Raw genomic sequence first — 57,671 nt, 5'->3', positions numbered from 1 at the left:
CCAAAGTCAGCTGCATTGAAGTATGCTCATACGCTATCGGTATTTTTCAGCTCGGGCTGGCAAACTGTTTTGGGGATTTAATCCCCAAAAAATTTCCCCTACAGTTAGCTGAATCTAACTATAAAATATGAAATTAGTCATAACGAAAGGACGATTAAAATGCAAAAATCTAATAAACTAAATGGAAAAGATCTTATCAATGTAGGAATTTATACTGCCATGACTCTTGTAATATTTTTTGTTTTCGGATTACTGACTGCACTGCCTGTAATATATCCATTCCTTCTGTTTATCTGGCCGTTTGTATGTGGCATTCCTATGATGCTGTACTACACAAAAATTCAGAAATTCGGGATGCTGACAATTACAGGTGTCATCTGCGGTCTGTTTTTCTTTCTTATAGGCTATACATGGATTGGGCTGGTGGGGTGGACACTGGGCGGAATTCTTGCTGATATTGTGTTAAAGGCCGGTCAGTATAAAAACTTTAACGTTACCCTCCTAAGCTATGCGTGTTTTTGCCTTGGCATGATGGGATGCCCTGCGAATCTTTGGATTGCCGGGCAGTCCTACTGGGAAAATATTCACAGCTCCATGGGGAACCAATACGCAGAAACATTACAATCTATGATGCCATCATGGATGATGTATGCGGGATTTGTGATTTTGTTTGTCGGCGGGATTTGCGGTGCTTTGCTCGGTCATAAAATGTTAAAGAAGCACTTTGAGAGGGCGGGTATTGTTTGATGCACATGCTTGCTGTTACAGAGACGAAAGGATTCCATTTAGACCCACGGACAAAATTACTGCTGATGGCCGTTGTAGCTACCGCCGAGTTTTTATATGGCCATACCGCTTTTATGCTTGCAGTGGCTTTGATACCTTTTATTCTATTACTTACAAACAGACAATATAAGGCAGCGGCCATTTTTATAGTTCTGTTTGTAGCTGCTTTGGTGGTTAAGGAAATCCAAAACTCAATTCGTTTTCACATGGTTGTCAATATGATTGTAGTTTTATTGGTGGGATTGGTTTTAAGGCTTTTTCCTGCTTTTGCAATGGGGAATTACATAATTAAATCTACTACTGCCAGTGAGTGTATTACATCACTGAGCAGAATGCATATCGGTAGGAATATTACCATTCCTCTTTCTGTATTATTTCGCTTTTTGCCTACCATGCAGGAAGAATCAGCAGCTATTAAAGACGCTATGAGAATGAGGGAAATCCAGTTTGGTACGAAAAAATTTTGGCAGAATCCAATGGCACTGCTTGAATATCGTTTCATACCGCTTATGATTTCGGTTGTAAAGATTGGTGATGAACTGTCTGCGGCAGCGTTGACCCGTGGGCTGGATAATCCAGCAAAGCGGTCAAGCATAACGAGAGTTGGATTTACCTGTTACGATGCCATTGCGGTAGTAATTTCAGGCGTTATGCTGTTTGTCACCTTATTTATTATTAAATGGTAGAAGGGGAAGTGAAATGATAGAAATTAAAGATGTGTCCTTTACCTATGAAAGCGGAGAATCAGAGAATAGCCTGCGTAATATCAATTTGAAAATCGAAGATGGAGAGACTGTTTTACTATGTGGTGAATCTGGTTGCGGTAAAACAACTTTGACGCGCCTGATTAACGGATTGATTCCGCATTATTATAATGGACAGTTAACGGGACAGATTTATTTGGATGGGAAAGAGGTAAAGGATTATCAGTTATATCAGATTGCCCCCATGGTTGGCTCTGTATTTCAAAACCCGAGAACACAGTTCTACAATGTAGATACGACAAGCGAGATTGTGTTTGGATGCGAAAATTTGGGGTTGCCGGTGCAGGAAATGCTGGCAAGGCTTGAGAATACAACAAAATGCCTTAAATTAGAAAATCTGCTTGGACGGAGCCTGTTTGCTTTATCTGGTGGAGAAAAGCAGAAGATAGCCTGTGCATCGGCAGATGCTATCTGCCCTAATACTTTTGTTTTGGATGAACCGTCCTCAAATTTGGATATTTCTTCGATAAAAGATTTAACAGAAGTAATTCGCCAATGGCAATCTGAAAATAAGACAGTAATCGTTGCCGAACACCGCCTTTATTACCTGGCTCCATATGCGGACCGAATCATATATATGAAGCGCGGAGAGATATGTAATGAATATACAAGAGAGGAATTTTTGGAACTAGATCCAAAGGAGTTAAAGAAAATGGGATTACGTGCATTAAATCCATTTGACTTGATGCCTGAAAAAAAACCTGAAGCAAATGAAAAAAGCCTGCAGATTGATAACTTTTGGTTTTCATATGAAAAACGGGGATATCCGATTGTAAACATACCGAATTTAACATTGCCGCAGGGAGAAATCATTGGAATCATTGGTGACAATGGAGCTGGTAAATCCTCTTTTGCCAGATGTCTATGCGGATTAGATAAATCTTCAAAGGGCACTTTGAAATTAAATGGCAATGCTCTCAATGCGAAGAAGCGCCGGCATATTTCCTATATGGTAATGCAGGATGTAAATCACCAGCTTTTTACAGAAGATGTACTTGATGAACTTTTGCTGAGTATGGATGGAGAAAATGAGGAAGAGGACAAGGTTCGGGCACAAGAAATTTTGGCCGGGCTTGATTTGTCGGATAAACTGAAACTGCACCCAATGTCGTTATCCGGTGGTGAAAAGCAGCGAGTCGCTATTGGCAGTGCTGTTGCATCTGGGAAAGAAATAATCATATTTGATGAACCCACCAGTGGATTGGATTATAGACATATGCTTGAGGTTTCAGAAAAATTAATACAGCTAAAAGAAATGAAAAAAACGTTGTTTCTGATAACGCATGATCCTGAACTGATATACAAATGCTGTACACATCTTATGTTTATTGAGCATGGCCGTATATTATGGCATCGGCCTATGGATAACGAGGCTGTAAGACTTTTACAGGAATTTTTCTCCCACGAAAAGGGTGATTCAGCAATGGCTATATGAAAGCGAAAGAGTACTTTGAAGTGGGCTGAGAGAAATGTTATTTGTCATAAGGACTAAAGAGAACTTATTTCGGATATAGAAATACGTAAGAGTAAGCTGGAAGTTAATATAATGATTCAGGCCGCAGTACTTTTTATAATAGTGACAATGTCGATTTATCAAAAAGTCTGCGGCAATTATTTTATAATTTAATATTTAAGTAAAACGAAATTTAATTGAATGTTTCATAAAGTCATCTACAGCCCTGTGATGTGACAAGCCTTTGAATGAAACAAACTGTTAAAATGGGCTATTTTAAAAAAATACACATTTAAAGGGGTAGAAATATTAAAAAGAATCCTGTAAAATACAATAGAGTTAGTTGCTGCTAACATGCCGAGGCTTTAACTAATAGTTAGTAGCAACTAACCAAAACCACTATATTACAGGAGGATCTTTATATGAGTGAAACAAAGGGAAGTAAGTTTAGTATCAGAGACGTAATCACGGTTGCAGCCATGTTGGTAATCAATTATATGATAGCAATGGTGGTCAGCGCTGTCACATTGCCATTTTCAGAAGTGTATTTATATGGTTCAGCCGCCATTGACGGCTTTTTAGGAGCTGTATTCTTCCTTGTAGCGGCAAACCGGGTGAACAAACATGGGCTGTTGTTTGTTTGGGCATTTGTGTATGGCCTTATCCAGGCACTTATGGGTTACGCCTTCTTGCTGCCATATTTCCTGATTGTAGGCGTTATTTCCGAGCTGTCTATGATTGGAAAAAATACATATAGAAAGCCGATCCGCAATATGATTGGCTGGGCTTTAAACAGTATCGGGAATTTCGTTGGATGTGCGGTGCCTCTCTGGTGGGCATGGGACAGTTATAAAGAAATGGCATTAAATAGTGGCTTTTCACAGGAAACCTTAGATATGCAGTTTTTAATGTCAACCCATCCGGGGCTGATGCTTTTGGGCTGTGCAATAACCGGTCTTCTTGCTGTATTAGGTGTTCTGTTCGGGCAGAGACTATTAAGAAGACATTTTCAGAAAGCTGGTATTTTGGAATGATTATGAATCATAGTAACATCAGAAAAGTGGAGCAGATCGATGGCAGGACAGTGTTGCTGTTGGCTGTCTGCGCATGCTTCACTTCCTTCTTAAGCACCAGTTTGCTGGGGCATGGTTTATATATGATATGGCTTTTTCTATTGTTATGCTATTTTGAGTTATTTACGATGGGATTAGGAATGTTGGGGGTATATATCCTGTCGGTAGTTTGGCTGGCTATTAATACAAAATACCATATCTCTTTTCCATCACCGCTGTTATTTCATATGCTTTATCGTCTATTGATGCCGGCGATGATTGTGTGTCTGATAGTGCATATACCTTCAGGCAAACTGACTTCCAGTATAAGGAAGTTACCGATTCCCGAAAATATAATGCTGATTATAATTGTCATGCTCCGGTTTGCTCCCACCCTTGTTCATGAGTTTGGTGAAGTAAAAGACGCTATGAAGGTAAGAGGCTTTTTGCGGTCTATAAGGACAGTCCTTTTTCACCCGCTTAGTACATTGGAATATGCAATTGTCCCTATGGTTTTCAGAAGCCTGAAAATAGCGGACGAACTGGCATCATCAGCCATTGTCAGAGGAATCGAGAGTCCGTATAAGAAAGATAGCTATTACATTATAAGTCTGACTGCAAAAGATATTTTCTTAGTAATGTCCAGTACCATCATTGCTGTTGTTTGCTGCAGGGTTTAAATCAGTGGGGGGCGGTTGGGTTAGTCTGGATTCAGGAGGTGAGGTTATGATATACAATGGGAAATTGATTAAGAATTCGGAAGGTATTAGCCCCCAAAGTACAATAATGTTTTGTTTCCCATATGCAGGAGGCGGTGCCGCTTTCTATGCTAAGTGGATTCAATATTTTGACAAGAAACTTTCGGTTTGCCCCATACAATTACCGGGAAGAGAAGAACGTATTGGTGAGAAGCCATATTTGAACATGCAATCACTTGTAAAAGACGTTGTGGACGCTATTATGAGGTTTGACAATGACTTTATCCTATTTGGCCATAGCATGGGCGGCAAAATAGCATTTGAAGTTGAAAAAATGCTTGAGAACAACAAAAGGGTAGCAAAGTTGGCGATTTTCTCCGGAAGCAGAGTTCCCCATATTCCGGAACCACAGCCGATATCTCATTTGACAGAACAGGAGTTTTTGATTGGCCTGGAACGATATGACGGTATTCCGGAAGAAATAAAAATGGATAAAAGACTGTTGAACTTTTATATGCCGATAATCAGATCGGATTTTATTCTGGATGAAAGCTATTATCCGGATGCCCCATCAAAATTAATATGTCCAGTTTTGGCAATTGGCGGGAATGAGGATAGGGAAGCGACCCTGGCCGATATTAAGAGATGGTCTGAATACACGCAGAGCAAGTTTCAGTATTACCTTTTCAGAGGCGGGCATTTCTTTATAAAAGAAGATGAGGAAAATGTATTAAAGTTAATTCATCAAAAATCTGAGGAGTTTATCAATCGTGAAAATTAAAGTGATTCGTCCTACATTCACTTCACGGCATTGCTTTATGAATAATCTTCCTCCAGAAGAAATACAGGTTTGGATTCTGCGGTGGAGAAGCATGACAGGTTGGATAAAAGAGAATTGGGGAATCTTGAATGAAGAAGAGATAAAGCAATATACATCATATGTAAAGTATGAAGACATAATGAGAGGTGCAATAGGGCGAATCGCTGTAAAAAAGATTTCTTCATCTTATCTTGGCAAAGATATAAAAGATATACAAATTGAGAGAGGACGTTTTGGGAAACCATATCTGTGCTGTTCTGGAAAACGTCTATCTATAAATTACAACCTATCTCACTCGGGAGAGATTGTAATGCTTGCCTTTGGACGTAATGTTCAGGTTGGCGTAGATGTGCAGGCAATAAAACAAATACAGGAATATCAAAGGCTCGCAGAAAATTATTTTTCACCAGAAGAAACAGCAACTGTAATCAGGCAAAATAATATTGAGTCCTTTTTTGAATCTTGGACAGCGAAAGAAGCCTATGTGAAGGCAATCGGCTATGGGCTTTATAAAGATTTCGCCTCTTTTTCTGTAAAAATCGGCGGAACCAGCAGTGAAAGCTACGGAGATCAGATTTGGCGGATTTGTCAAATTGCTGTAGATAAATGTCATAAAGCATGTTTGGCATATGGAATGAGGAATGAGAATGAACTATGGGAAGAAATTGCGACCGGTACAGGAGAAAACGATAGATATCTGGCTGGGAGAAAGGTTTAAAGCAAATAGAAATAAGACCGCTATTGTGGAGGGCATAAATCGTATTACCTATGGAGAACTGGAAAAGAAAATCAACCAGTATGGCTGCTATTTCAAAAGGCGCGGGATAAGCAAGGGTGAACTGGTTGTTTTGCGAATACCGAATGTAAAAGAGTTTGTATTTGGTTTGCTGGGGTTAATTAAAATAGGTTCAATCCCAATTGTTACAAACTCTTTATTTGGTGAGAATGAGTTAAAGGGCATTTTTGATAAGACGGATGCCTCAACATTGGTTTTCTATGATAAGGACGAAGTATCATTAAGGATTCACAAGGGGCGTGCAAGCAGACAGATTTGTAAAATCGCAGTCAAGGATATAGCCGAAGGATTGAAAGAAGACACCGAAAATATCATCGAAGAAAACAAGGAGCTTGACAGCATAGCCCTCCTTATGTTGTCAAGCGGAACAACCGGAGTTCCTAAATTAGTGCCAATCACTCATAGAATGATTTATTGGCATATTTATGGATATAATCAGAAATTCCAGTTTACGTCCTCTGACAGTTATTTAGCTTGTCTGCCATTAGCACATAAGGTTGGGTTATATTCGCCCGGAATTCTGAATGTGTTTTTCGCAGGGGGAAAAGCTGTTTTATGCAGTGACCTGGACTGCGATGATATTTTTGTACAAGTTGAAAAAGAAAATATTACAATTACAGCCTTAGTTCCAACACTGGCGCGAATCTGGAATCAGTATCTGAATCAAGAGTGTGGATATGATTTGAGCAGCGTCAGGAAAATCATTATTGGAGGTTCCTTGGTTGATGAGAGCCTTGTTACAAAATTAATTGAAAAGGTGGAATGTGAGGTCTTACCCCTTTATGGAGCAACGGAAGGACTGGCCCTGTATAGTATTTATGATCGCAGCAATCTTGGCGATGCGGTAGGCTACCATTATTCGGTGTCTGGCTATGAGGAAATCCGGATTATTGATGAGAATGGCATGGACGTACTGAATGGTGAAGAAGGAGAATTGATAATTCGTGGACCATTTACCATTCAAAGTTATTATAACCAGGATGTCAGTATGAAAGATAAGTTCACATCGGACGGATTTTATAGAACAGGCGATAAAGTGAGATGGGATTCCACATATGGATATCAGGTACAGGGAAGGATCACGGACCAAATAAATAGGTCTGGTGAGAAAATAGAACCGAGAGAGATTGAAATATTTATAAGTGAACATCCGAACATTGATGAGGCGGTGGTAGTAGGTGTTGAGGATTTTCTAATGGGAGAAAGAATTTGTGCTTTCATCATGACTGCGGATGAAAAAATTAATTTATCACATATACGAAAATTTCTTATGGAAAAGGGGTTGGCAACATATAAGCTACCAGACCAGCTTGTGAAGATAGATGAGTGGCCTCTTACATCGGTAAAAAAGATTAACCGGGTAAAGCTGCGGGAGATTGCGAATAACACTGCAGGGAAGGAGAAAATATGAAATCGGAGATTACATATGCAGAGCTGTGTCAGATTATAGCAGAGATTGGGGAGTATTCTTATACTGCAGATATAGAAAACATAAATTTGATTGAGGCTGGATTTGAATCCTTAAAGGTAATGCTAATATCCAGTGAGCTAAAACGCAGAGGTATCAATGTCCGCGTTTCTGAATTGCTGAAAAAACCGTATCTGGCGGAATGGTGGAAAATAATAAAAATGCAGAGTGTCAGCGCAGAAAGTAAAAAGGAAGTGGATAGGAGTCGGACGGAAACGATGGAATTTCCTCTTACCGATGTTCAGCATGCGTATTGGGTGGGCAGAAATCCAGATCAGGTGATGGGAGGAATATCGTGCTATCTGTATTTTGAGTTTGAATGTGGGGAAATAGACCGGCAGAGGTTATCAAAGGCGTGGGAAAACGTGCAATACCTGCACTCATCGCTCCGGACAAAGTTTTTGGAGAGCGGAACCCAGGTTATTCAGGATAAACCATATAATTCCAGCATCATAATATATGACTTACAACAATTAGATGAAACAGAAAAGAAAGAGAAAATGGAAGCGGTAAGAAATGAGTACAGTCATAAAGTGTTGGCTGTTGAACGAGGCGAAGTGGCAGTACTCATTTTATCGGTTATAGGCAAGAACAAAACTATCTTGCATTTTGGCATTGATTTGCTGGTAGCGGATTTAAAGAGCATAAAGATTATTTTTTCGGATTTAGAAAAATTATATAATGATTGTTCTTTTGAGAAAACGCAATCGCCTTTTTCTCTTGAAGAGCACATGAAGCATAAAGAAAATGAGGACGCTTACCGAAAAGTGGCCGCTTATTGGAAAGAACACTTTGCTACACTGCCGGAAGCGCCGGAACTGCCATTAAAGAGAGCGTATCAATCGGTAAAGAAGCCGGTGTTTAAAAGAAGAAATTTTATGCTGGAGAAAGCGGATTGGGACAGGCTTGCGGCAAGTGCTGCGAAGAACCAGGTCACACCTGCAATGATACTGCTGACCATTTATACACAGATATTAGAACGTTACAGCAATCAATCGGATTTTCTGATGAATATACCTCTGTTTAACAGACCGTCAGAAGCAGAGGACAAAGTGGCTGATTTTACAAATATCCTTTTGCTTCCGGTAAAGGGCATTGAAGAACGAGGTTTTATTAGTAAAACGAAAAGAATTCAGGAAGCCTTTCTGGAATCGCTGGACTATTCTGCTTATTCCGGAGTGAAAGTAATAAGAGATATACTAAGGTCAAGGCCAACACAAAAGCTTGTGGCGCCAATCGTATTTTCTTGTGACTGCATGGAACCAATCATTACTGATGGGTTTGCAGGGAGTTTTGGCAAATTAAAATATATTTCTTCACAGACACCGCAAGTTTTGATAGATTTCCAGGTCATGAGATTCCCGGAAGGCATTTTGCTTTCGTGGGACACAGTTGAAGATGTATTCCCGAAAGGCTTTATAGAGGATATGTTCAGTGCCTATATAGAATGTTTGAGATGGACTATATCCAATCCTGACAAATGGGGGGAAGAACTTCCTGTAATATCAGAGACAAAATTCGCAGAGAGATATTCAGGCATAAATACAATTGGGGTAAAGCAGAATCTATGTCTGCATGAACTTGTTTTTAGAAATGCAACAGACCGTAGCAGCAAAACGGCTGTCATAGAAGGCACCGGCAGAACCTTGACTTATTATGAGCTGTGCAAAGAAGCGAAGAAATTAGCACGTTTATTACAGCTGGAAGGTGTAGGGCCTGGCGATAAGGTGGCTGTGCGATTGCCCAGGGGAGCAGAACAGATAATATCAGTACTATCAATATTGCTGCTGGGTGCATGTTATGTGCCGATTGGAATGAACCAGCCGGATAAGCGCATCGAAAAGATCGTGAAACGCGCTGATATAAGATATATGGTATCTCATGGCTGTCATTTAAGGTTAAACAGAGTGAATATCATTGATGTGAATGACCGGGCGAAGCGGGAGGAGATATCTGCCAATGAACCAGTAAATCCTTCCAGCAGTGCTTATGTTATTTTCACCTCTGGAACTACTGGAGAACCCAAAGGCGTGGAGATTTCCCATTTTTCAGCCATGAATACAATTTGTGATGTGAACAAGAAATGTGACATCAGTGAAAAAGATAGTTTATTGGCAGTGTCTTCTTTGGAATTTGATTTATCGGTTTATGATATATTTGGAATTCTTGGAACGGGCGGGACTATAGTCTTGCTGGACGAGGCGAGTAAAACAGATGCTGCTCAATGGTTGGATTTAGTTACCAGATACCATATAACCTGTTGGAATTCAGTGCCTTTTCTATTACGGATGCTTCTGGAACAGGCACAGGCTGAGGAGATGAAATTGCAATCCCTTAAAACCGTATTGTTGTCCGGGGACTGGATTGGTACGGACCTGCCGGCAAAATTAGCAGATGTTGCTCCAAATTCTGAATTGACAGCTCTTGGTGGAGCAACTGAAGGTTCTATATGGTCTAATTATTATCAGGTGAAGCTGCCTGTTCCTAAAGAGTGGGTATCAATTCCATATGGAACTCCCCTGGACGGACAGCTATACAGGGTCGTTGACCAGAGGGGAAGAGACTGCCCTGATTGGGTGCCGGGAGAATTATGGATTGGCGGAATTGGAGTGGCAAAGGGCTATGTCGGTGATGAAACCACTACAAATAATAAGTTTGTATCATTTAAAAACATAAGATGGTATAAAACCGGTGATATGGGAAGGTTTTGGAATGATGGAACAATTGAATTCCTGGGAAGAAAAGATACGCAGGTAAAATTCAGAGGGTACCGGATTGAACTGGGAGAGATTGAAGCAGCAATCAACAGGGCGGAAGGTATTAAGAGTTCTGTTGCATGTATCGTTTCGGAAGGCGGCAGTCAAAAACTTTGTGCGTTTATTGTTAAAAACGACCCAGATAGTGAGTTGATTCAGGACGAAACCATAAATCAGTCGATTAGTTCCTATCTTCCTCTCTATATGGTTCCATCTGAATATCAATATGGAAAGTCTATACCGTTGAGTGCAAATGGGAAAGTTGACCGTAAAATGGTAGCAGAATTGTTTTTTAAAGAACGTCAGGCTGTGGCCGGTTACGAAAAACCGCAGGGAGCTATAGAAGAAGAATTAGAACGGCTATGGATAGAAGTACTCGGTTCCACAAAGTATTCAAGAGATATCAGCTTTTTTAAAGCCGGAGGCGATAGCTTAAAGGCGATTATGCTGATTGATAAAATTAAAAAGTCACATTTAGTCAATGGAGATCTCGGGACAGCAATATTAGTGAATGCCCCTACGATTAGAGAACTGGCAAGTCAGATACAAATGATTAATCAGGGTGCAGAGTTGACGATTGATACCATTTAGCTGCAGACAAGGAGAAAAAATTATGGATATCCAAAAGTACATTAATGAGCTGGCAGAAAAAGAAATTGTAATTTGGTGTGAAGGTGATTCCATCAAGTTCAAAGCTCCGAAGGGGGCAATGACAGAGGAAAATAAAAATAAGTTGAGACAGTATAAGTCAGAAGTGCTGGATTATTTAAAAGCACATAATAACTTAGTGTTCACCAGTGATACAAAACGGAGATATGAAAAATTCCCACTGACCGACATACAAAATTCCTATGTTATGGGAAGAAATCGTTTATATGAATTGGGTGGAATTGGTTGCCACGGTTACATAGAAATTGAAGTCAATAGATTACTTGATCCTGGTCAGCTGGAGGTTGCATGGAATAAAGTGATACAAAAGCATGATATGCTGCGGGCAATTGTATCGGCATCCGGTTATCAGATTGTCCAGGAGGCAGTACCTTCAGTGGAAATCATAGTACTTGACGGGCGGGATAAAGATATTAGCGCTGATAAGGAAGAACTGAGAACTGAGTTATCTACGAAGCAGTATCAGCTTGGAACGTGGCCCATGTGTGATTTGGCCTTGAGTATTGAGAAAGACAAAAGCATAATCTATTTTTCGTTAGACATGCTTATTTCTGACTTTGCAAGTATGAATGTAATGCTTAATGATCTTGAAAGGTTTTATGAGAATCCTCATGAAATCATTATACCGACTACGTCTTACAGAGATATTGTTTTATATCAGGAGAAGCGGAAAACATTTAATAGCAAATCAAGGCAGGAAGCGGAAGTTTATTGGAATAAGAAAATATCAATGATGGGAGATGCACCTAACCTTCCGGTTATAGGGATGGAGGACAATCAGGAAGTGAGCTTCCTTCAGAAGAAAGTGTTCTTGAATGATAAACAATGGAAAGCTTTTGTTGAATTGGCAAAATCGTATAATATTACGCCATCTGTGTTTGTTATGGCAGCACTGGCGGAGGTAATAGCAGTTTGGTCTGGTGACAAAAAGTTCTGTATTAACACTACACTGCTCAACAGACCGGAAGTGGCTGAAGATATATATAAAGTGGTTGGTGATTTCACAGATGTCAATATTACTGCCATTGATATAGAGTATAGTGAAACATTTCTGGAAAGAGTGAAAAAACTGCAAATGGATCTCTGGTCTGATTTAGAACATAAAGATGTGTCCGGAGTAGAAATAATAAGACGTCTAACGAAAGAACGCAAGAAAAATGTAATTATGCCGGTTGTGTTCACAAGTACTTTGGGGGTTAGTTCAAAGGATGATACAACTGTAAAAAACAGAATTGTATATAAACTGAGTCAGACTCCGCAGGTGTATATAGACTGCCAGGCCGCAGAAGAAAACGGTGGTGCCACTATTAACTGGGACGTGCGAAATGGTGTATTTGAGGGCTATATAATAGAAGAAATGTTTGGAAGTTTTGCTTTGTTGCTTCAATCTATAGCCGATAAAAATAGTGAAGTTCTTAAGGAAAAATACCCGGTCAGCCTTATGAAGGAAACCCTTGAAATAAGACGTGATGTAAATAATACTTTTAAAAATATTATGCCGGCAATGCTTGAAGATGGATTCCTGAAATCTTTTAACCTTTACCCTGATAAAACGGCATTAATAACTGATGAGGGAGAATATACATATCGTTCACTTGGGGGATATGTGAATGCTGTACTGCGTATTTTGGGCGAGGCAGGAACCCAGGACGGCGATAAGATAGGAATTGATACAAAAAAACATGTATGGCAGGTAGCTGCGGTACTGGCTGCCCTTATTTCAGGAGCGACTTATGTGCCAATAGATGTGCAGCAGCCTGATAAACGCAAAGAGAAAATTATAAGAAGTGCAGATATTAAACTGCTTTTTTCAGAAGCAGGGAATGAGGATTTAGAACAATACTGCAATGTTGTAGATATTCACAGCCTAAAACCGGAACCGACAGAATCGTTGCCTATTGATAAAATAGATTATGACAGGCCGGCTTATATTATATTTACATCTGGAACAACCGGTGAACCCAAAGGGGTTATCATGACTCATCGTGCAACATCAAATACAATTGCGGATGTTAATGAAACATATGCAGTTGGTGAGAGGGATGTATTCCTGGGGTTGTCAAATTTATCATTTGACCTTTCTGTATATGATTTATTTGGCTGTTTTTCAGCAGGAGGAACATTAGTATTACCCAGTACAGATAAAATTAGGGATTCCAAATATTTGTCGGAATTAATAATCAGACATAGGGTTTCTGTAATAAATGCGGTTCCTGCTTTGCATCAGATGATTGTTTCCTATCTTGAATCCGCAAATGTCAGCGTGGATTATCAGGTGAGGCTGTTATTACTTTCTGGTGACTGGATTCCCGTAACCCTGCCGCATAGGATTTACGATCTGTTTGGCGATTGCCGTGTGATCAGCCTTGGTGGAGCCACGGAAGCAGCAATCTGGTCAATCAGTTACGATATTTCTAAAAAAGCAGTATTTACAAAAAGCATTCCATATGGATATCCAATGTCCAATCAAACATTTTATGTTCTAAACAACGAAATGCAGCCCTGCCCTAATGGGGTAGACGGAAGCCTGTACATTGGAGGAATCGGATTATCCTCCGGCTACCTGAAGGATGAACAGCTGAATCGTGAAAAGTACCCTGCTCTTCCGTGGAGTGGAGAGCGCATTTACAGAACCGGGGATAAGGGGTGCTATTTACCAGACGGAGTCATTATTTTTAAAGGACGCGAGGACGGCGATAATCAGGTTAAAATACACGGCCATAGAGTTGAACTGGCTGAAATTAGTTCTGTCTTAAATGAACATCCACTGATTGAAAGGGCTGTCGCTTTAGCGTTAGGTGAAAGCCCGGAGGATTTGCATATTGATGCAGTCATTTCTCCGGTCAGGAAAAAGACTGTGGCATCACCGGCTCTGGACGATAAAGAGGAATATTTGCTCAAGTCCATAAAACAATATTATGAAGAGCAGATGGATCAGGATTTACTTGAAAAGTGGATTAAGAAGTCAGAGGAAGTTGTTTCTGCGGACATATACAACACGTTTAGAAAGCGCGGAATTTTTTCGGATAAATCCAAAGCCTTCAATTTTGAGCAAATTGTAGAAATGATGTCGATACCGGAGAAACTGCACAAATTGACAAAAAGATGGCTGCAGGTATTGGTTAATGAAGGAATTATCACATGTGAAGCCAATGCATATAAAGCTTCTGAGATAAGTACGGATTTAGGTTCTGAAAAGCTTTGGAAGGAATTTTTTGAAATAGAGGACGATTTCCAATACAGCAAGGAGTTTGTTGATTATTTGAAGGAATCGAGTGATTTGCTTCCAGAACTGATTCAGGGAAAAGAGGACCCTCTGAATATTCTGTTTCCAAAGGGAGACACAGACCCGGCGCTGGCAGCTTATCATGACAATAAAGTAAATGGGATGCTCAACAACATTGCTACGAAAGAAATACGTTATCTGTGCGAGAAAAAGAATAAAAAAAGTCCGGAGAAACCCTTTAGAATATTAGAGGTGGGAGCTGGAGTTGGTGGAACCTCTCTCGATGTGATACCCGAGCTTGAAGGCTGTAATGTTGAGTATTATTTTACTGATCTTTCGGTTTTCTTCTTAAATAAGGCACAGGAAAATTTCGGTAAGTATAATTGGGTGAAATACGGGATTTTCAATATTAATGAAGACTTCGTATCGCAAGGGTATGAGGCATTCAGCTTTGATGTGATTTTATGTGCAAACGTGCTCCATAACTCACGGAATATCAATAGTGTCATGAAAAATTTAAAGGGCTTATTATCAGAGGACGCGTCCATTATCATACTTGAGGAAACACGAACAAGTTACCTGTTGCTTACGTCAATGGAATTTAAGGACGGCTTAACCGGTTTTACGGACGAACGCAGCGAACATGACCAGACATTCTTCACACGAAAACAGTGGGAAGATATATTTAAGAGGCATGATGGGCAGCTGCTTTATGAATTCCCTGATAAGGGTAGCAAATTGGACTTAGCTGGACAGACAATATATGTGGTTCGCTTTGCCGGAGAATATGAGCAGTTAGAAAAGGAGGCGGTCAGAGGCTATTTGGAAAGTACAGTATCTCCGTACATGGTTCCAAACCAGATTCTGATTCTTCCGGATATGCCACTATCTGCAAACCGTAAAGTGGATACCAGAAAAATCAAAGAATACTTCAAGAGTTGGGACCATAAGGAGAATATCAAGAAAAAGGACGAGTTGCCCCAGACAGATCTGGAGCGGCGCATTGCCGAAATATGGTGCAAAGAGCTGGGGATTACTTCTGTGGGGAGAAATGATGATTTCTATCTGGTGGGCGGTGATTCTCTGTTAATTGCTCAAATCATTGGGAAGATGATGGAGAACATATCGGAAGCCTCCGGCTGGGAGTGGAGCAACCTTCTGACAGAAATGATGAAAGCACCCACTATTAAGCAGATAGCAGAAAGCCTTTTGAACCATCAAAATGATAAGGGAAATCTTGAGGACCCGTCCTTAATGATTCTGAAAAATAGCAGTTTAAATAATGAGGATTCTGTTGCGAAGGTTTTTTTCCATGCCGGAGCGGGAACCTTAACACCCTATACGGATTTACTGTCTCGCATAAAAGAGGACAGCAAGGACAGTGAAAGCATTATCGGCTTTGTTTTTGGAAATGATGCAGAGTATATTTCTATGGAAACCAGCCAGACCTTCCGGTTGTTGGGGAGGAAATATGGTGAGATATTGGAAAAAATGGGATATAAAAATTATATTCTTGTGGGCCATTGCGTGGGTGGTCTGATTGCACTGGAAACAGCACAATATTTGAGAAATAAAGGAATTTCCGTTTCTGATGTGACGCTGATAAGCACCGGTATTCCAAAGCGGAAAGAGAACACGATTTTAGCGGATGCATCGGATGAGATATTCCGTAATGCATTGCATTCAAGCCTGGATAACGAACTGCTGTTGGAGAGGATTTTTGCAAGAGTGATTGGGGCAGATGCATATAAGGCAGGATATCAGGTAAGCGATGAGCGGTTGCAGCAGTATATAGAGTATATTTCCAGATGTGGAAGTGGTGAAATTACAGTAAAAGCATTATGCGAAACGGGCGGGGAGTATGAAGATGTGGCTGAAGAGTTCCGCCGGCTCGCCAGCTATACAATTTCAGAAAGGTTAAATGCTTTATACCGCACGATTGAGCGTCCAAATGGGGAGTTGATGGAACATCAGCTGAAGATGCTGAATGTACTTTTCCGGATATTCTCACAAAATTTCAGATGTGTGTCCAGTTATATACCGAAGCTTTACTATGGAAATATAAGGATTTTCTGTTGTGAGATTTTAGGAAGCCACTTTTATCCGGGATTTTTTGAGGAAGATTTTGAAACATGGAAACCATATATCAAGGGGAATTTAAAATATAATACAATTGCAGGACAACATTTTGATTGTATTATTGGTGATAATCTGGAAAAGAATATTTCTAAGATTTTAGATTTTAACTATTAACGATTGCCAAAGGGTGCCCATCACCGTATGGACACCCTGGAAAAGGGGCGGAATATGAAGAAAGTCGGGATATTAGGCGGAACTGGTGAAATAGGAAAAAGAGTTGTTAAACTGTTGGAGAATCAATATGAGTTGCTAGTTTCCTATCATTCGGTAAAACCATCAGTTACTGCCCATAACCAATATATCCAATTAGATGTAGATATATCTGATGACTTAGAAAGCTTTTGCAGTCAGTGCAGTATTATCGTAAATTGTGCAGGAGCCTCCTTTGTCAATGGAGAAAAGATTGCAAGAGCAGCGGCTAAATATCACATACCTGTTGTGGACCCTTCTGGTGAGGCATTTTTAGAAGACAGAATAGCAGATATAGAGAACGAATCGGTTTATGTGCTTTCCAGTGGCTTCTTCCCAGGAATGACTGGCCTGTTGATGAAATATTTATGTGAGAGCTTAAAGTCAGTAGATTGTATTATGGGGTTGAGCATCACGAATGAAATTCCGAGCAGATCGGCAATCAAAGATTTTATTTTGACAAATACAGCCGGATTTGGAACTGCATTAAACTATTATGAAAATGGTGAATTAAAAAGGGATGAAACACCAATCTACAGGATTGTAGAAAATAAGGAGTATACATTGCAGAACTACTATACGATAGAATTGCAACGGATTACTCAAAAATATAAACCTGAGAGGGCAAACTGGTATTACGCCTCTTTTGGAGAAGAAATCACGAAGTTAATGCAGGAAGCAGTTATCAAATATGGTTTAAAGCAAGGCGATGAGGCACTGCAGCAAAGTATTGATTCTATTATCAAGCTATTTGAAATGACTGGTGGCTCAACAGCAGCATATAACTATATACATATTGAAGTAACAGGTTCAGATAATAATCAGGGTCACATAAGAACTGCGGACGTACATAGTTCATACAGTAGTGATATCAGTTCAATTATAGCCGCTTATACGGTTAAGGCCCTGGTTGAAAAACAACCGGACTTCGGAATTCATTATGCTATGGATATCGTGGATTTAGAAACTGTAATACATGATTTACCACAATTAAATATCGACCTGGTTTTGACCGATAAAATATTGGAGAAAGAGGAAACCTATGAAGAAGGATCAATCTAAGATTCATCTGCTTGGTAATAAAAACGGTAAAAGAATACTTCTCATACATGGGATGGGATTCAATTGGAAGAACTGTTTTGATAAGGTTCTTCATATATTGGGGAAAGATTATTATTTTATAATTCCGGAGTTGCCAGGCCATAGTGCTTCGTCCAGTGGTGCGGTTACTTCTGTCATTCTTAGTGCCGACTATATCAGTACTGCATTGCTGAAAAAGGGAATTAATTATGTTGATACAGTTTATGGCATTTCTTTGGGAGCAAGTATTGCACTTGAACTTGCACTCAAAGGTGATATAAGAATAAAAAAACTGATACTGGACGGCGGACAATATGAATCTATGGGTAATATGAAATACATATACAGCCTTATTATGGCGTGGCAGATGAAGCGGGTTTTGCATGGAAAGCACATGATGAAGTATATGCAAAAACAAATGGGGTATTTACATAACAATGATGTCCAGGTTCTTCAGCCAATGGGGGAGGCCGGTATAATCTTTGGAACATTATTACAGACAGCTCTTGCAGCTTACAAGTATGATATCCGGAGCAGGAAAGAGAAAATATCAATGGAAGTGGTGATTATGTATGGAGGCAATGAAACATATGCCCCCAATTCTGTTGGTTTAATAAGAAGAGTCAGTATTTATCCTCTTAAAGTCCGTGCCTGTGAGAAAATGGGACACGCGGAGGCTCTGAGCAGGAAACCGCAGATAATCTGCAATATGATAGAAGCATAATGGAGGATTAAAACCATGCCGGAAAAACAGGAAGTGCAGGAATGGTACGGCCGGAACGCCAGGGTTATGCACAGTGACAGTGATTGCTTAATAGAACGGTACGAATGCCAGGGAAAGGGTTTGATTGTTACATATAAAGTATTTGAGGGAATGGAAATGGTATTCATGGAGTTTAATTCCGAAGATGCTTTTATTCCAGTAACCCCATACAGCGAGATTCTGGAGATTACCTGTTGCCGCAGGGGGAGAGTTGTCTGTGAATTTGCAAATAATATATGTGCCCATCTGTCGGAGGACCATTTCTGGATTGGCAGCGGGGAGCATCTGCCAGCTTCCTATTATTTCCCCTTCGGTTACTTTGATGCCGTTACTCTGGTGATTGACGAGAAAAAAATGAGTTTGTCCACGAAAAAGATTATGGCGGATTTTTCCATAGACATTAAGGCGATTGAGGAAAAATTATCATTGAACACTGCATGGTATATCAGCAATATTCCTTCTAAATTACAGCGATTGTTTGATGAAGTCTATGAGGCAAAAGGGAAAGAGAGCACTTGCTACTTTGCAATTAAAACGTTGGAACTTCTTTTCTATTTGCAAAATATTGAACGAAATGACGCTGAGAAGGAACAGTATTATCCCAAAGACCAGATCGAGGCAGTCAAAGAAATCTGGAACTACATGATTACTCATTTAGACGAGGAGCGTTCACTTAAACAATTGGTGAAAGAAAAAAATATGGGGACTACCATGTTTCAAACAATATTTAATCACGTTTATGGAGATTCCCCATATGCATTTTTGAAGAAATACAAAATGGGGATTGCGAAAAAGCTGATTTTAGATGGTGAAATGAAAATTGGTGAAATTGCCTTTTCATTGGGGTATTCCAATGCAAGTAAGTTTTCTGTTGCATTTAAAGATGTCTATGGTATTTTGCCAAAAGATTATAGAAAGCTGAGAAGCTAATAAGAATATGGAGAATAAAAATGGGAAAAGAAATAGAAATGCAGCATGTGACATTTTCATATCAGCATAAAATTCCCCAGCTTACTGATATCAATTTAAATATTAAGGCAGGGGAAACGGTGGTTATAACCGGTCCGTCAGGCAGTGGGAAAAGTTCGCTGACCCGAGTTATTAATGGACTGATTCCTTATTTTTATGAGGGCGATTTAAAAGGGACCGTCAATGTAGAGAAACAGCCCCTTTCCAGTTATCCATCCTGGGAGAGGGGGAAGATTATAGGCAATGTGTTTCAGGATCCACGGAGCCAATTTTTTGCCAATGAGGTGGCAGGGGAGATTGCGTTCGGATGTGAGAATTACGGGTATTCGCACGAAGAAATTGTGGCCCATGTCCAAGCTTCAGCCGATAGTATGGGCATAAATAATATATTAAATTATAATATTCGGAACCTTTCCTATGGAATGAGACAGAAGGTGGCGATTGCTTCTGCCGAAGCAATCGAGCCTGAAATTTATGTTATGGATGAACCCTCCGCAAATTTAGATACGGATTCAACAGAGAGATTGGGTAATACAATAAGGAAACTGAAGGAAAAGGGAAAAACAATTCTGATTGCGGAACATAGACTTTATTACTTGATGCCAATTGCAGACAGGTTTCTGTATATAAAAGATGGCCGCGTTATGCATGAATTTACGCAGGCTGAAATCAGGCAGCTGGCCGCGGAAGAAATCCGTAAGCTGGGTTTAAGAAACCCTGACCTGCATACGGTGACTTGTTCTCATATGCCATTTGAAAATAACAGCGATGTGATTTTAGAAGTAAAAGATTTATGTAAAACGTTTGGCAAATTAGTGGTTGCAGACCATATCAGCTTTTCCTGCAGGAGAGGAGAATCTATCGCTATCATAGGTTCCAATGGGATGGGGAAAAGTACAATGGGAAAAATGCTCTCCGGATTATTAAAAGAAGATTCCGGCCGTGTTACTCTGTTTGGAAATAAAAGCAACATAAAAAAGAGGAGGGGAACGGTCTGGTATATTCCCCAGGATCTCGACAGCCAGTTGTTTGGTGAGGATCTGATAGACGAACTGATACTGGGCAGTAAAGAATCACCGGAAATAAGGGAAAAGGCTGGGCAGATATTAACTGAACTGGATTTGTATGAGTTTAGAGAACAACACCCGTCCACTTTGTCAGGGGGGCAAAAACAGAGGCTCGCATTGGCGGTGGCGTTGATGCATGAAGCCCCCATTATTATCTTAGATGAACCAACCAGCGGCCTTGACGGGGTAAATATGAGAAAGGTAAGCCATGTTATTCAGGAACTTGCTGGGAGAGGACGTACAATTCTGGTGATTACCCATGATGCAGAATGTGTGCTGTCTTGCTGCCAGAGAGCAATCAGGTTGGAAGAGGGGAAGGTGACAGACGATTTTGTGATAAATTCTGCCGATTATCTACTGGAGAAAATGGGGTATTGAGCTATCTGTAAGAGGATAAAGTTGTTGAAATTTCGGGCTATTTTCGGGAAGTTATTTTGAAATGGAGTAGAGAACCGCGGATTTTTTCGTTATAATACACTACAGTTAGTAAAATCTAACTATAGTGCAAATATTATGGAATTGGAGGAGCAACAATGAAACAGGAAAAGAACAAGGAGGAAAAAAGGAAAACAGGAATGGCACGTTGCCTGGAGCTGGCATCAGAACACAAAGGGTTAGTGATTATTTCAGGAATTCTGTCTGCATTGGCGGCAGTATGTTCGTTTATACCTTATCTGTCAATCTATTTTGTTATCAGGGAACTGATTTTGGTGTTTCCGGATATGCCTGCAGCAGATATGCCTGCCATTTTGATGTGCGGCTGGTTTGCCCTGGCCGGCATTGCTGGAAATGTGGTACTTTATTTCTGTGCTCTGATGTGTTCCCATCTGGCAGCCTTTGGAACATTGTATGAACTGAAATTAAACTTTGCGGATCATATCACTGCAATCCCGTTAGGATATCACCTGACCATTGGAAGCGGCCGTATGAGGAAAATTATGGACGAGAATATAGAAAGTATCGAAAAATTTATCGCCCATCAATTCCCGGATTTTGTTGCATCTCTTGTGGCTCCGCTTATTTTAGTCATAATTCTTTTGGCTGTTGACTGGCGTTATGGTGTTGTCTCTCTTCTTGGAATTGTGCTGGCCTTTGCCATTCAATTTTCAGGATTCAATGGGGCGGCCAAAGAGAAGATGCACCGTTTTCAGTCTGCCCAGGAAGATATGAATAATGCATCTGTGGAATATGTGCGAGGGATGCCTGAAATCAAAGCCTTTAATCAGACGGCAGATTCATTTAAAAGATTAAGCAGATCCATAACTGATTACACCTCCTTCATATTGGAATATGCCATGGGGTGGAGGAATTGCATGCCGGCGTTTACAGCGATTATCCACAGCATCTATTTGTTGCTGATTCCTGTAGGTATATTGATTGGAAGAAATGTGACAGATTACAGAAACTACTCCCTAACCTTTATCTTTTATTTGATTTTAGTGCCGGCCATATCTGGCATCTTAAATAAGATCATGTTCATTTCGGAGTCATTTACCCAGATTGACGGCAATGTGGAGCGTATGGAAGAAATTTTACATATACCTGTTTTGCCGGATTACAGAGGCGGCGTCAAGGAGCAGGGGAAGGATATTGTCTTTGATCATGTGAGTTTTTCTTATGAAGCTGAAGCAGATGTGGTTGTTAAGGCGCTGGATAACGTATCGTTTCATGCCAGACAGGGAGAGGTGACAGCAATCGTTGGCCCGTCAGGAGGAGGAAAGAGCACCATTGCTAATTTGATTTCCCGTTTTTGGGACGTGACAGAGGGAAATATTCAAATTGGAGGAGTAGATATCCGTGAAATTCCCCTTGCGGAACTGATGAAGCAGGTTGGTTTTGTATTTCAGGACACATTTCTTTTTAAACAAAGTGTTTTGGATAATATTCGGATGGGAAATCCTGATGCAACAGAAGAGCAGGTTATAGAGGCTGCAAAGGCGGCCCAGTGTCACGAATTCATCGAAAAATTGCCGAATGGGTATCATACGGTAATTGGTTCTTCAGGAATCCGCTTGTCTGGCGGGGAACGGCAGAGGATTGCCATTGCCAGGGCCATAATTAAGGATTCCCCCATCATAGTACTGGATGAGGCAACTGCATTTAGCGATCCGGAAAATGAATATTTAATACAGAAAGCTTTTGAGAAATTGATTAAAGACAAAACAGTGGTTATGATTGCCCACCGACTTTCCACGATTCGTAACGCCGACCAGATTCTTGTTATAGAGCAGGGACATCTCATTGAACAGGGAATCCATGATGGATTAATAGCAAATGGCGAAAAATACACGCAGATGTGGAACAGTTATGTAGAATCAGTCAATTGGAAAATCCATACAGGGAAGGCGGTGTAACGAAATGAAATTTTTACAAGAACGACTGTTATTATCTGATAAAGGATATTCAGACCTTAAAAAAGCGATTTTTGCCTGCACATTGACAAACCTGTCCATTATGCTTTCATCTGCGATTCCAATTCTGTTGTTCGGCCAGCTTTTAAAGCCCTTTATGGGGCAGGAGATATCCTGGTCAACTATGTGGGTACTATTGGTGATCGGAGTGCTTGCTACAATCCTGGTCTTTATCGCTGCCAAGAATGATTATAAAAAAACTTACCTTGCGTCATATAAGGAAGCAAGCAACACGCGGTTACGGATTGCTGAACATTTAAGAAGGCTTCCTATGAGCTTTTTTAACACAAAAGACTTGTCAGATATAACTACAAATATGATGGCTGATTGTGCCAGCATGGAATCCATGCTTAGCAGTACGATTCCTCCGCTCATAGCAAATATTATATCGGTTACACTTACATGCGTATGTCTGGCCTTTTTTGACTGGCGCATGGCATTAGCAATATTTTGTACCATGCCTGTCTGCTTCTTTATAATATGGTGCGGCCGTAAACTGCAATTACACCTGTTTGACCAGCAGGTGGGGGTGAAACTGGCGGCGTCCAGTCAGATTCAGGAGTATTTGGAGGGAATCAAGATTATCAAATCCTGTGGCTTGAGCGGAGAACGTTTTCAGACACTGAATAAGGCTCTCCTGGCAATGAAAAAGACGGCAATTAAAGTGGAATTGGCTTCAGGTATTCTTGTGCAATGTGCGAGCCTGATTTTACAGGCAAGCCTGGGAATCACTATATTTATCGGTACAGTCCTGATTACAGGTGGACAGATTGAATTATACCCCCTCCTGGTTTTATTGATGTTTTCTACACAAATTTATGGACCGATATTATCTATCCTATCACAGCTTACCAGTTTGTTCCATCTGGGAACGGTTACAAAGCGGATGCGTATACTGCTGACAACACCGGCAATGGAGGGAGAAGAACAGGACATTAAGGATTATGATATCGAGTTAAATCAGGTTACATTTGCCTATGGAAAAGAAGATGTAGTAAAAAATGTTTCGGCAAAAATAAATACAGGTAGCATTACTGCCCTAGTTGGACCGTCCGGAAGCGGAAAGAGTACCCTGGCAAAACTCATTGCCCGCTTTTGGGATGTAGATAAAGGTACTGTGACAATCGGCGGTAAGGACCTGAAACAAATTGAACCAGAATATTTAATGCGTAGCATGTCATTTGTTTTTCAGGATGTGACCTTATTTAATGACACGGTATTTAATAATATTAGAATTGGAAATATGAATGCCAGTGATGAGCAGGTTGTATCGGCTGCAAAAGCAGCTCATTGTGATGAGTTTATCAGACGGCTGCCGGAGGGGTATGACACGATCCTTGGTGAAAATGGCAGTACCTTGTCAGGCGGAGAGAGGCAGCGTATTTCCATTGCCCGCGCACTATTAAAAAATGCTCCCATTATTCTGCTGGACGAGGCAACCGCTTCCCTTGACCCGGAGAACGAGGTATTGATTCAACAGGCCATTGCCAGACTTGTAGAAGGGAAAACAGTTATAATGATTGCCCATCGTCTGCGGACAGTAGTAGATGCCGACCAAATCCTGGTATTGAACGAGGGGGAACTGATGGAACAGGGGACACACAAAGAGCTTCTTGAACAAAAAGGACTGTACAGCAAATTATTCTACATACAGCAGGAAAGTCTTGGCTGGTCAGTCTAAGGTGTTACTTAAAATATGGACAGTTAAAAAGATAAGGAAGTGATTCTATGTTAAATAAAAATGATACTCGGTCTATGTTGCTTCATGACAGCCCGCAAAGTTTAGTATTAAAACTTAGCGTACCTGCGATTATCGGCATGGTGGTTGTTGGGCTTTACAATTTTATGGATGGAGTTTATGTCGGACAAATGGTAGGAGATAACGCTATGGCAGCGGTTTCTGTGTCCTATCCATTTACGCTTGCCAATAGTGGGATTTCCACGCTCATCGGTATCGGCTCCGCTTCAATCCTATCCAGGGCGATTGGAAAAAGGGATCAGTCTACAATTGACAAGATAATGGGAAATCTGATCGCCATGAATTTGATTTTTTCTCTTATCATCATGGCGATAGGCATGATTTTTACGAAACAGATTTTAATGCTTTCTGGTGCAAGCGGAGAAATTCTGGAGCTGGCACTCCGGTATTTACGCATCATCTTTGCAGGCAGTCTGTTTGTCAATTTTGCACAGTCCTCAAATATGATTATGCGTGGTGAGGGATTGTTGAAACAGGCAATGCTCTTTAGCGCCGGTTCCGCTATCATGAATATTATACTTGACCCGATTTTCATTTTACTTCTAAAACCTTATGGCATGGGAATTGATGGAGTTGCATATGCAACAGTGGCTTCGCAGGTTGCGTATGCAATGGCTTCTCTTTGGTATTTTAAGCGAAGGAGTAAGACTGTGAGAATCAATGCAATTCGCATTGAAAGAACGCTTTTCTCGGAAATCATCGGAGTAGGTTTTTCTGCGATGCTGATGCAGGTGATGATGCTGGTCCAGCAAACCGCACTTTATAATCTTGCGGCGCAGCATGGAGGAGATACATGGCAGATTATACTCGGCGCAACATACCGGGTAGTGTCTTTTGCATTTATTCCTTTATGGGGGCTTTCCCAGGGATATCAGCCGGCGGTCGGAACCAATTATGGTGCAAAACAATACGACCGGGTAAAGCACATCACGAAAGTGTTTGCAATCACAGCAACTTTATTAGCGCTTATTTTCTATTTGCCGATTATGTTAGTACCGAATACAATTCTCTCTATGTTTATTACAACGCCGTCCGTAGTGGAACTGGGAGTAGGGGATTTCCGTCTGTTCTTCCTGTCATATATTTTATTAGGAGTCTGGATTGTGGTTCTGACCCTGATGCAGTCTCTCGGAAGAGCTACAAAAGCGAGTGTTCTGGTTATTTTACGCCAGATAGCCATTTACATACCAGCAGCCATCATCATGCCTTATATTGCCGGATTTGGTGTACATGGCGTATTTGCTGCTCCGTTTATTACGGATGTGATAGTATTTATTGTTGCGGTTGGTATGATGATAAATGAGTTTAGAAGAATGGATGCGTTAAAAGCTTCAGGGAAGTAAGAAATCTGTTTTTCTAAACAGTATCGAAACACAGGAGGTGATGCAGCGCTGAAACTTCATGAATCAGGAGAGAATTATCTGGAAGCGGTGTTAATTCTGCAAAAGCAAAAAGGTATGGTACGTTCGGTTGATCTCGCCCGGCACATGGGGTATGCCAAACCCAGCATCAGCCATGCAGTGACGGTTCTACGTAATGGCGGTTATTTGACAACGGACACTGACGGCTATCTTCATTTAACCGTTGCGGGCCGTGAAATAGCTGAAACAATATTTGAGCGTCACCAATTCTTTACGAATCAGCTTATTGATGCCGGAATCGACCCTGCCATTGCGGAAGAAGAGGCTTGCCGGCTGGAACATGCAATCAGTGATGAGACATTCCAGAAACTAAAAAGACATCTGTTAAGAAAAGAGGAAGATGAAAACACACATTGATTAGAGGTGAACAGAACGTATGATACACCAGGTTTATTCCATAGCAGAAGAAATTAAAAGGCTGCGCGAGGAAAGAGATATGACACAGGAAGAATTAGCTGAGTCAGCTGAAATTTCGTTAAGCCACTTAAGCAAAGTGGAGAGTGGTTCCAGAATGATTGGTATGAAAACATATAGCAAAATTTTGTACGCGTTAAATGCAGTCCCCATTATGATAACGGAAACAGAAAAGAGCGAAATACATTCCGATTTAGTGTTGCGTCTATTATCAATATTAAAAGAATGCTCGGAAGTGGAGGTGGAATTTTTATTGAATACTGTAGAAACAATAAAAAACAATATGGATATCATAAGAAACCACGAAAAGAGTAGTGCTGGGAATCATAAGAGAAATACACATCATAATTATCCAGCATATGAAGCCAGAAGAACTGTTTAAATTACAAGTTGATGGGGCTGTTGCAAAATAGTTGAGAAATCAGTTATGGAACCGCAGCTCTCCTTATTCATGCATAAAAGAAGAAAAACGGTCTCCGTACGCTTTCATATGTTAAAATATAAACTAGATTCGATGCTGGCTCTATGCTGGGACAGTGTGGACTGGTTTTGTAATTTTATTTCCGTATCAACATATCATTACCATGAACTAGTAAAACATAGAAAAAGTCACATGAAACGTGAAAATATTTACGTAATACAAACCATGGAGGGGCTGCTAACCACTAATCAAAATGAAATTGTAAAATAAGAGAAGTATGCAGGAATATCCCTGATTGACACTACAAGGTTAATCAGGGATATTTATATTTTAGTTTATGACTATCATTTTAATCGTGTATAAAAGTTTTTCGTCAAGCAATACAACAGCCGTATTTTTCAGCATGGCTCTTCCAATAGAAATACGGTGCTTTTCACCACCGGATAAAGTAGAACCACCCTCACCAATCATAGTATGAAAGCCTTGGGGCTGCTCCATAATGAAATTATAGCAGTTTGCCAATTTTGCTGCCTGTTCAATTTCTTCATGAGTGGCATTTTTTTCCATAGCGTATATTGTTTGCAATCGTATCCTGAAATAAATAAACCTCCTGAAATACCACAGAAATTTTCTTCATCAATTTTTCGGGGTCAATGGACTGTCAGTCAATGGATAAAAAGAGAAAATCATCGTAGAATAGGTTCATACACATCAAATGATTTAGTTATGTATAACTGATGTGGTTACTGAATTGGATAATTCAGGTTTGTACCTTGACAATAGAATATCAGCATGGTAGATGCATTCTAACTTTATTATGACATAAATGACATGTTGGAATTCATCTTTTGAGATACTAAACATTTGGGACATGCTTAAAAGCATGAAGAAGAGCAATGAGCTGCGCCACGATATACCTGCCTTGAATATAACTACAAGGTAAATGTCAGGAATCGTAATAGAAGAAGTAAAGGTATGAGCGGCACTTTTTCTTGGACCATATAACCAGCGGTCTAAAACCCAGAATGATAATGATACCTCCGTAATAATAGAATCACGGTCCAGGTAGCGCTGGAGGCATGAACAGTGAGTAAGGGTGCTGTAAAGTGTCAGGAAGGTTGTGGTTATACCTAATCTACATGTTCCCATGGTACAAGGGGTGAGATAATATTCAGCCGCACCAGTTTATGGTGCGGTGTACCATTAAAAAAATAGAACTAATCAGCAATAGAACTTGCTTATTAGCTGTGCTTTTTTAAGAATATTATTATATTTTTTTTGGTTCTTACTTGACACAGGCAGGGAAGTCTACATTAATCAAAATCATTGCAGGAGCAATCACTCCTACATCAGGCAGCATCGAATTTGCAGATGGAGCGGTTTATCAGGAAATGACCCCCCAGAAGGCAAAAGAGTATGGAATTGAAGTAATCTATCAGGAATTTAATCTTGTGGGCTGCCTGACTGTTGCAGAAAATATCTGTTTTGGTGAAAAGTATGGAAAATTTGTAAACCACGGACATATGAGGACGATTGCAAAGGAGGCATTTGATTTATTTGATGTGGATATAGATCCAAGGGCCACGGTTTATGAACTGCCTTCCTCGAAACAGCAGATCGTTGAAATCTCAAGGGCGATTTTCAGAAAGGCTAAGATCCTTATTATGGATGAACCGTCAGCGCCGCTTTCTGTGGCAGAGGTGGAGAAGATGTTCCAGGTGATCCGAAAGCTTAAGGCACAGGGAGTCAGTATCATTTATATCAGCCACAGGATGGAAGAGCTCTTTGAGATTTCTGATAAAGTTACGATTATGCGTGACGGGAAATACATCACAACATTGAATACGAAAGAAACATGCCGGCAGGAGCTGGTAAATTATATGGTAGGCCGGGAACTAAAAGAAAACTTCCCGGTCAGAAAAGCACCGTCTGAAGAAGTGATGCTGAAGGTAGAAAACTTATGCGGGAACGGCGGCAGAGACATATCCTTCGAAGTACATAAGGGGGAAATCATCGGGCTTGGCGGGCTGGTAGGAGCCGGTCGTACGGAACTTGTCCGACTGATATTCGGAGCGGACAAACCGGAAAAAGGGCAGGTTTACGTGGAAGGTAACCCGGTTCAGATCAAGTCCCCGGCACAAGGCATCAGAGCCGGCATCGGGATGATACCGGAGGACCGCAAACGGCACGGCTGTCTTCTGACAAGGAGCATACGGGTCAATACAACACTTTCCTGTATCCGGCAGATTTCTAAGTTTGGTTTTGTAAATGCAAAGAAGGAAAAGAGGATAACTGAAAATTATATAGAATACCTGAAAACAAAAACTCCGGGAATGGAGCAGATGGTTGGCAACTTAAGCGGGGGAAACCAGCAGAAAGTCGTAATTGCAAAGACGCTGGCGTCTGACTGTAAGGTTATTATTTTTGATGAACCTACCCGGGGAATCGACGTGGGGGCAAAACAGGAGATTTATAAGTTAATCGCAAAACTGGCGGAAGAAGGAAAGGCTATTATCATGATTTCTTCCGAGATGGAGGAACTGATTGGGATGAGTGACAGGATTCTGGTTCTTCATGAAGGGCAGGTAAGCGGAGAACTTACCAGGGAAGATTTCAGCCAGGCGAAGATATTAGATTTAGCTTCAGGAGAATAGGAGAGAGCAATGGAAAAGACAGTGAAGAAAATAAGTGTCAATAAAATATTAAAAGAATACGCAATGGTTTTTATATTTGCCGGACTATTTGTTTTATTCAGTATTATGAACCCGACGTTTTGTTCATGGATGAATATTAAAAACCTGATTATCCAGAACAGCTATATTGTTGTAGTGGCAGTCGGAATTTCGTTTGTTATGATGAGCGGTTCTTTGGACTTGTCGGTCGGATACCAGGTCGCAGCAATCGGTGTGCTGACAGGCAGGCTGATGACAACAGAGGGGCTGCCTGTATGGGCGGCAGTAATATGTGCCCTGCTGTTTGGTATGTTTTTGGGATTTATTAACGGCGGTGTTTCGGTACTTTTCAAAATTGAACCCCTAATTGTAACAATTGCAACTATGACTATTTTCAGAGGGGCCGCCAATCTGATATCTGCAGGACTGTCCTACAATAATTTCCCGGATTCCTTCCGTATGATTACAAGGGGAACACTTCTCAGAGTCCCGATGGACGTATGGATTGCGGTCCTCGCAGTAGCCCTTGCCAGCGTAGTATATAACTTTACCTATTATGGCCGTTTTGTAAAAGCAATGGGCGGTAACGAAGAAGCTACCAGACTGGCAGGAGTTAATGTAGGCCTGATGAGAGTCTCCACATTTGTAATCAGCGGATTATTTGTTGCAATTGCAAGCTGTATCTATATCTCAAAATTGAGCCTTACAAATGCGACATATGGACCCGGGATTGAATTTACCGGAATGACGGCGGCTATTCTGGGAGGAATCTCATTTAACAGTGGTGAAGGTAAAATGTGGGGGCTGGTCGTTGGTATTTTTACACTCGCCATTATTGAAAACGGAATGCAGCTTGCAGGATTGAACCAGTATATCCAGTATATTATAAAAGGTACAATCCTGATTTTGGCAATTGCTTTTGATAAATACCAGAGAAACCAGAAAGTCAAGAAAAAAGTGGCTTAAAATGAAAGGAAAAAATGAAAGGAAATATTTGTATTACAAATCTTGCCCTGATAAAGCCGATAAAAAAGATACAAAAATAGGACTGTTGAAATATCCGGTGGTTATGCATAAATAATCAGAAGTTAACTGCTAAACAGACTGTTAAAATAGAATTAACAGATGAGAAGGAGGAGAAAAAGTGTTTGATAATTTTTTAATTAGAAAAGATAGTCTGAAAAACGATTCAGATGAAAACGGAAATATTACTGGTTTTCAGTTCGCAGCCAGAAATGCGAACTATCGCGGAGTTTATCTTTCCCTGCATAATGGCTACTATATCAAAGTGGATGGCGTGGAATACAAGAGGAATGTCCAGACATTTGAAATCAATGGTAAAGGGCCAAGGTCCTTTGAGGAAATCAAATCGGCGGTATGGGAGCACTGGGATTATGATGATGAAGGAATCGTACATGTAAAAAAAGAAGGGGGACTGGCACCAGGGATGCACGTCATTGAATTCCAGCAGTCCGTACTTGCGGCATACGGATATCTGCCAACGGATGAAGAGTGGGTAAAATGTCCGCCGGTCCCGGGAACAGGGGCAGGTTCAGACAAGACGAAGAACATAGTGAAATACGAGCTGGAATTGCAGCAGTAAGGAAAGGAAGGGAAAAGAGCTATGGGAAAAATTAAAAGAGGTGTTTCTCTTTATAGCTATCAGCAGACACAGTTCTTTAAAGAATTAGACCTGGAGGGCCAGATCCGCGAAGTGGGAACGAATCTCTATGGGGCTGACGGGATAGAGCTTCTGGACGAAATGTCACTTCGAAAGTATCCGAATCCGCCAGAAGAATTTTTTGGCCAGTGGTTTGAATGGATGGAGAAATATCAAACAACGCCGGTGACTCTGGATGTATTTTGCGACGTTCTGCAGTTTCGCGACCATGTCATGAGCTATTCTGAGTGTGCCGACCGGCTGAAGAGTGATATACGGCTGGCTAAAAAGATGGGATTTAAAAATGTACGCACACTTGCAACAACACCTGTGGAGGTTATGATAGAGGCACTGCCAGTGGCGGAAGAGTGTGATATTAAAATCGGAAAAGAAATCCATGCGCCGATCCCGATCAACGGGCAGTATGTAAATGAAATTGTGGAATACTGCCAGAAGTCAGGGACAAAGCATCTGGGGGTCGTGCCAGACTGGGGGATCTTTGCATTTTGCCCGTCAGAGGTGACACTTGACTGGTATGTGAGACAAGGGGCAAAGAAGGAAAGCTGTGAGCTTGTGACAGAACTCTGCATGGATAATCATCTGGGAAGAAGCAATGAACTCAATGAGATTGATCTTTCCCTGTATACAGCAGGAAATGTAGAATCTATGTTCCATCGATATCTGAAACACAACGATGCCCCGAAGGACCTGATTCCTGCGTTCCATAAGATGCAGAAGCTGATTATGGACCATGTTCCGGATTATTCTGACATTGATTTTGAAGTGATGGGGCAGGCACTGCTGCTGTCAAGGACAAAGGCAGAAGACCTGGAATCAATTATGCCTTATATCGTAAGCATACATGGCAAATTTTATAATATGTCAGAGATTCCGGGAAAACCGGGAACATATCAGGATATTTCGATGGACTATACCGGACCTGTAAAGTTTCTAAAGGAAAATGGGTACGAAGGGTATATCAATTCTGAGTATGAAGGGCAGAGGCGGTTCCAGGATCGTGGTATTGAGGATTTAATCAGCGAAGTAGACCAGGTAAGAAAACATCAGGAAATGCTGAAACGTCTGATTGGAGAATAGAAGAAGATTAAAGGAGGAAGTAAAAATGGAAAAACTGAGATTAGGAATTATCGGAACGGGCGGTATCTGCAATAATAAACATCTCCCGTCACTGGCTAAAGTTGCAGACAAAGTGGAGGTTGCTGCACTCTGTGATCTGGACGAGGAAAAGGCTGTGGCCACAGCAAAAAGACATGGGCTGGAAAATGTGGCGATTTATACAGATTATAAGGAACTGCTGAAGGATGAATCTATTGATATCATTCATGTATGTACACCGAATATGGCACACTGCCAGATTACCGTGGACGCTTTTGAGGCAGGAAAGCATGTACTTTGTGAGAAACCAATGGCTGCTACGACAGAAGATGCACAGAAGATGATGGATGCATGGAAAAAGTCTGGAAAAAAGTTTACTGTAGGCTACCAGAACAGGTTCCGTTATGATGTGCAGGTCTTGAAGAAAGCATGTGAGGCAGGTGAACTGGGGGATATTTATTACGGCGAAGCGAATGCAGTCAGACGAAAAGCAGTTCCTACATGGGGCGTATTTCCGGATAAATCAAAGCAGGGGGGCGGACCGCTGATTGATATCGGAACACATGCACTTGATATTACCCTGTGGTGTATGGGGAACTATGAGGTAGACAGTGTGAGCGGACAGGTGTTCTATAAACTGGGAAATCTGCCGGAAGCAGCGCAGGGCAATACATATGGGCCGTGGGATACAGATACGTTTGAAGTTGAAGATTCTGCAATGGGATTCATTAAAATGAAAAACGGGGCACTGATCAACCTGAGAGCTTCCTGGGCCTTAAATATGCTGGATGCAAGAGAAGCTTCCACTACCTTGTGTGGTACATTAGAGGGGGCTGAGATTAAGCACGGAGGCAGCTATCCGACATCAGAACTGTGGTTTAACCATGTCCGCCACGGAAAAATGACTCATGAAACATTATCAGGGGAAGCTCTTGTTGATTATTTTGAAGGGGTAAATGAACCACAGGGTGTTGTGGAGGCAAGGCAGTGGATTCAGGCGATTTTAAACGATACAGAACCATGTGTTAAGCCGGAAGAGGCTTTCAGAGTCACACAAATCCTGGATGCAGTCTATAAAGCGGCCGAAACAAATTCGACAATCAAGTTTGAATAAAAGCAGGAGGCTAATGAGCATGAAATTTAAATATGCAGTGATAGGATATGGCTTTATTGGGAGAAGACACGTGGATACACTGAAGTCATTTGAAGACTCTGACTGTATCGCAGTCTGTGATATCAGCCCAAAGAGACTTCAGGAGGTAAAGAACCTCTATCCGGATATGGAAATTTATGACAATGCGGATGATTTGCTTGCCAACACAGAGATTGACGGTGTTATAATATCAGCAAATAACAATCAGCATAAAGAGCTGGTCATCAAAGCGGCAAGGGCGGGTAAACATATTATTTGTGAAAAACCGGCCGCGATGACAGTGTCAGAGCTGGATGAGATGACGGAAGAAGCAGAAAAAGCCGGGGTCACGTTTACTGTCCATCAGCAGCGCCGTTATGATAAGGATTTCAGGTGTGTAAAAGAATGTTATGATAAAAAGCTGGTGGGTGATATCTATACGATCCAGAGCTCCTTATATGGTTATAACGGAAATATGCATGACTGGCACATCTATAAGAGCGAAGGCGGTGGAATGCTCTATGACTGGGGTGTGCACCTGATTGATCAGATTCTGTATATGGTTGACAGCCGTCTGGTATCGGTGTTTGCAGATGTCCGCAATGTGATTAACCGGGAGGTGGATGACTATTTTAAAATTCTGCTTAGATTTGAAAACCGGGTGACGGCAGAAATTGAGCTGGGGACTTATTTCCTCTCTGACAGAAAAGACTGGTTTGAACGCCACTGGTATGTGGGAGGCAATAAAGGGAGCATGTATGCAGATAAATTTGACCCTTCAGGCAAAGTAGTCCGCACAACCAGACTCTTGGAAAATGTGGCGGGTGATCAGGATAAATCCGCAAAATCTTATGGACCGACGCGGTCATTCGGAGTTCCCGAACCCGGACTTATTGTGACAGAAGATATACCACATGTGGATTGTGGACAGGCAGATTTCTTTAAAAACTATTTTAAGGCAATGAAAGGGGAAGAGGAGTTTCTGGTAAAAATACCGGAAGTACGGAGAGTGCTTGCAGTTATGGAAGCGTGCAGAAGATCAGCAGAGACAATGAAAAGTGTCGATTTTGAATGAGAGCAGGAGGAAAAGATTATGGTGATAGATGCCCATGTACATATTTCAACAGCAGAGAACGAAAATCCAAGGGCGAAAGTGGAAAATGTCATTCAAAAGATGAATGAGAATGGTATTGACAAGGCAGTATGCTTTACTTTTGCTGTAGGACTTGAAAAACAGAAGATTATGGCGGAACACATCCGCCCTTATGGGGACCGTTTTATCCCGCTTGCTTTTATCAATCCGAATGATGCGGATGCAGTGGATCAGTTATTGTATTGTCTTGATGAACTCAATTTTAAAGGGTTAAAGCTGCATCCGTGGTTCAGCAACTTCAGCCTGGCCGATATTGAACTGCTCCGGCCCCTGTTTGATATTCTGGAAGAGCGCAGGCTCTATACGGTGATTCACTGTACATCAGAAGATTACCGGGTACACCCGGTTATGTTCGAACGGCTTGGAAATGAATTTCCTCATGTGATTATCCAGATGGCACATATGGGTGAAGTTATGGCAGGTGAATTTGCAATTGATGTAGCAAAGCGTGTACCGAATGTTTATCTCGATACGGCGATTACTTCATTTATGGCAGTTGTCCATGTATTGGAGCAGTGTCCGGACAAAGTGTTCATGGGATGTGATTTCCCATTCTATCAGTTTGAAATGGAAATCCAGAAACAGAGACTGGCAGCAGCAGACCTAAATGATCAGGAGGGGCTAAAGAAGCTGATGGGCGGGAATTTTGCGAGAGTATTTCACATTGATTAAGCGGTAATCCCTCTGGTATAATTAAAATATCATATATGGCGGGAGACGGATTATGGAGAAGAATTTTTTGAGCTCGGATACACTGGTAGAATTAGAATTCCTGACAGACCTTCAGACAGGAATACATTATCATGAAAACTTTGAACTGCTGTACCTTCTGAATGGCAGCCTGATGGTGACAGTGGAAGAGGAGAGCTTCTCGCTTCGCCCCGGGGATATGATTATGGTGAACGCCAACAAGAAACATAGCTATGAGGGAAATGAGGAGGTCCTGATCGGACGTTTTGTTATTTCTTATTCAAAGACACGGGAACTATTGAATCAGAATATGATCTTATTCTGGTGCAATTCTGTTGTGGACAAAAATGAAGCCTATGATGATTTGAGAGAAGTCATGACCCAAATATTTAACCAGAACTTAAAAAATCCTGACGGGGGCAGGATTTTTCTGAACAGCCTGTATTATCAGATGCTCCATATCCTGACGAGTAATTTCCTCCTGACAGCCAGAGATCTTCGTTATGAAGATGAGACGAGCAGAACGGATGACCGTATGCAGGAGGTCTTCCAGTATATCAGGCTAAATTACCGCCAGAATATCAGCCTGCAGGATGTTGCGAAGCAGCTGTACCTCTCGCCCACTTATTTATCAAAATATATAAAGAAAAAATGTAATATCAGTTTTATTGATTTGATTAATTCTGTCAGGCTGGGACATGCAATGGAAGATATGCTGTACAGTGATTCTTCTATTATGAAGATTGCAATGGATAATGGTTTTGCAAGCGTGGCGGCATTTAATAAGGTATTTAAAGAGGCTTACAACGCGACTCCGTCTGAATTTAGAAAACATGCCAGGGCAGATAAAGACCCGAAAGAGCAGAGAAAAAAAGAAGAACACAGGCTTCTGATACAGAAGAAAGTAGAAGCATATCTGGAGGGGAGTCCCGTTCTGGAACCAGATCATAAAAAGAAAAGCCGGATTTGTGCAGAGCTTCATACAAAAACGAATGTGGGAAGAACATGGAAAAATGCATGTGCAAAAATGATTAATGCCGGAACTGCACTTGATCTTTCAAAATCCGTATTTCAGGAACAGATACTCTTTACAAAAGAGAAGATGGGGATTGAATATGTCCGGTTCTGGGATATCTATGCACCTGAATTGTATATTGATATCCATTCGCCCAGAGAGCAGATCCATTTTGGAAAATTGGATGAAGTGATTGATTTTTTAGTAAAGAACAGGCTTAAACCTTATATTGAACTGGGGTTTAAGCCGCTTAGGCTGTTAAAGACAACACAGAATGCGTTAAAAGAGATATCAAGGGAACAAGAATTTGAATCTGATTCCCAGATGCGGGATTTTTTTGGAGAGCTGCTTGTACATCTGATCAAAAGATATGGTGCGGAAGAGGTGCAGACATGGTATTTTGAGTATTGGAAAAAAGAAGACCTTGTATTTCAGGATCTGGCCTACAGTTTTACTCCGATGTCCCGGCAAGCCCAGCAGGAATATTTTCAGAAATTTGATACGGTAGCCGGGGCATTCAGAGGTGTTCTGCCTGAAGTACAGATAGGCGGGGGAGGCTTTTCCATGCAGCATTATGGACGGGAGGGGTTTCTCTTTATTTTAGAAAGCTGGAAGAGGCATAAGGAAATGCCGGATTTTATTTCTTTGAACTGCTATCCGTACCAGATTCAGAAAGAAGGCAGCCTTTATTTTGAAAAGAAGTCAACGGATATGTATTTTGTAAGACATAATATTGAAAAGGCGAAAGAGCTTATGAAAGAGGCTGGTTTTCCAAAGACAGAACTGCATGTTTCTGAGTACAGCCTGACTTTATCGAATAGAAATGTGATCAACGATAATTGCAGCAAGGGGGCATTCCTGATGCAGAATGCGATTGACTGCATGGAAGATGTGGATATACTCGGGTATTGGCTTGCCACGGATATTTATGCGGATTATCAGGATACACAGGATTTCCTTTTCGGAGGATGCGGCCTGCTTACCAAGGCAGGAGTGGCAAAGCCCGGGTTTTATGCTTTTGAATTTTTAAACCGATTGTATAAAACCATGCTGGTAAAGGATAAAAATTATGTTGTGACAGGTAATAACAGAGGTTCTTTTCGTATTGTATGCCACAATTTTAAAAATCTCAATTATAACTATTATCTGACAGAGGAAAACAAGATCAGGATGCAGGATATCCCGATGATGCTGGAGGACAGGGATTACCTTGCCATCCATGTGAAAATTACAGGTGTGGAAAATGGAATGTACATGATAAAACAGCATCAGGTAAACCAGAAGTACGGCAGTGTCCAGGATGAATGGAAGAGGCTGAATATGGATACAGAGATGAACATGGAGGAGATGGAGTATCTGAGGCGGATTAGCACACCGAGACTGTCAACACAGAAAATCACAGTAGATAATAATGTTCTTGAGTTTGAGATTAACCTAAGTGCGAATGAGATGGAATATCTACATATTACTTATAAATAAAGACTCATATAACGGCAGGGCTTTCAGGACAGGGATTTGTTGGGGAACAATCCATCCTGAAAGCCCTGTTTTTCTGTATAGGAATGAGGTTTGTAAAAGCTGGGTGGTCATTCTATTTATTCAGGGGAAAACGAAATTTATATGTTAATTATTGCCTTGTTATAGTGAAGGACAATGTTCAGCTGTTATAGTGGAAAAAAGGGGCTTTTTTCGAAAAGGATTTGCATAAATATTGAAATGATTTATTCGTACCAGACAGGTAAAATAATCTTAGAAAGTGAAAGATGGAGGGATATGATGGAAATTATGAGAAATACGGAGACTGTACTTCCGTTTAAGGTGAAAATCTCTTATACGGTGGGAGAAATGGCGAGCCAGTTTATGTGGACATTTACCAGTTCATATCTGACGATTTTTTATACAGATATTGCAGGATTATCTGCGGCGGCAATCGGATTTATTTTTATGGTCGCGCGTGTATGGGATGCTGTGAATGACCCTATGATGGGACTGATTGCGGAACGGACAAGATCGAAGCACGGCAGATTCAGGCCGTATATACTCTATTGTACTCCATTTATGGCACTGTTCGTAATTCTGACTTTTATTTCACCTTCTTTTGGAGGAAATCCTGCAATGAAGACAGCGTGGGCCCTGATTACATATATAGGCCTTGGAATGCTATATACAGCAGTGAACCTGCCTTTTGGTTCTCTGATTAATGTAATGACGGATAAGGTGGAGGAACGAAATTCACTGGCGTCCTTTAGAACGCTGGGAATGGGGCTTGGGGCTACTGGCGTATCAGCTGTAGGACTGCCTGTCCTGCTTTATTTCAGCGGAGGAAAGAGTTACAGTCAGAAAGGGTATCTTGTTTTGACTGTTGGTATAGCAGTTGTTGTTGTGCCGCTTTTCATAGGTATTGTTTTTAGGAACTGCAAAGAAGTCGTAAAACCGGTTAATCAGGGGAAAGTATCAGTTATTCAGTCTCTAAAGACATGTATGAACTGGCCGCTGGGGTGTGTATTCGGGTTTGTCCTGCTGGGACTGACTGCCAAGTTTGGCTATCTGGCAGTGTTATCATACTATGCAATTTACGTTCTGAGAAATCCCGGACTGACTGCATTTCTATTTACAGTATTAAATGTATGTACTCTGATTAGTGTATTTATTGGTTCATGGCTTGTAAAGAGGTTCGGAAAGAAAACTACTTTATTTCTATCATGTCTGCTGTGTGCTGTAGCTCACATTGCAGTTTATTTTACAGACTGGGGGAACACACAGATGATTCTGGTATGTGTTGCATTCAGGGGGCTGGCAGAATTTGGACAACCATGCTTTATGTCAACGGTTCCGGACTGTGTGGACTATGCGGAAGCCAAGACAGGTATCCGTGCGGATGGAACGGCATCAGCGGTACAAAGCTTCTCAGCCAAGCTGGGGAGTGCAATAGGCGGGGCAGCAGGTGTGGCCATGCTGGCCGCTGTTGGATATGTTGCAAATACCACACAGACACAGGCGGCAATGCAGGGAATGAATGCAGTTATTAATCTTGCTCCCGCAGCATGCTGGCTGCTAGCACTGATACCGGTGTGCCTTTATCCATTAAATGAAAAGAAGATGAGTACTGTAAAGGAAAAACTGGCAAGAGTATACCAGATGGCATGATAAGAGAGGAGAAGGATTATGTTTGATCATTATTTAGTTAGAAAGGACAGTTTAGAAAACGTGGAAGAGGAAGGTATAATAACAGGATTTCGTTTTGCCGTCCGTAATTCGAATTACAGAGGTGTTTTTGCTTCCTTGCACAACGGGTATTACCTTGTGGTAGACGGAACACTTTATCCGCGCGAGGTGCAGAAGTTTGAAGTGAACGGAAAAGCTCCCAGGACATTTGATGATATGAAAAATGCTGGTTATGAGCACTGGGATTTTGATGATGAGGCATATGTGTATGTACAGAAAGAGGGCGGACTTGGACCCGGTAAACATACAATGCTGATTAAGCAGGCGGTTTTTTCCGCATATGGATATTTTGACGGGTGTGAGGAATATGTATCGAATCCGCCAGTTCCCGGACCGGAAACACGGCATTATCTGATTATGGACAAGACATTTTATCCGGTAACATATGAATTAGAATTGCAGGAGGAAAAGTGATGATAAAAAGAGGAGTGTCACTATATAGTTACCAGCAGGCACAGTTTTTCAAGGAACTGAATGTGTGGGAACAAATACAGGAAGTAAGGGAAAGCCTTGGGACAGACGGCATTGAGATTATCAGTGAACAGACAATAAAAGGCTATCCTTTTCCAAGCGATGAATGGACAGATAAATGGTTTGAGACGATGGAGAAATACCAGATGCAGGCTGTGACGTATGATCCCCATATTGACGTACTGCAGTTCAGGGACCATGTGATGGATTACGATGAGGCCGCCGACAGACTGAAAAGGGACCTCAGGCTGGCGAAAAAGCTGGGATTCCAGATTGTAAGGACACATAGTTCCCATAAAATGGAGATTATGAAAAAAGCGCTACCTTTGGCAGAAGAGCTGGGGATTCCAATGGCTCTGGAGGTACATGCGCCGATGTCACTGTATGGTCCTGAGGTGACGGAGATCCTGGAATATATCGGAAAAACAGGAACAAAATTTCTCGGAATAGTACCGGACTTCAGCATTTTTCAAGTACGTATTCAAAAGCCGGTGGCAGACTGGTATATCAGGAGGGGATGCGCGCCAGAGACAGTTGATTTTGCACAAAAAATCTGTGATGACCATATTCTGGACCAGATTGATGACAGGCTGAGAAGCTTCCAAAGTATGGACAGTTATCATGCATATGTTCTGGATGGTGTGGAAAAAGAGGGGGCGCCGGGGCTTTTTGATAAGATCCGCGAGTATATAGAACTGATTAAAAAAAATGTACCGGATCCGACACCGCTTGACTGGGATCTGTTTGGCTGGCCGCTGAAGATGCCGCATTGTACAGGCAGAGAACTGGAGGAAATGGCACCATATGTCATGAGCTGTCACGGGAAGTTTTATGATATGACGGAAATACCAGGCCATCCGGGACAATTCGAGGATGTATCTATTGATTATAAAACTCCGATTGAAGCATTAAAGAAGGGCGGGTTTCATGGATACATTAATTCTGAAAATGAGGGACAGAGACACTATCAGGACATGGCGAAGGAGTTTTATTCAAATGATATAGAACAGTGCCGCAGACATCATGAGATGCTGAAGAGGCTGATCGGGGAAGAATGATGGAAACATCTTTAGGGTAGATTGGGATATGCCTGCATTATGATTATTATCTGTCAGGTATGGGAAAGGAGGGATGAAATGCCCGGATATTGTATTGGTTCCAGCATCAGTGAAAACCAGACATGGTTTGGAATTCTTGAAAGGTCCGGAAAACCGCTTGCAATCTGGTCTGTTCCGACTCTGAAAAGAAGAGGGTGCAGAATTGTACTTTCGGATATGGTATCTGAAATACAAAGTAAACTGGCGGAATTCCGCATCAGTTTAAGGGATATAGCCGGTATCGGTGTGAGCGTGCCGGCAGAAGTAGGAAGAACGGGGATTCTAGATTATTGTGAAGAACTGGGGTGGGGCATTGTCAACATAGAAGATATTCTTAATGAACTGAGCGGCCTGAAGGTAAGGGCGGGCAGCAGCAGGGACATGGCAGTATTAGGAGAGCATTGGGTATTAGGAAAAAATGCACCTGAAAATATGGTCAGTTTCCTTGTCGAGAATGAGCTGAGAGGTGGAATTATTGTAAATAACAGACTCATTACGGACAGAAACGGGAAAAGCGGAGACCTGGCAAAAATTCTTGCTATGGGACCGGATGCTGCAGCTGACAGCAGGAATCGCATTATGTTACGTGAGATTTCATCTTATCGCAGCATGCTGGAGAGATACCGCAGCTGTGCAGAGTATATGGAGAAAACTGCTTCAGTACAAAATGTGCATATGGTATCAGGTCATGACATGCAAAGGGCTGCCCGGGCGGGGGACCCTCTCTGTAATAAAATTCTGGATGCATCGGCCTCGGCAATTGCAGCCGCTCTTTATAACATCGGGTGTACTGTTTGTATTGAGAAAGCAGTAATCGGCGGCGGAGAGGAATTAGGGCGCGCCCTGATGGCAGAAAAGGTTGCCAGATTCTATAGAAACCTTCCTGACACAAGCAGCACAGGATTGGTAATTGAACCATCAAAGCTTGGAAAAACAGCCGAAGTTTATGGCAGCGCAAAATATTTACTTATGAATGATATGGTGTCATCAGCAGACAGCAGAGGAAGAGAGCAGTTAAAAATATGATAAAAAGAGTGAGTATTTACCTGACAGGGATGGTTTTTGTTTCTCTGGGGATTGTATTATGTGCGAAATGCGGGCTGGGAGTATCGCCTGTGAGCAGCCTGCCTTATGTCTTTGAAGCAGTTGTACCATTAACCTTCGGACAACTGACTATAATATATCATTTAATTAATATAGCAATACAATTATTTCTTTTAAAAGAATTATATAATATAAAAGTACTTTTACAGATCCCTGTTGCACTCATGTTTGGATGGCTGATAGATCTTATAAAAAGTATGATTATCTTTGACAGCACAAAATTATTGTACCAGATTCCAGCACTTATTCTGAGTATTCTGTTTACTGCGCTGGGGATGGTATGTATGATTGAGATGGAGCTGGTTCAGAACCCCCCGGATGGCGTGGTGAAACTAATCAGTGAGAAGGGGAAGGCGGAGCTGGGAAAGGTGAAGGTCCTTTATGATGTTGCGGCAGCAGGGAGCGCTGCGCTTGTAGGGATTGTTTGTCTTGGGGAAGTAAGAGGGATTGGTATAGCGACACTTGTATCAGCTGTATTTGTGGGGCGGATGGTGACTTTTATAAAAAGATCGATTGTGAAGCTCATGAGAAAAAAGTCCATTCACCTACTGTAAGGCAGGTACATGGACTTTTTTCAAAATTTAGTCTATAAATGTGGGGCAATAATATATTTTCCTCTTGCCCGAACAGAGGGGGTTGATAAAATCTCTTCCAGCCGGTCTGGTCCGCATACTTCTGCGATCATGCTGCTTACATCAATTCTGCCGGAATCGATTAAATCAAGTGCCCTTTTCTGGGTATACGGATTGATATAGGATGCCTTTAGCTGTAGTTCCTTACGGAATATTTCAAAAGGCTTAATTGCTGTCTCTTCATTAGGTTTTGTCAGGCCAAACATCATAACGGTTCCTTTATTTCCTGCAATTTCTATCGCCTGCTGTATTGTTGTGGTTTTTCCTACGCATTCAATCACGGTGTGAATCCAGTTCATGCCAGACTCTTTCAGTGATGCTTTGACGTCTTCATGAATAGGGTCAATGCAGATATCTGCACCCAGATTTTTTCCGGTTATTCTTTTGGATGCTTCTGGTTCAAGTAAAGCGACTTTGGATGCTCCTGCCAGTTTTGCCAATTGTACCATTAAGAGACCGATCATCCCACCGCCGATGACTGTTACCTGATGGCCCGGCTTGATTTCACAGAGGTCAATTCCGTGGAGACAACAGGCAACGGGTTCGGTCATGGCGCCCTGTTCAAAGGTAGTGTTTTCCCCAAGAAGATATACCTGCTTTTCATCCACTGCACAAAATTCTGCAAAGCCGCCGTTCACGGTCGTGCCGTATCCTGTCATATGTTCGCAGAAGTGGACATTTCCGGTTCTGCATGGTTCACAGGTCCCACAGTAACAGTTTGGATCAACACAAACACGGTCACCGGGCTTATATTTATTTACACTTTTTCCTATATCTGTTATAATTCCTGAAAATTCATGACCTAATATCGCAGGAGGATTTACATCCGCGGCTCCCGGGTCCCCCTCATAAATATGGACATCTGTGCCGCAGACTCCGCAGGCCTTTATCTGGATAAGCACATCATGTTCCCCGATTTCAGGCTTAGGGCTTTCTTTTATCCGTAAATCATGTTTTCCGTAAAATACTGCACTTTTCATAATATTCTCCTATCCTGATTAATGAAGTTTAGGCCAGTAACCTTTATTTGCTTCGATCATATCATCCAGAATCTGTTTTGCTACGTGGGCACTGGGTACTGTTTTAGAGAGTGTAAGTGCCTGCCACAGTTTTTGGTAGCTGCCTTCGATCCATGCTTCCACTACCAGTTTCTCGACGCTGACCTGCTGTTCCATCAGCCCTTTTTGGAATTGCGGGATTCTTCCCTGACAGATCTTTTCATATCCGTTTTTACCCACGATACAGGGGATCTCCACCATTGCTTCTGGATCAAAATTTTCAATAGCGCCTTCGTTTGGAACAATCAGCAGCATCTTTTCTTTTGTATTAAAGGCCAGCGCCCTTGCCAGATCTACAATATAAGATGCGTGGTCATCTGCCTGAAAACCGCAGTTTTCAGCGGTTCCCCGCTCTATGATTGCCTTAGCTGCAGAAAAGACTTCCTTCTCCCTGCCGTCCATGACTTGATTTGCCCTTGTGTAGTCGGGGTCTGTATGCTCTACGACATAATCGGAATACAGATAGTATTTTAAATATGTATTAGGCAGGGTGTCAGGGTCTACTGCATAGACATCCCTCACCTTACGAAATGTTTCATGCCAGCTCTGGTCGGCATGCTGGTCGGTCTCTATGTTAATATCGTAGCCATTTTCCTTCACATACTCTTTCAGCTTCGGCATAAGATCCTGTCCTTTTTTGTCTTTTACCTGCGTCCACCATCCGAAATGATTTAGTCCATAGTAACTGATATCGAGGTCTTTTTCACTGATTCCGAGTATTTTTGCCATACGTACCATAATGCCGAGAGGCATATCGCAGATGTTGATGATTCTGGAGTCAGGCCGCAGGCGCCGGGTTGCTTCGGCAACGATAGCAGCCGGATTGGAATAGTTCAGCATCCACGCGTCAGGGCTGTATTTTTCCATATAATCCAGAATCTCCAGAATCCCGCCGATGGACCGCATGCCATATGCAATTCCGCCGGGCCCGCAGGTTTCCTGGCCGACAACCCCGTATTTCATCGGTATCTTTTCATCCTTTTCACGCATGGCATATTTACCGACACGTATGTGTGCCATAACAAAGTCGATATCCAGAAACGCTTTCGCGGGTTCTGTCGTATATGTAAATTCGATTTGCGGAGCGCGCTCTCTGAGTAGTATTTCACAAGCCTTTGCGATCACCGCCTGTCTCTCTTTATCGTTATCATAGAGACAAAGTTTCCGGATTGGGAATTCCTGCTGATGGTCCAGGAGCATCATAATGATTCCCGGTGTAAATGTACTTCCGCCTCCTGCAATTGTAATAGAAAATTTTTTCATAGTTTGTTCTCCTTTTCCAGACATTCCTCAAATTGTTCTCTGACTTTCGGCACCTTTAAGCCAACAATGACCTGAATTGCCGTGCCGTTTTTACTGAGTCCGTGGGCGCCAATTTTCTTAAAATCTGCCTCAGGACTGACAAGAGCAGCATCACGAACGTTCACCCTGAGCCTTGTGGCACAATTGGTGACATCAATGATATTCTCTTTTCCACCCAGAAATGCGAGTATTTGTGCAGCATATCCAAGATCGTTTCCACCATCTTTTTTGGCCTTGTAATCTTTCTTTGTATAGAGTTTGGCTTCCTGATCGTCCTCTTCCCGCCCTGGAGTGAGGAAGTTAAATTTTTTAATCAGGAACCGGAATACAAGGAACCAAATGGCGGCGAAGATAAGTCCGACAATGACCTGGATTACATAGGTCTGCCAGTGATTTTTGCCAAGTGGGATCCAGTTGAGCGACAGCCAGGCAATCAGCCCGTTTCCGAAGGCACCGGATACTCCAACCAGATACATCACCGCGTTAATGCAGGCACATAACAGGGCATGAACTACGAAAAGGACGGGCGCTACAAAGAGAAAAGTAAATTCAATCGGTTCTGTAATTCCGGTTAACATAGCTGTCAGCGCTGCTGGGATCATGAGTGTAAGGACCTGTTTTCTTTTTTCCTTTTTCGCTGTTGTATAAAAAGCAAGGGTAATTCCGATTGGTGCAAATACTTTTGCATTCCCGAATAATTCGAATCCACCTGCCGGGAAAAGTTCTTTTAATGGTGCCGTGCTGTTGGCAAATTCATTTAAGTGCAGGGCCCAGTATGCTTCGATACCGCCCGGTACGACTGCGGAATCCAGAGTGAACGGGGCATAGATGAAATGGTGAAGCCCTGTCGGCAGCAATATTTTTTCGCAGAAGGCGTAGAGCCCTACCCCGGCAGTCCCGCTGGCCTTGAAGAAATCCTGAAGCATATAGATAGCTTCCTGTACCTTCGGCCAGACTCCTGCAAAGAGGAATGCTGTCGGGATCATCACGAAGAATCCAATTATGACCACGAAACTGGAACCGGAAAAAATCCCCAGCCAGTCCGGCAGTTCTTTATCAAAATAACGGTTATGTATCCATACGACAATTCCGGATATAATAAGGGCCCCAAACATACCGGCATCCAGGGTTTTGATTCCGCATACCATTGCCAGACCGCTTGTGCCGCCTGCTTCTGCGGAATAATCGACTCCGAAGAATGGCCCCCAAAAAGTAAGGATAGCTGCAAGGAAATACTGGAATGTAATATATATAACGAATGCTTCCAGCACGCACCGGGCATTCTGTTTTTTGGCCAGACCTATCGGCAGGCCGATGACGAACAGCAGGGGCATCTGCCGGAACACCATCCAGGCCCCTTCCTGAATCATAAACCAGAACTGGTACCAGACATTTCCGTCTGTGGCCATTGTCCCGAAGATAGACTCATTCAGAAAAAGTGTGGATAACCCTACCATAATGCCGGCAAAGGAAAATAATAGTACTGGTGTAAACATCGCGCCTCCAAAGCGCTGGACTTTTTGCATGACTCCTTTCACACTGTTACCTCCATAATTAAAATTTATCTCTCATTTCTTAGTAGTTTCAGAATCTGTTTTTTGATTTTTCTCAAGACGTCTTTGATGATTTTATATTACCTGCGGGAAATGGATTTTTCAAGAGAACTGCGGTGTTTAAGGAACAGGAACACGTTTTAACCGCCTGCACATTTTCTGTGCACAGGAAACATAAAAAGTATAAAAACAGCCAAAAACCAGAATTAAATACAATTGGTTTTTGGCTATTATAGCGAAAGCGTGTTCATATATGTTCAGAAATCGTTATAGTTAAGGTTATGAAACGTCGTCCATGTTTCTTTTTTGGAGGTAAGTCAGGTACTTAACACATAAGAGCTCCACGACATTGAAGTAAGAACTGCATGTCTCGAAAGAAGCCCCTCCAATATTCATCAGCTTGTTAGTGGTGATATAAAGATTCTTATTACTCAGCCTTGCCACAGTATTGTCGTTTAGTTTCGTAATGGACAACAGATATGTGCCTTTGCTTTTTAACTTCTTTGCTGCATTCACGGCAAGTTCTGTCTCGCCAGAGAGTGATATAATGATTACAAAATCCTCCTCATTTAAGTCCTCAATGGCCATAGCAACTTCACTTTTCCCATACAGAGTTACGAAAAAACGTTTAAAATTGAGAAACATCCGTTTGATCATATTCGCCGCTGCGTTCTGCACCTCGCCGGTTCCAAAAACAAAGAGCCGCTTCGCGTTGTAAATCCGCTCACATATTTCCTGCATGTCAGTCTCTTTTGCGGTCTGGATACATTTGACAAAGTTATTACACACATCATCAATGATGACTCCGCATTCAGTCAATTCTTCATTATATTCCATCTTTAGATGGACTTTAAACTCCCGGAATCCATCGAAGGACAGTTTTTTTGTAAACCGGGATATGGTAGTCCTTGAAATGCTGCATTTCTTCGCCAGATCTTCAATCGCAATCTCACAGCATTCCTTTTTATGCTTCTGTATATATTTCCAGATGAGTAAATCATTTTCATTCAGGCGATCGTAATTTTCAATTACTAATTCTTCCAGTTTCATAAGTATCTCCTTAGTTTAGACCATGACGTGCACCCTATAAGAGTGTAAGTAGCAACAATAGTAACGCGGACAGTAACAAGTCTGGTGCTCAGACTTGTTTGCGCCACAGGTCGCGGCGTTTCAGCCCGTTGTCTTTCACTGCCTTACGCCAGCCCATTTCACCGGCCAGTTTATATAGAAACCGTGGGAAATTCGGGGAGAAACATATATTTTCTACGGTTTCCTGACGAGAAATCCTGTCAGACAGCGTATTTAATGCACCGGAAAAGTTCTTCTTGGGCCCTTTTCCGGCAGCAATACTGTTTATGACGGGCATCATTCCTCCGGCACCGACTCCGAGCCCGCCGCCCCAGATTCCTCCGGCTCTGGCACACCAGTTCTTCATGATATTCAGGGCAAGGGTATTTTGACAGCCCTCGTAAAAACCGCAGTTTGCAATGGCATAAACCGTGCAGTCCTTTGAAAAGGCAGCATTTTTAAGCTCATCCTCCAACTGAATCAGGCATGACAGCAGGTGCGAGGGGAGAGAGTCAACGTAAAGAGGGAATGCAAAGACCATTACATTACTGTTCCTAAGGAGTTGTAAATCACTGCTGCCGGGCTGTTTTTTTCTAAAGTGAAGATTTATAATCTCATTTTCAGGGGAGAGCAGTTCCTGCAGTTCTTTTAATATAAGGCCGGAAGCGCTGCCCTTTGCCTTTGGACTTCCGTTTATCAGAGCAATTTTCATATGTTCAGTGCCTCCATTTCTTGTATAGAATCCAAAAAAGTCACAGATTTTACGGTACAGTAAAGGTTGACTGCATTTGCCCTTACCAGTTTCTGGGCGGTTTCTTTTTCCTCTGTAGTTATATCACCACCATAGAAGATGACCTTTAGATCAAAGTCTCTCTTATAACGCTGCTGGTGGTGCATTTCTCCATTTTTAAATGTAAAATATGGATGGATATAGGAAATGCTTCTGTCCAGTACATTTTTTATAAAGGGACTGTAGCTGCCATAGACGCATTTACTGATAATCAGCACTTCACTGCACATGGCGATGTTTTTACCCATCTCACAATATGCATCTTTGATGATACAGGCTCCCGGAGCTTTCAGCCAGCAGCCAAAACAGCCGATACAGGGCTGTATATTATCACAATCCGAAATAATGATATCTTCTGCGGCGATTTCAGGATAAATCTTTTGCAGGGTATCTTCGGTCAAATCATGGATAATTAATTTCATCTTATCTGTTCCTCCTTTATTCCAGAAAGGTCCTTAAACTCCTACGGGTTCTTTGGCCTGCTTCAAAAATGCATGGAATGCAGAATTAACAAGCCTGTGTATTTCTTCATCCGGGATATCTGCGGCGCCGGCAGCTATCATAGAAGCGATTCCGTGTGTGTACAGCATCATATGCAGATAGAGCTGCTTCGCGGAGGCATCACTGATAGACAGCGTTTTCATGATATCCTTTGCAACATCCTGCCTTGCACATTGTCTGTAGATATCTTCCAGGCTGTTAACATGCATATATTTGGATAGGAACAGAAAGCAGAATAAATACTTTTCCTCTCTGGCAAATCCGATATGGCACCGCCCGATGGATGCAAAGTAATAATTTTTGTCTGCGTTTTTTTCTATATATGTAGTCAGGTATTGCTGGGTATATAAAAACAATTCCTCCATCAGCTCTGACATGTTGGAGTAGCAGCTATATATCGGCTGCACAGAACAGCCGGTCTGACTGGCAATGTTTCTGGCATTCAGGGATTCGTACCCTTGTGTACGGAGGAGCGTAAAGGCTGCATCCAATATCATTTTTTTCGTGATTTTCTGTTTTGGCATCTTTTCACCTCGAATATAACAAGTGTTATATAACAATGATTATATTGTAGATCCAGAGGTTTGTCAACTTCTTTAAATGCATGGAATCCTGTAGCGCAGGAGGTGTTTTGTATGTGCTTTGAAACAATAAAAAACGAAAATTTAAGAGAAAAATCAAAAGGGGATAATCTAATTGATTTAAGAAATATTATGATGTACAATTACACTTAATTCAGAAAGGTCCAGAATCCAGTATTTTGGGAAAAATATGAACAATTTGATTGCAGGAGGAGAACTGTTATGGTTAAGAATCTGTTAAATAAATGGCGGCATTTTGCGTTTCGTAAGCAGATTGTATATGTATATGGATTAAGTGTATTATGTATCATATTGTTCTTCTTAATATTCTATTTTGGAATAACAATCAAATATGCGAATAAAGAAATGGAAACGAATCTAAAAGTTGAGTGGCTGAAGATTGAGAATGCGCTGAACAATGCAGTGGAAAAGGCAGAGGGTTATTCCAAATTGATGGAGTCGGTGGATGAAATACAGGCATTTTTGAATAATCCGAAGGAAACTCAGCTTAAAGAGGATCTGGATCAATCTATACTCTCCGGAATTTTGTTGAATTCAGATATTGATGCTATTTATATTTATGATCTGGAAGGGAATTATTATCATAAAACCCAGGGTCAAACATATACCCCCATTATGAATTCGGTACAGGAGGCATCGTGGTACCATACTGTGTATGCAAAGAAGGGGAAAAGTTCGGTTTATTTCGGTGGCGGCGGATTTTTTGAAGGAAAAGAGGATGGATTTCTTTCTGTGGTCAGCCTGATTAAGGAGCCGGCAACATCTCTCCCTAAGGGTGTGATGATTTGTAATATATCCATAGACCAGATCCTGAAGCCGATTAAAAGTTCAAGTGTTTATTGCAGCATCATGGACGGACTTAAAAATGTGTATTACATCTCCGAACCGATTGAACGGTTAAAAGAAGGGCAGGAGTATAAAAGGATTTATGGACCGGCGGCCATCACTGTCAGTATTGCGATGGACAAGGCCGTAGTCCATGACCAATATAAAGTGTTCAATATCGGACTGCTTGCAATTTTGATTATATATACAATTTTTATCTTTTTATGCATGAGTGTTCTGGATAATTCGATTGCAAAACCATTAAGCCATGTATTAAAAGTTATGGAAAAAAATCAATTGCAGGAAATAGATGTTTTAGAAACGAATCAGGATATGATCAGTCTTCAGACAGGGTTCAATCATATGATTCAAAGAACAGTTTCTTTACTGAGGCAGATCGAGGGGGAGCAGAAGCAAAAACGGCAATATGAACTAAAAGTTCTGAATGCCCAGGTCAGACCCCATTTTCTGTATAATACATTTGATTCGGTATGTGCGCTTGCATTAATGGGGAGGAGCAAGGATGTGTACCTTTTAATGCAGGCACTGGGTAAATACTACAGGATCAGTCTTCATAAAGGTGACGAAACAATCCGTTTAAAGGAAGAAATTGAAATTATTAAAAATTACATAGTAATACAAAAATATAGATTTGAAGACTTTTTCGAAATCGAATATCGTATTCCAGATGAACTTAACGAATTAAAGGTACTGAAACTGATTTTACAGCCATTTATCGAAAACGCAATTTATCATGGACTGAAGACGAAAGGCGGCGGAAAGATTACAATAGCGGCGGAGATGGAAGATGGATATCTTGTTTTAAGAATAAAAGACTCAGGGATGGGCATGTCTGAGGATGCGATTCAAAGAATTTTAAACGGCGAGGTAAACGGGGAAGAAAAAAGTTTTGGCATTTACGGGACGGCTGAAAGAATTACACTGCATTACGGGCAGGAAAATCTTGTTCATATTTATTCTGAGCCCGGTCTTTACACTACCATCGAAATAAGAATTCCGAAAGAACAGGGGGAATGAATTACATGATAAAATTATTGATTGTTGATGATGAGAGGCTTGTAAGAGAGCTGATCCGGTTAAGTGTAGACTGGGAAGAAATAGGCTTCACTATAGTAGGGACTGCATCGACCGCGGAAGAGGGGATCGAGAAGGTAGACGAACTAAAGCCGGATGTTGTCTTTACAGATGTGAGGATGCCGGGGCAGACAGGACTCGATCTGGCTAGAACTATCGTTGATAAATACCCGATGATAAAAGTAGTGGTAATCTCCGGATATGATGAATTTGCTTATGTCAATGAGGGGTTGAAAATCGGTATTTTTGACTATCTTTTAAAGCCGATTGCAGAAGATGCCTTAAGGGAGGTCGGATGTAAGGTAAGGGACGCTATCTTGTCACAGCGCCGGCATAATGAGGAGTTTGAACACTATAAAAGAGAATTTGAACTTAATTATAATAAAATAAGGGAAAAGGCAATCAGCCGGCTTGTATATTCATCGGAGGCGGAATCCGCGGCTGAGAACTTAAAGGTATTCCATATTGAATTAAATGAGGATATTTTTCAGGTCGCCGTGCTGGAGTACGGGCAGGGAATCGAATATGAAACGGAGAAGGAACTGCTGGAAGCCATCCGGATCCGTGAAATTGTGGATGACTTTTTTTCCGGATATGACCATATCTTTTTATTTGAGAGAAGTTATCCATATATTGTTATTATTAATAATCAGAAGGATGTGGATTTTAACAGACTCTGTCAGGATGTATGCCGTTTTATAGCGGAAACAGTTCCTATTCAGGTCTGCATTGGAGTCGGTTCTTTTTATAAAAGTCTCTGGCAGCTGTCCATATCTTACCGCGAGGCAAAAAGTGCACTGAAATATAGTTTTACGAGGCAGAGCGGAAAATGCATTTATTTTCAGGAAATTTTGAAAAATCAAAGTCAGGAGCAGTCGGTTCACGATGTTGTTATGAAAAATTACAGTGATTACATCAGTCAGGGAATGATCAGCGAAGCAAAGGAGGTATTAAAAGATATCTATGATAATGCAGTGAATCAGAACCTGACAAGGGATCAGGCAATTTTTATGACAATCAACCTGATTATGGAAACTTATACAGCGGCAAAAGAATTGAAGATTGATTTAGACAATATTGAAAAAATCCGCACAAAGATGGTTGCTGATATATTAACGATGACAGATCTTTTCGAGATGGAGAAGAGCATACTAAACTTACTGGACAAGTTGTTTGAAACATTCAGAAAAGTAAATGAAACAAATCACGCGAATGTGCTGGCAAGTATAGAGGACTATATAAAAACTCATTACGAAGAGCCGGATTTATCGCTGACAAAGATTGCAGAGACATTCTATATGAATCCCAATTATCTCAGCAGGGTATTCAAAAAGAAGACAAAGAAAACATTTAGGGAGTATTTGTTGGATTACCGCATGGAAAAAGCAATGATATTGCTGCGGCAGACTTCACTGAAGGGATATGAGGTCGCTGACAAGGTCGGGATTCAGGACCCGAATTATTTCAGCGTGTGCTTTAAAAAGAAATTCGGGTATTCGGTCCGCGAAATGGGGAGGTAGGCTCAGGCCTGTGAATCGAGAAGGGACGTGAAAAGAAGGGACGGCTGCAATCCTCCCGGGGGAGTACATGCCGTTTTGAAATGCGGACGCAGGCCTGAGAAATTCTAAGAAGAAAACAGCCGGGAAAATGGGGCATAGCAGACACATCCCGGGAAATCTGATGATTTCCCGCTCTGGGTCTGCTGATTTTGTGATTCGGGATCACAAAATCTCCCCACTTTCCCAGCTGTTTTCTTCAAGAATTTCTATGTCCTGCTTAAGCGTTTCAAAACGGCATGTGCTCCCCCGGGAGGATTGCAGCCGTCCCTTCTTTTCACTGGTTCATCCAGATGCAGAGCTAAGGTCTGAATCTTGTAGAAAAACTACTTACGAGGATAGATTGTTAGGGGGAGAGAACTTAAAATATGGGCTCAAAATCTGGAAATTTGAGCTTGTAATATGAAAGAGGTTATGCTAAAATTAGTTCACCTAAAATCACAGGTGCGTTTCAAACATTCTTTATATCTGACTTGATGAAATTATGATTTCATTCCAAAGGACATGTTCGTCCAAGTATTCAATGTTTGAAAAATGAAAATGGTTAATGGTATTCAGTAACACAAAAAAGTGGGTGATGCGTATTGAGTGTATGAACTTGTCAAAGAAAAATGAAATAATCTATTACGCAATGCCTGTTCGCGGGATGCTGTATGATGCGTTAAGCTATGTGGATCAGGTCAGCCAAATTAAGAAATTGCGAAGGGAAAATAAAGAGTTGGAGGGCTCAGCTGAATTTCTGTCAGGATTGAAAAAAACAGATCACCTATATCCTGTAATAACAATCATTTTTTATTATGGTGAGGAAAAATGGGATGGGAAGATAGATCTGCATGGACTTCTCGGAATCGACAGGAAAGAATATAGTTTATTAAAAACATATGTCCCCAACTATAGAATTAATCTGATTGAACCTAAACGGCTGGAAAATCTGAAGTGTTTTCAAACAGATTTACAGATTATTTTTGGTATGTTAAAATATAGAAAAAGCAAGACGGAATTACAGAATTATATGAATTCCAATAAAGAATATTTTAGTAACATCGACGAAGATTCATATAATGCAGCCAAAGTGCTGCTTGGCTCGGAAAGCAGTTTAAAAGCAGAAAAACAGGAGTCGGGAGGAATTGATATGTGTAAGGCATTGGATGATTTGTATCAGGATGGTGTAAACGAAGGGAGAGAGCAAGGCATAGAGCAAGGGATCAGGGCATTGATGCAGGATTATCTTGATGAAGGATACGACAGAGAAAAGATTCTGGAAAAGCTGCAGAAGATATTTTCCCTGAGCAGGGAAAAAGCAGAACTGTATTACATGAAGTTTCATCAGCCACAAGAGTAACCGTGGAAAATATTTGTTATTAAAACGTATCACTTTTTTTGAAATATCACAATAAGTACATATATAAGAAAGAGGCAATTTACACAATATGGTAAATATGCCTCTTTTTTGTATGGAAATATTAAAAAAGTTATGAAATGAAGACAATATAAAAGGTAATATTTTTCAAGAAATTGGTTATTTTTTTCGATTCAATATATTTCGTTAATTGGATATTATATAAATACAACAAAGGTGTGCAAGAGATACACAAGAAAATTATTTTAGGAGGATTTGATTTATGAACAAAAAAAGGGTGGCAGCGTTGATTACGGTATTGGCTTTTTCGTTTAGTGCATTAGTAGGATGCGGAGCGTCCAATTCCGGAACCGAAACAAAGGATAAGACGGAATCGTCGGAAACAGGTGAGACAGATTCAAAGGATAGTGGAAAGATTACGATCGGGTATTCGCTTAAGACGGTTCAGGAAGAACGCTGGCAGAGAGAACTGGATGGCTGCCAGAAAGCGGCAGATGATTTAGGGGTTGAGTTTCTTTATCAGGTTGCAAACGGGGATGCACAGACACAGGTTTCACAGATTGAGAATCTGATTACCCAGGGAGTGGACGTTATCATGGTTACCGCCGTGGATGCAGGGGCTTTGTCAAATGTACTGCAGGAGGCAGCGGATGATGGTATCAAGGTTCTTGTATATGACCAGCAGCTTGAAAACACATACGGAGATGCGTTTGTAGGATACAGTGATTATTCAAACGGCACACTAATCGCCCAGATACTGGCGGATAAGGACGTAAGCGGAAAAGTAGTGCTCCTGCATGGTGATAAGTCTTCCGGTATTGAGAAGATTATTGAAGGCGAAAAGTCAATATTAGAAGACCTGGATGTAGAAATTGTGATGGAACAGTACTGTACCAACTGGGGAGCAGAAGCGGCTCTTGGGTATGCACAGAACGCACTTGCAGAACAGAATAATGATATTACTGCATTTGTCTGCATGAACGATGGAATTGCATCGGGTGCGATTCAGGCATTAGAGGAAGTAGGCATGGACGGTAAGGTTGTGGTAACAGGAATGGACTGCGAACTGACAGCAGTGCAGAGAATTTCAAAGGGGACACAGACATCAACGCTTTATAAAGATAGTGACGCATTATCAAGAGCAGCTGTTGAAACAGCAGTATCTCTGGCAAAAGGTGAAAAGATTACGAGCGATAATACCATTGATTTTGGTGTCAATGAAATGCCCCATGTGATTGTAAGCTCTGCAATCATTACAAAGGATAACATCCAGACAGAATTAATTGATAAAGGTATTTATACAGAAGAAGAAATTTCCGGGAAATAATCTCAGTTTATCCAGTCATGTAACTGTTCAGCGGGGGGCTGTGCAGTAAAAGCACAGTCCTGAACAGTTACAGATAGTACAGGGGGATCAATTATGATGAAAGGAGATTTTAATGGAAGATTATATTTTAGAGATGCAGAATATTACGAAAGAATTTCCGGGTGTCAAGGCACTGGATGATGTTACCTTCTGTGTTAAAAAGGGAGAAATTCATTCTCTGGTGGGTGAAAACGGGGCAGGAAAATCAACACTAATGAAGGTTCTCAGTGGTGTTTACCCCGTGGGACAATATACCGGCATCATGAAAATAAGCGGGAAAGAGCAAGAATACAATAGTGTAAAAGACAGCGAAAGAGCGGGGGTATCTATCATTTATCAGGAACTGGGACTGGTAGGGACTATGACAATCTGCGAAAACGTATTTCTGGGAAATGAAATAGTGAAGAAAGGGCATATCGACTGGGATGCACAAAACAGAAGATGTGTAGAAATGTTAAAACGGGTTAATTTAGATGAAAAGCCGAATACAGTGGTTGAAACACTCGGCACAGGCAAGCAGCAGTTAATCGAAATTGCCAAGGCATTGAATAAAAATGTAGATATATTGATTTTAGATGAGCCGACCTCTTCACTTACGGAACAGGACAGCAAAAATCTGCTCGATTTATTGAAACAGCTCAGGGAATCGGGCATGACATGTATCTATATTTCACATAAATTAAATGAGGTGAAAGAAATTTCAGATACCGTTACGGTTTTGAGGGATGGCAGGACGATTACGACAAGGCCGATTGGGGAATTGGATGAAAATAAGATGATTTCCTATATGGTGGGGCGTGAAATGACGGATGTTTATCCTGCAAAAACACATACGCCGGGAGAGGAAGTGCTGTTTGAAGTCAGAGGCTGGACAGTGCCGACGAGGAAAAACCCCGAAAAAAACTTGCTGGACCAGATCAGCATCAGTGTAAGAAAAGGGGAAATTGTTGGGATTTCAGGACTCATGGGGGCCGGAAGGACGGAGTTTGCAATGAGCCTGTTTGGAGCATGGCAGGATAAGCCGTGTTCGGGGGAGATCTATTTCAAAGGAAAGAAAAGAGAACGATTCAGACATCCGAGAGAAGCCATTGACAGCGGACTGATGTATCTGTCTGAGGACAGGAAGAGGTTCGGACTTCTTTTGAATTCTGATTTAAAGGTAAACATGACCCTCTCGAGCCTGAATAAGATTTCAAAAGGTGGTGTGATTGACCTTGATCTGGAAACAGAACAGGCAATGCAGGGAGTTAAAGACCTGAGTATTAAGACTCCGTCAGTGCTGCAGCTTGCCAAAAACTTAAGCGGCGGCAACCAGCAGAAAGTATTGATTGTAAAAGCGCTGTTAACGAAACCGGATTTATTGATCTTAGACGAACCAACGAGGGGGATTGATGTCGGGTCAAAATATGAAATATACCAGCTTATGGATAAAATGGCAAAGGATGGAATTTCTATCATTATGATTTCTTCAGAACTGCCAGAAGTTATCAATATGAGTGACAGGGTC

General features: G+C 41.4%; 45 protein-coding genes and 1 pseudogene (2 of these 46 cut by a window edge). 38 read left to right on the top strand and 8 right to left on the bottom strand.

Going from position 1 to position 57,671, the window contains the following annotated elements:
* The 20 genes from DWX43_RS06370 to DWX43_RS06275 form a co-directional block, all read left to right on the top strand.
* A protein-coding gene (locus tag DWX43_RS06370; protein WP_006567750.1) for a TetR/AcrR family transcriptional regulator crosses the window boundary here: on the top strand, positions 1 to 81 show its end. It extends 537 nt beyond the left edge of the window; 81 of the gene's 618 nt are visible here — the last part of the coding sequence; the start codon falls outside the window, past its left edge; its stop codon occupies positions 79 to 81.
* A 78-nt stretch (positions 82 to 159) separates the two neighbouring features.
* A complete protein-coding gene (locus DWX43_RS06365; RefSeq protein WP_006567749.1) occupies positions 160 to 747 on the top strand; it encodes an MptD family putative ECF transporter S component in 588 nt (195 codons plus the stop codon).
* The gene (locus DWX43_RS06360) at positions 747 to 1,472 is read left to right on the top strand and encodes an energy-coupling factor transporter transmembrane component T (protein WP_006567748.1); all 726 of its coding nucleotides are present in this window, start codon (positions 747 to 749) and stop codon (positions 1,470 to 1,472) included. The genes DWX43_RS06365 and DWX43_RS06360 overlap by 1 nt, the downstream gene beginning before the upstream one ends.
* 13 nt (positions 1,473 to 1,485) lie before the next feature.
* Positions 1,486 to 2,985, top strand: coding sequence for an energy-coupling factor ABC transporter ATP-binding protein (locus DWX43_RS06355; RefSeq protein ID WP_006567747.1), 1,500 nt, complete (start codon positions 1,486 to 1,488; stop codon positions 2,983 to 2,985).
* A gap of 440 nt (positions 2,986 to 3,425) precedes the next feature.
* Entirely contained in the window at positions 3,426 to 4,037 is a 612-nt protein-coding gene (locus tag DWX43_RS06350; RefSeq protein WP_006567746.1) for an MptD family putative ECF transporter S component, read from the top strand.
* 2 nt (positions 4,038 to 4,039) lie between these two features.
* Positions 4,040 to 4,735, top strand: a complete 696-nt coding sequence (locus DWX43_RS06345; RefSeq protein ID WP_330385484.1) for an energy-coupling factor transporter transmembrane component T — start codon at positions 4,040 to 4,042, stop codon at positions 4,733 to 4,735.
* A 46-nt stretch (positions 4,736 to 4,781) separates the two neighbouring features.
* A complete protein-coding gene (locus DWX43_RS06340) occupies positions 4,782 to 5,534 on the top strand; it encodes a thioesterase domain-containing protein (protein ID WP_024739135.1) in 753 nt (250 codons plus the stop codon).
* Positions 5,524 to 6,291 (top strand): 4'-phosphopantetheinyl transferase superfamily protein, encoded by a 768-nt coding sequence (locus tag DWX43_RS06335; RefSeq protein WP_025483254.1) that lies wholly within the window; start codon positions 5,524 to 5,526, stop codon positions 6,289 to 6,291. Before DWX43_RS06340 ends, DWX43_RS06335 begins: the two co-directional genes overlap by 11 nt.
* Positions 6,221 to 7,780, top strand: coding sequence for an AMP-binding protein (locus DWX43_RS06330; RefSeq protein ID WP_006567742.1), 1,560 nt, complete (start codon positions 6,221 to 6,223; stop codon positions 7,778 to 7,780). The genes DWX43_RS06335 and DWX43_RS06330 overlap by 71 nt, the downstream gene beginning before the upstream one ends.
* Positions 7,777 to 11,184, top strand: a complete 3,408-nt coding sequence (locus DWX43_RS06325; protein WP_008726745.1) for a non-ribosomal peptide synthetase — start codon at positions 7,777 to 7,779, stop codon at positions 11,182 to 11,184. Before DWX43_RS06330 ends, DWX43_RS06325 begins: the two co-directional genes overlap by 4 nt.
* Before the next feature lie 22 nt (positions 11,185 to 11,206).
* Positions 11,207 to 16,741 (top strand): non-ribosomal peptide synthetase, encoded by a 5,535-nt coding sequence (locus DWX43_RS06320; protein ID WP_024739133.1) that lies wholly within the window; start codon positions 11,207 to 11,209, stop codon positions 16,739 to 16,741.
* A gap of 54 nt (positions 16,742 to 16,795) precedes the next feature.
* Positions 16,796 to 17,878: an NAD-dependent epimerase/dehydratase family protein gene (locus DWX43_RS06315; RefSeq protein ID WP_008726155.1), complete on the top strand. Its 1,083-nt coding sequence runs from the start codon at positions 16,796 to 16,798 to the stop codon at positions 17,876 to 17,878.
* Positions 17,859 to 18,620: an alpha/beta hydrolase gene (locus tag DWX43_RS06310; protein ID WP_006567737.1), complete on the top strand. Its 762-nt coding sequence runs from the start codon at positions 17,859 to 17,861 to the stop codon at positions 18,618 to 18,620. The genes DWX43_RS06315 and DWX43_RS06310 overlap by 20 nt, the downstream gene beginning before the upstream one ends.
* A 15-nt stretch (positions 18,621 to 18,635) precedes the next feature.
* Positions 18,636 to 19,589: an AraC family transcriptional regulator gene (locus DWX43_RS06305; protein WP_006567736.1), complete on the top strand. Its 954-nt coding sequence runs from the start codon at positions 18,636 to 18,638 to the stop codon at positions 19,587 to 19,589.
* 20 nt (positions 19,590 to 19,609) lie between these two features.
* Positions 19,610 to 21,073, top strand: coding sequence for an ABC transporter ATP-binding protein (locus tag DWX43_RS06300; protein ID WP_006567735.1), 1,464 nt, complete (start codon positions 19,610 to 19,612; stop codon positions 21,071 to 21,073).
* A gap of 155 nt (positions 21,074 to 21,228) precedes the next feature.
* The gene (locus DWX43_RS06295; protein ID WP_006567734.1) at positions 21,229 to 23,049 is read left to right on the top strand and encodes an ABC transporter ATP-binding protein; all 1,821 of its coding nucleotides are present in this window, start codon (positions 21,229 to 21,231) and stop codon (positions 23,047 to 23,049) included.
* 4 nt (positions 23,050 to 23,053) lie between these two features.
* On the top strand, positions 23,054 to 24,787 hold the full coding sequence (locus tag DWX43_RS06290) for an ABC transporter ATP-binding protein (protein WP_006567733.1): 1,734 nt from the start codon (positions 23,054 to 23,056) through the stop codon (positions 24,785 to 24,787).
* Positions 24,788 to 24,834: 47 nt separating this feature from the next.
* The gene (locus DWX43_RS06285; protein WP_006567732.1) at positions 24,835 to 26,208 is read left to right on the top strand and encodes an MATE family efflux transporter; all 1,374 of its coding nucleotides are present in this window, start codon (positions 24,835 to 24,837) and stop codon (positions 26,206 to 26,208) included.
* A 48-nt stretch (positions 26,209 to 26,256) separates the two neighbouring features.
* The gene (locus tag DWX43_RS06280; RefSeq protein WP_008726159.1) at positions 26,257 to 26,643 is read left to right on the top strand and encodes a metal-dependent transcriptional regulator; all 387 of its coding nucleotides are present in this window, start codon (positions 26,257 to 26,259) and stop codon (positions 26,641 to 26,643) included.
* 19 nt (positions 26,644 to 26,662) lie between these two features.
* Positions 26,663 to 27,082 carry a helix-turn-helix transcriptional regulator gene (locus DWX43_RS06275; protein WP_006567730.1) on the top strand — a complete coding sequence of 140 codons (420 nt, stop codon included), beginning with the start codon at positions 26,663 to 26,665 and terminating at the stop codon, positions 27,080 to 27,082.
* A 408-nt stretch (positions 27,083 to 27,490) separates the two neighbouring features.
* Here the strand turns inward: DWX43_RS06275 and DWX43_RS06265 are convergent.
* Positions 27,491 to 27,788: pseudogene (locus DWX43_RS06265) on the bottom strand (ATP-binding cassette domain-containing protein); the annotation flags it as partial.
* A 622-nt stretch (positions 27,789 to 28,410) separates the two neighbouring features.
* Between DWX43_RS06265 and DWX43_RS06260 the strand changes: the two are divergent.
* From DWX43_RS06260 to DWX43_RS06200, 13 genes are all read left to right on the top strand, one after another.
* Entirely contained in the window at positions 28,411 to 29,775 is a 1,365-nt protein-coding gene (locus DWX43_RS06260) for a sugar ABC transporter ATP-binding protein (RefSeq protein WP_207666084.1), read from the top strand.
* A gap of 9 nt (positions 29,776 to 29,784) precedes the next feature.
* Complete coding sequence (locus DWX43_RS06255; RefSeq protein ID WP_118619611.1) at positions 29,785 to 30,759, top strand: ABC transporter permease; 975 nt, start codon at positions 29,785 to 29,787, stop codon at positions 30,757 to 30,759.
* A 178-nt stretch (positions 30,760 to 30,937) separates the two neighbouring features.
* The gene (locus tag DWX43_RS06250) at positions 30,938 to 31,396 is read left to right on the top strand and encodes a DUF6379 domain-containing protein (protein WP_118619609.1); all 459 of its coding nucleotides are present in this window, start codon (positions 30,938 to 30,940) and stop codon (positions 31,394 to 31,396) included.
* Positions 31,397 to 31,417: 21 nt separating this feature from the next.
* A complete protein-coding gene (locus tag DWX43_RS06245; protein ID WP_118619607.1) occupies positions 31,418 to 32,551 on the top strand; it encodes a xylose isomerase in 1,134 nt (377 codons plus the stop codon).
* Positions 32,552 to 32,576: 25 nt separating this feature from the next.
* The gene (locus tag DWX43_RS06240) at positions 32,577 to 33,683 is read left to right on the top strand and encodes a Gfo/Idh/MocA family oxidoreductase (RefSeq protein WP_118619605.1); all 1,107 of its coding nucleotides are present in this window, start codon (positions 32,577 to 32,579) and stop codon (positions 33,681 to 33,683) included.
* Between the two features lie 19 nt (positions 33,684 to 33,702).
* Entirely contained in the window at positions 33,703 to 34,776 is a 1,074-nt protein-coding gene (locus tag DWX43_RS06235; protein WP_182440641.1) for a Gfo/Idh/MocA family oxidoreductase, read from the top strand.
* A gap of 18 nt (positions 34,777 to 34,794) precedes the next feature.
* A complete protein-coding gene (locus DWX43_RS06230; RefSeq protein ID WP_118619601.1) occupies positions 34,795 to 35,526 on the top strand; it encodes an amidohydrolase family protein in 732 nt (243 codons plus the stop codon).
* Positions 35,527 to 35,578: 52 nt separating this feature from the next.
* The gene (locus DWX43_RS06225; protein ID WP_118619599.1) at positions 35,579 to 38,038 is read left to right on the top strand and encodes a helix-turn-helix domain-containing protein; all 2,460 of its coding nucleotides are present in this window, start codon (positions 35,579 to 35,581) and stop codon (positions 38,036 to 38,038) included.
* Positions 38,039 to 38,332: 294 nt separating this feature from the next.
* Positions 38,333 to 39,706: an MFS transporter gene (locus DWX43_RS06220; protein WP_187370892.1), complete on the top strand. Its 1,374-nt coding sequence runs from the start codon at positions 38,333 to 38,335 to the stop codon at positions 39,704 to 39,706.
* 18 nt (positions 39,707 to 39,724) lie between these two features.
* Entirely contained in the window at positions 39,725 to 40,198 is a 474-nt protein-coding gene (locus DWX43_RS06215) for a DUF6379 domain-containing protein (RefSeq protein ID WP_118619595.1), read from the top strand.
* The gene (locus DWX43_RS06210) at positions 40,198 to 41,313 is read left to right on the top strand and encodes a TIM barrel protein (RefSeq protein WP_118619593.1); all 1,116 of its coding nucleotides are present in this window, start codon (positions 40,198 to 40,200) and stop codon (positions 41,311 to 41,313) included. The genes DWX43_RS06215 and DWX43_RS06210 overlap by 1 nt, the downstream gene beginning before the upstream one ends.
* A gap of 78 nt (positions 41,314 to 41,391) precedes the next feature.
* Positions 41,392 to 42,378, top strand: coding sequence for an ROK family protein (locus DWX43_RS06205; RefSeq protein ID WP_182440639.1), 987 nt, complete (start codon positions 41,392 to 41,394; stop codon positions 42,376 to 42,378).
* Positions 42,375 to 43,010: a DUF6198 family protein gene (locus DWX43_RS06200; protein ID WP_118619589.1), complete on the top strand. Its 636-nt coding sequence runs from the start codon at positions 42,375 to 42,377 to the stop codon at positions 43,008 to 43,010. Before DWX43_RS06205 ends, DWX43_RS06200 begins: the two co-directional genes overlap by 4 nt.
* Positions 43,011 to 43,042: 32 nt before the next feature.
* Here DWX43_RS06200 and DWX43_RS06195 read toward each other — a convergent pair whose 3' ends face one another.
* The 7 genes from DWX43_RS06195 to DWX43_RS06165 form a co-directional block, all read right to left on the bottom strand.
* The gene (locus DWX43_RS06195; RefSeq protein ID WP_118619587.1) at positions 43,043 to 44,068 is read right to left on the bottom strand and encodes a zinc-dependent alcohol dehydrogenase family protein; all 1,026 of its coding nucleotides are present in this window, start codon (positions 44,066 to 44,068) and stop codon (positions 43,043 to 43,045) included.
* A gap of 18 nt (positions 44,069 to 44,086) precedes the next feature.
* A complete protein-coding gene (locus DWX43_RS06190; protein ID WP_118619585.1) occupies positions 44,087 to 45,409 on the bottom strand; it encodes a 6-phospho-alpha-glucosidase in 1,323 nt (440 codons plus the stop codon).
* Positions 45,406 to 46,974, bottom strand: a complete 1,569-nt coding sequence (locus tag DWX43_RS06185) for an alpha-glucoside-specific PTS transporter subunit IIBC (RefSeq protein WP_118619744.1) — start codon at positions 46,972 to 46,974, stop codon at positions 45,406 to 45,408. The genes DWX43_RS06190 and DWX43_RS06185 overlap by 4 nt, the downstream gene beginning before the upstream one ends.
* A gap of 306 nt (positions 46,975 to 47,280) precedes the next feature.
* Positions 47,281 to 48,051 carry a MurR/RpiR family transcriptional regulator gene (locus DWX43_RS06180; RefSeq protein ID WP_118619583.1) on the bottom strand — a complete coding sequence of 257 codons (771 nt, stop codon included), beginning with the start codon at positions 48,049 to 48,051 and terminating at the stop codon, positions 47,281 to 47,283.
* An 88-nt stretch (positions 48,052 to 48,139) separates the two neighbouring features.
* Positions 48,140 to 48,781, bottom strand: a complete 642-nt coding sequence (locus DWX43_RS06175) for a hypothetical protein (RefSeq protein ID WP_118619581.1) — start codon at positions 48,779 to 48,781, stop codon at positions 48,140 to 48,142.
* Positions 48,778 to 49,281 carry a flavodoxin family protein gene (locus DWX43_RS06170; protein ID WP_118619579.1) on the bottom strand — a complete coding sequence of 168 codons (504 nt, stop codon included), beginning with the start codon at positions 49,279 to 49,281 and terminating at the stop codon, positions 48,778 to 48,780. The genes DWX43_RS06175 and DWX43_RS06170 overlap by 4 nt, the downstream gene beginning before the upstream one ends.
* Before the next feature lie 33 nt (positions 49,282 to 49,314).
* Positions 49,315 to 49,884, bottom strand: a complete 570-nt coding sequence (locus DWX43_RS06165; RefSeq protein ID WP_118619577.1) for a TetR/AcrR family transcriptional regulator — start codon at positions 49,882 to 49,884, stop codon at positions 49,315 to 49,317.
* 279 nt (positions 49,885 to 50,163) lie between these two features.
* On the opposite strand from DWX43_RS06165, the gene DWX43_RS06160 reads away from it, so the two are divergent.
* The 5 genes from DWX43_RS06160 to DWX43_RS06140 all read left to right on the top strand — a co-directional run.
* Positions 50,164 to 51,825, top strand: coding sequence for a sensor histidine kinase (locus tag DWX43_RS06160; protein WP_118619575.1), 1,662 nt, complete (start codon positions 50,164 to 50,166; stop codon positions 51,823 to 51,825).
* Between the two features lie 5 nt (positions 51,826 to 51,830).
* On the top strand, positions 51,831 to 53,402 hold the full coding sequence (locus tag DWX43_RS06155) for a response regulator (protein WP_182440638.1): 1,572 nt from the start codon (positions 51,831 to 51,833) through the stop codon (positions 53,400 to 53,402).
* 634 nt (positions 53,403 to 54,036) lie between these two features.
* Positions 54,037 to 54,780 (top strand): hypothetical protein, encoded by a 744-nt coding sequence (locus tag DWX43_RS06150; RefSeq protein ID WP_147356289.1) that lies wholly within the window; start codon positions 54,037 to 54,039, stop codon positions 54,778 to 54,780.
* A gap of 280 nt (positions 54,781 to 55,060) precedes the next feature.
* On the top strand, positions 55,061 to 56,125 hold the full coding sequence (locus DWX43_RS06145; protein WP_109731780.1) for a substrate-binding domain-containing protein: 1,065 nt from the start codon (positions 55,061 to 55,063) through the stop codon (positions 56,123 to 56,125).
* Positions 56,126 to 56,237: 112 nt separating this feature from the next.
* Positions 56,238 to 57,671, top strand: partial view of an ATP-binding cassette domain-containing protein gene (locus tag DWX43_RS06140; protein WP_118619569.1) — the 5' portion only. 96 nt of this gene lie beyond the right edge of the window; 1,434 of the gene's 1,530 nt are visible here — the first part of the coding sequence; its start codon is at positions 56,238 to 56,240; the stop codon falls past the right edge of the window.

Source organism: Clostridium sp. AF19-22AC, from assembly GCF_003479085.1.
In the GTDB taxonomy this organism is placed as follows: Bacteria; Bacillota; Clostridia; order Lachnospirales; family Lachnospiraceae; genus Faecalicatena_A; species Faecalicatena_A orotica.
This window is presented reverse-complemented; position numbering and strand designations above follow the sequence as displayed.

What these genes read in the sequence shown, in the direction of transcription:
- DWX43_RS06230 (WP_118619601.1), top strand. Translation starts at nt 34,795, where the DNA reads ATGGTGATAGATGCCCATGTACATATTTCAACAGCAGAGAACGAAAAT.
- DWX43_RS06285 (WP_006567732.1), top strand. Translation starts at nt 24,835, where the DNA reads ATGTTAAATAAAAATGATACTCGGTCTATGTTGCTTCATGACAGCCCG.
- DWX43_RS06195 (WP_118619587.1), bottom strand. Translation starts at nt 44,068, where the DNA reads ATGAAAAGTGCAGTATTTTACGGAAAACATGATTTACGGATAAAAGAA.
- DWX43_RS06340 (WP_024739135.1), top strand. Translation starts at nt 4,782, where the DNA reads ATGATATACAATGGGAAATTGATTAAGAATTCGGAAGGTATTAGCCCC.
- DWX43_RS06145 (WP_109731780.1), top strand. Translation starts at nt 55,061, where the DNA reads ATGAACAAAAAAAGGGTGGCAGCGTTGATTACGGTATTGGCTTTTTCG.
- DWX43_RS06300 (WP_006567735.1), top strand. Translation starts at nt 19,610, where the DNA reads ATGGGAAAAGAAATAGAAATGCAGCATGTGACATTTTCATATCAGCAT.
- DWX43_RS06210 (WP_118619593.1), top strand. Translation starts at nt 40,198, where the DNA reads ATGATAAAAAGAGGAGTGTCACTATATAGTTACCAGCAGGCACAGTTT.
- DWX43_RS06160 (WP_118619575.1), top strand. Translation starts at nt 50,164, where the DNA reads ATGGTTAAGAATCTGTTAAATAAATGGCGGCATTTTGCGTTTCGTAAG.
- DWX43_RS06295 (WP_006567734.1), top strand. Translation starts at nt 21,229, where the DNA reads ATGAAACAGGAAAAGAACAAGGAGGAAAAAAGGAAAACAGGAATGGCA.
- DWX43_RS06165 (WP_118619577.1), bottom strand. Translation starts at nt 49,884, where the DNA reads ATGCCAAAACAGAAAATCACGAAAAAAATGATATTGGATGCAGCCTTT.
- DWX43_RS06325 (WP_008726745.1), top strand. Translation starts at nt 7,777, where the DNA reads ATGAAATCGGAGATTACATATGCAGAGCTGTGTCAGATTATAGCAGAG.
- DWX43_RS06225 (WP_118619599.1), top strand. Translation starts at nt 35,579, where the DNA reads ATGGAGAAGAATTTTTTGAGCTCGGATACACTGGTAGAATTAGAATTC.
- DWX43_RS06190 (WP_118619585.1), bottom strand. Translation starts at nt 45,409, where the DNA reads ATGAAAAAATTTTCTATTACAATTGCAGGAGGCGGAAGTACATTTACA.
- DWX43_RS06220 (WP_187370892.1), top strand. Translation starts at nt 38,333, where the DNA reads ATGATGGAAATTATGAGAAATACGGAGACTGTACTTCCGTTTAAGGTG.
- DWX43_RS06200 (WP_118619589.1), top strand. Translation starts at nt 42,375, where the DNA reads ATGATAAAAAGAGTGAGTATTTACCTGACAGGGATGGTTTTTGTTTCT.
- DWX43_RS06360 (WP_006567748.1), top strand. Translation starts at nt 747, where the DNA reads ATGCACATGCTTGCTGTTACAGAGACGAAAGGATTCCATTTAGACCCA.
- DWX43_RS06170 (WP_118619579.1), bottom strand. Translation starts at nt 49,281, where the DNA reads ATGAAATTAATTATCCATGATTTGACCGAAGATACCCTGCAAAAGATT.
- DWX43_RS06320 (WP_024739133.1), top strand. Translation starts at nt 11,207, where the DNA reads ATGGATATCCAAAAGTACATTAATGAGCTGGCAGAAAAAGAAATTGTA.
- DWX43_RS06275 (WP_006567730.1), top strand. Translation starts at nt 26,663, where the DNA reads ATGATACACCAGGTTTATTCCATAGCAGAAGAAATTAAAAGGCTGCGC.
- DWX43_RS06235 (WP_182440641.1), top strand. Translation starts at nt 33,703, where the DNA reads ATGAAATTTAAATATGCAGTGATAGGATATGGCTTTATTGGGAGAAGA.
- DWX43_RS06175 (WP_118619581.1), bottom strand. Translation starts at nt 48,781, where the DNA reads ATGAAAATTGCTCTGATAAACGGAAGTCCAAAGGCAAAGGGCAGCGCT.
- DWX43_RS06305 (WP_006567736.1), top strand. Translation starts at nt 18,636, where the DNA reads ATGCCGGAAAAACAGGAAGTGCAGGAATGGTACGGCCGGAACGCCAGG.
- DWX43_RS06245 (WP_118619607.1), top strand. Translation starts at nt 31,418, where the DNA reads ATGGGAAAAATTAAAAGAGGTGTTTCTCTTTATAGCTATCAGCAGACA.
- DWX43_RS06290 (WP_006567733.1), top strand. Translation starts at nt 23,054, where the DNA reads ATGAAATTTTTACAAGAACGACTGTTATTATCTGATAAAGGATATTCA.
- DWX43_RS06180 (WP_118619583.1), bottom strand. Translation starts at nt 48,051, where the DNA reads ATGAAACTGGAAGAATTAGTAATTGAAAATTACGATCGCCTGAATGAA.
- DWX43_RS06240 (WP_118619605.1), top strand. Translation starts at nt 32,577, where the DNA reads ATGGAAAAACTGAGATTAGGAATTATCGGAACGGGCGGTATCTGCAAT.
- DWX43_RS06345 (WP_330385484.1), top strand. Translation starts at nt 4,040, where the DNA reads ATGAATCATAGTAACATCAGAAAAGTGGAGCAGATCGATGGCAGGACA.
- DWX43_RS06215 (WP_118619595.1), top strand. Translation starts at nt 39,725, where the DNA reads ATGTTTGATCATTATTTAGTTAGAAAGGACAGTTTAGAAAACGTGGAA.
- DWX43_RS06315 (WP_008726155.1), top strand. Translation starts at nt 16,796, where the DNA reads ATGAAGAAAGTCGGGATATTAGGCGGAACTGGTGAAATAGGAAAAAGA.
- DWX43_RS06365 (WP_006567749.1), top strand. Translation starts at nt 160, where the DNA reads ATGCAAAAATCTAATAAACTAAATGGAAAAGATCTTATCAATGTAGGA.
- DWX43_RS06350 (WP_006567746.1), top strand. Translation starts at nt 3,426, where the DNA reads ATGAGTGAAACAAAGGGAAGTAAGTTTAGTATCAGAGACGTAATCACG.
- DWX43_RS06185 (WP_118619744.1), bottom strand. Translation starts at nt 46,974, where the DNA reads ATGCAAAAAGTCCAGCGCTTTGGAGGCGCGATGTTTACACCAGTACTA.
- DWX43_RS06155 (WP_182440638.1), top strand. Translation starts at nt 51,831, where the DNA reads ATGATAAAATTATTGATTGTTGATGATGAGAGGCTTGTAAGAGAGCTG.
- DWX43_RS06355 (WP_006567747.1), top strand. Translation starts at nt 1,486, where the DNA reads ATGATAGAAATTAAAGATGTGTCCTTTACCTATGAAAGCGGAGAATCA.
- DWX43_RS06255 (WP_118619611.1), top strand. Translation starts at nt 29,785, where the DNA reads ATGGAAAAGACAGTGAAGAAAATAAGTGTCAATAAAATATTAAAAGAA.
- DWX43_RS06205 (WP_182440639.1), top strand. Translation starts at nt 41,392, where the DNA reads ATGCCCGGATATTGTATTGGTTCCAGCATCAGTGAAAACCAGACATGG.
- DWX43_RS06330 (WP_006567742.1), top strand. Translation starts at nt 6,221, where the DNA reads ATGAACTATGGGAAGAAATTGCGACCGGTACAGGAGAAAACGATAGAT.
- DWX43_RS06310 (WP_006567737.1), top strand. Translation starts at nt 17,859, where the DNA reads ATGAAGAAGGATCAATCTAAGATTCATCTGCTTGGTAATAAAAACGGT.